Here is a 45,083-nt window from a genome sequence, read left to right as displayed (position 1 = left end):
CCCTTGGAGGCGAAGTAAAGGAGGAGGTGTCGGCCTCTGGCCGACGCCGGGGGACATTCGCCGGAAAGGGTATGGGGGCCCGGCGCTCGATTCACCGGCACCCGCGTTTGATCCAGAACGCGCGCGCACCGTACGACCAAGGTAGGACAGTTCGTCCGCCGCCATCGGACTATGCTCGATCCCATGACTTTGTCTGGGAGGGCTGTCATGCGTTACGAAGATGTCTACCGGCGATCGGTGGAGGAACCCGAAGCGTTCTGGGCCGAGGAAGCGCACCGGATCTATTGGCATGTACCGCCGCAGCAGATCCTCGATTACAGCAACCCGCCGTTCCGACGCTGGTACGTGGGCGGCCAGACCAACCTCTGCTACAACGCCGTGGACCGGCACCTGGCCGAACGCCCCGACCAGCTGGCGCTGGTGGCCATTTCCACCGAAACCAACGTCACCCGCGAGATCACCTATCGCGAGCTGTACCGCGAAGTGAACGCGTTCGCCGCCGTGCTGCAGCGGCTGGACGTGCAGCGTGGCGACCGCGTGGTCATCTACATGCCGAACATGGCCGAAGCAGTGTTCGCCATGCTCGCCTGCGCGCGTATCGGCGCGATCCATTCGGTGGTGTTCGGTGGGTTTGCCGCGCACAACCTGGCGCTGCGCATCGACGATGCCGCGCCCAAGCTGCTGATCGCCGCCGATGCCGGCAAGCGCGGCGGCAAGGTGATTCCGTACAAGGCCATGGTGGATGCCGCCTGCGCCGAGGCGCAGTCGCCGCCGCCGCACGTGCTGATCGTGTCGCGGGGGCTGGACCCGGCAGAACCGAGGGTGGCGGGCCGCGACGTCGACTACGCCACCCTGCGCGACGAAGTCGGCGACCAGGACGTACCGGTGGTGTGGCTGGAATCGAGCGAGCCCAGCTACCTGCTGTATACCTCCGGCACCACCGGCAAGCCCAAGGGCGTCCAGCGCGATGTCGGCGGTTACGCGGTGGCAATGGCGCAGTCGATGGAAACCGTGTTCGACTGCAGGCCGGGCCAGGTGATGTTCTCCACCTCGGACGTGGGCTGGGCCGTGGGCCATTCCTACAACGTGTATGGCCCGCTGATCGGCGGCTGTACCTCGCTGCTGTACGAAGGCCTGCCGACCCACCCGGATCCGGGCATCTGGTGGGCACTGTGCGAACAGTACGGCGTGCGCACGCTGTTCTCCTCACCCACCGCGATCCGCGTGCTGAAGAAGCACGATGCCGACTTCATCCGTCGCCATGACCTCGACGCACTCAAGTACGTGTTCCTTGCCGGCGAACCGCTGGACGAACCCACCGCGCACTGGATCAACGATGCGCTGGGCAAGCCGATCATCGACAACTACTGGCAGACCGAAACCGGCTGGCCGGCGCTGACCCTGCTGCCGGGCGTGGACCTCAAGCCGGTGCGGTTCGGCTCGCCGGGCTTCCCCAACCTCGGTTACCGCATGAAGGTGATCGACGAGAACACCGGCGCAGAAGTGCAGGCCGGGCAGAAGGGCGTGCTGGTGATGGTGCCGCCGCTGCCACCGGGCTGCATGAGCACCGTCTGGAACGACGACGAGCGCTTCATCCAGAGCTATTTCAGCCACTTCAAGGAACTGCTGTACAGCTCGCTGGACTGGGCGATCCGCGACGAGGATGGCTACACCTTCATCCTTGGCCGCACCGACGATGTGATCAACGTGGCCGGCCACCGGCTGGGCACGCGCGAGATCGAGGAATGCATCTCCGGGCACCCGCTGATAGCCGAAGCGGCGGTGATCGGGGTCAAGGACGAACTCAAGGGCCAGGTGCCCCTGGTGTTCGTCACCCTCAAGCAGGCCGTGGAGGGCGACGGCAGCGCGGTGGTGGCCGAGATGATGCAACGGGTCACCCAGAGCCTGGGTGCGGTCGCGCGCCCGGCGCATATCCACCTGGTCAACGCCCTGCCCAAGACCCGCTCGGGCAAGCTCCTGCGCCGTTCACTGCAGGCCCTGGCCGAACACCGTGACCCGGGCGACCTGTCCACCCTGGACGACCCCGGCGCGCTGGATGAGATCCGCCGAGCGCTCGGGCGGTAACGCCCAGCGCGCCGGCTTGCAGCCCGCCGCGGCGTGCTGCGGTGCATTATCCGCCGCGCGGGACCTCGGGTAAGCTGCCGGGGTGTTCGTTGTGGGCCCGATGCGCGACACGCCGGGGATGGCGTGCGCTGCCGGGGCCGGTGTCTGGACGAACGCAAGGGGGCGTACGGGTTCCGGTCATCGCCGGGGCCGTGCGTGCAGGGGGACCAGGTAACAGGGGGAACACATGGCGTACATCCATGCCAAGACGGCCGCTGGCCGTCAGGAAATCGAAGACCGTGCGCGCCGGCTGGTGCCGGGGTTGCGCTCCATTCTGCTGATGGTGGATGGTCAGCGCGATGACAACGAATTGACCGCGATGTTGCCCGGGCTGCGCGCCCCGGACGACGCGCTGGCCCAGCTGGCGGAGATGGGCCTGATCGAGGTGGTGGGCGGCGCGCTGGCGCCGGCCGCGCCACGGGCGCTGACCGCCGGTCGCGAACAGGACCCGGTGCTGTACAGGCAGTTGTACGACTGGATGAGCGAATCGGTCCGCAGGCATCTCGGCCTGAAGGGCTACTTCATGCAGCTCAAGATCGAGCGCTGCACCGATGCGGCCAGCCTGGAAAAGCTGTGGCCGGAAATGGCCGCCGCCGTATCCAAAGCGAAGAGTCCTGCATTGGCCACCCGCTGGCTGGAGGAAACCCGCGCGCTGCTGCACAGCGATACGCAGCCGGCCTGACGGCAGCGCCGCAGCGCGGGTGTGATTGGCGTACATTGGCGTCCTTCCGGGACCCCAGGAGCAGCGCGTGGACGAACAGGACAACGGTACGCCGGGCTGGGACGCGATCAACGCGGCCCTGGCCGCGCTGTATCCGGGGCAGGAGCCACGCCACTACGGCACGGCATTGCCGTATACGCTGGGCGGCCGTGATCCGCTCGATGGCATCAGTGTGTACCGCGCCGACCGACCGCGTCCGCATTGGCACTACGTGACCTACGGCTTTTCCGAGCTGTATGACAAGCAGATCGAGGACATCGACAGCAGCGGCTTCGGGTTCGAGCTGACTTTCCGCCTCGCCGCCGGGATCGGCGAAGAGAATCCGCCGATCTGGCCGATGAACCTGCTGCAGAACCTGGCGCGCTATGTGTTCGGCAGCGGCAATGTGTTCGAGGCCGGGCACCACATGAATGCCAACGGTCCCATCGCATTGGACACCGATACCTGCCTGCGCCACCTGGCGTTCATGCCTGATCCGCAACTGCCGGCGCGGGCCACGCCCAATGGTCACTTGGCGTTCCTGCAGGTGATCGGTCTGAGCGACGATGAGATGGCGGCAATCAAACGCTGGTCGACCGATGGGGTGCTGCAGGCGCTCGAGCCGCGCATGCCGCTGTGGATCACCGACCTGCACCGTGCCAGTCTGCTGGATGATCCGGCGCTGGTGCGGCAGCTGCAGGCGGGCAGCGAACGCGAAGGGTCCAGTACCGCAGTCCTGTTCGTGGAGACCTTGGAGTGGCGCGAAGAAGGCGACCAGATCGTGCTGGTGCTGGGTGCCGGGCAGGTGCCCAATGTGCTTGAACTGCTGCCGCTGCGCCTGCGCCATGGTCACCCGCTGACCATCGTCAGCCGCGAGCGCGAATGGGAGTTCGCGCCCGGTGACCGCGATGTCGTGAGCAAGGTTGGGGAGGGCATGCGCTGCACACTGAGCGCGCAGGGACTGGACACGCTGGAGCAGCGGGTGCGTGCAGAGCGCGGGCGCTACCCGGTACCGGGCACGGCGCTGGTGGTGGACGTGGTGCCGACCGCGCTGCGCGATGCGCAGGACAACGTGGTGCGCGAGATCGGCTGATCGCGCGCACCACAGCCCTCAGTGCAGGCCTTCGGCCTTCAGCGCGGCCTGCACGCCGGTGTCGGCTTCCATCCGGGTCTTGAACGCAGCCAGGTTGTCCAGGCCGGTCAGGTCGACCTTGGCGCCGGCCGCCCAGCGCAGGGTGATGTAGAAGTAGGCGTCGGCGTAGCTGCGGAAGCCGGCCAGCCAGGGCTTGTCGGCCAGCTGGCGGTTGGCGGTCTCGAACAGGCCGCGCAGGCGCTTGCGGGCCGCGTCGCGGATCGCGTCGTACTGGCCGTCATCGGCGATGAACTTGGCCGGTGCGAACAGCGGCGAGAACGCCGGGTGCACGTCCGAGTTGACGAAGGCCAGCCAGCGGTTGGCTTCAGCGCGCTGCTGCGGGCTGCCATCGCCGCCCAGGCCGGCCTGCGGGTAGCTGTCGGCGATGTAGCCCATGATGGCCGCGTTCTGGGTCAGCACGAAGCTGCCGTCGACGAGGGTCGGCACCGAGCCGGCCGGATTGATCGCAAGATAGGCCGGGGCCTTCAGGGTGTCCTTGTCGAGCAGTTCCACCTCGAACGGCTGGCCGGTCCATTGCAGGGCGATGTGGTCGGCGGTGGAGCAGGCACCGGGCTTGCTGTACAGCTTCATGGGGAACTCCGTGGGAATGCAGGAAAGGTAAGCGGCCCACTATTCCAGAGCCGGCCCCGCATCCTCAACGGTATGGCCGTAACAGATCGTTACGACGCGCGTGGCTTGAGTTTCTGCACGCGATAGAACGTGTGGTCGCCGATGGTGGCCACCTGGTAGGCGTTGCGCCAGCTGGGGCTGGCGATGGCCAGCGCGGCGAAGTGGCTGGCGCCGGGCACGATTTCCTTGCGCTCGCCTTCCGGCAGCGCCCAGTTGCGCTCGGCATCGAAGGCCACGGTCATGGCTTCTTCCCAGGCATCGGCGTTGCCCAGCTGGGTGCCCGGCGCCACGATGGTGGGGGCGAACTGTTTGCGCGCGGTGACCACCTTGCACATCGAATCGCCCCACAGGCCGCTGTCCAGGCGGCGCAGCGCCACCTCCGCAACGGCCTGCTGGCCGCGCAGGGTCTGGTCACGGGCTTCGAGGTAGACGGTCGTGCTCAGGCACAACGAATCGGCGGCCGGCTGGGGCAGCAATTGCGACAGCCAGAGAATCCAGGCCAGTTTCATAAATCTCCTTGCTCCGTATGGGCCGCACCTGGCTGTCCGTCCAATCAACGTGATCGGGGGCGCGAGGTACGACTTGGCGTCATGGGGAGGCGGCCATCGGGGCCGCCCGGAAGCGGCACCCGGAAGACGTGGGGGCCGCGCGCTCACTCGAACTGGGTGGTGAGCGGGAAAGTTGGCGCACGATAGGGGGGCATTTCGCAACGCATCCTGAACCGAAAGGCTTGACATTCAGGTTCGGACGGGGGGCGTTTTCGCCCATTCAGGTGACGACCAACGGTCGTCACCTACCGTAGAAGGGCATCGCCCAACCGGTTTCCAATGCGGGCAGGGCACGCAGGGAATGGCGGCGCCATTCCTGACGTCGCTTGTCGACGGCCCGGAGGGGCCCGCCGGTGGCGGGCATATCGTTGGTCGTGCCCTCGGCCAACTCAGAGCGCAGCCGCCAGGCGGCTGCCCTGGTTGATCGCGCGTTTTGCGTCCAGTTCCGCGGCTACATCGGCGCCGCCGATCAGGCGCGCATCCACGCCTGCGCCCAGCAGCGCGGCATGCAGGTCGCGGCGCGGCTCCTGGCCGGCGCAGATCACCACGTGGCTGACCGGTAGCGTCTGTTGCTGGCCATCAATGCGGATGCGCAGACCATCGTCGTCCACCCCCAGGTACTCCACCCCGCCAAGCATCTTTACGCCCTTGGCCTTGAGCGTGGCGCGGTGGATCCAGCCGGTGGTCTTGCCGAGCCGCGCGCCGGGCTTGCCCGGGCTGCGCTGCAGCAGCCACACCCTGCGCGCGGGCGCTTCGGGCTGCGGCCGTGCGAGGGCACCGCGTGCCTCGAAGTGCGGGTCCACGCCCCATTCGGCCATCCAGCGTGCCGGATCCAGCGCAGGCGACGGCCCCTCATGCACCAGGAACTCGCCCACGTCGAAGCCGATGCCACCTGCGCCGATGATCGCCACCTCTGCGCCGACCTTCACCCTGCCCAGCAGGACGTCCAGGTAACTGACCACCTTGGGGTGGTCGGCGCCGGGGAAATCGACCTGGCGCGGGGTGATGCCGGTGGCGACCACCACTGTATCGAAGCCGCCCAGGCTGGCCACGTCGGCCACCGTGTCGAGCTTCACGTGGACCCCGGTTTCCTCCAGCTTGTGGCGGAAGTAGCGAAGCGTCTCATGGAATTCTTCCTTGCCGGGAATCCGCTTGGCCACGTTGAACTGGCCGCCGATCTCGCTTCCTGCGTCGAACAGGGTAACGGCGTGGCCGCGTTCGGCCGCAACCGTGGCACACGCCAGCCCGGCGGGACCAGCGCCGACCACCGCGACCTTCTTCGGAGCGGTGGTGGGGCGGTAGACCAGTTCGGTTTCATGCACCGCGCGCGGGTTTACCAGGCAACTGGCGGTCTTGTTCTCGAACACGTGGTCCAGGCAGGCCTGGTTGCAGGCGATACAGGTGTTGATGGCGTGCGCGCGGCCGGCGCGTGCTTTGTTGGCCCATTCCGGGTCGGCCAGCAGCGGCCGCGCCAGCGACACCATGTCCGCGCCGCCGCCGGCCAGGATGTGTTCGGCCACGTCGGGCATGTTGATGCGGTTGGTGGCGATCACCGGCACGCGCACGTGCGGTTTGAGCTTGGCGGTGACCCCGGCGAAGGCCGCGCGCGGCACCGAGGTAGCGATGGTGGGCACGCGCGCCTCATGCCAGCCGATGCCAGAGTTGATCAGGGTGGCGCCGGCCGCTTCAATCGCCTTGGCCTGCTGCACGATTTCATCCCAGTTGCTGCCGTCCTCGACCAGGTCGACCAGTGACAACCGGTAGATGATGATGAAATCCGGGCCGCACGCTTCGCGGATGCGGCGCACGATCTCCACCGCGAACTGCATGCGCCCGGCGGCGTCGCCGCCCCAGCGATCGCTGCGCAGATTGGTGCGCGGAGCGATGAATTCGTTGATCAGGTAGCCTTCCGAACCCATCACCTCCACCCCGTCGTAGCCCGCTTCGCGGGCCAGCCGCGCGCTGCGCGCGTAATCGGCGATATGTCGTTCCACCCCGCGTGCCGACAGCGCCCGCGGGGTGAACGGGTTGATTGGCGCCTTCTTCTTCGACGGCGCTACTGACAGGGGGTGGTAGGCGTAGCGCCCGGCGTGCAGCAGCTGCAGGCAGATCCTGCCCTCATGCGCATGCACCGCCGCAGTGAGCTGGCGGTGCGGACCCACTTCCCACGGCCAGGACAGCTTGCCGCCGAATGGCTTGAGCCAGCCCACCACGTTGGGCGCATAGCCGCCGGTGACGATCAGCCCGACCCCGCCTGCCGCGCGCTCGGCGAAATAGGCCGCCAGTCGCGGGAAGTCACGGGCGCGGTCCTCCAGTCCGGTATGCATCGACCCCATCAGGATACGGTTGCGCAGGGTGGTGAAGCCCAGATCGAGCGGGGCGAACAGATGGGGGTAGGCAGGGGATTCGGCGGCTGGCGACATGAAGATACGCTTGCGTACGGTAAGCGGTGAAGGTTGCCCCGGATTGCCCCTGCACGCAAGGCCAATGCGGGGGCCTCGCGCTCCGGAGCGCTACGGTGCAGCTGCAGCTGTGGGGCGTTTGACAGCACCAAACAGGGGAAGGGTATAGCCGCACAGGGGGCCGATCAGCAGTGCGAAGGCGAGGGTGCCCAGACCGACGTCGCCGCCCAGATACCAGCCGATCACCAGCACGGTGCCTTCGATCAGGCTGCGCACGATCCAGATCGGCCAACCGGTGCGGGCGTGCAGACCGGTCATCAGGCCATCGCGCGGGCCAGGGCCGAAGCGGGCGCCGATGTACAAGCCGGTGGCGACCGCCACCAGCAGCAGCCCCAACGCGAACATCGGCACCTGCCACAGCAGCCCGTGCACCTCCGGCAGCAGCCACAGACCGAACTGCGCGCTGGGGCCGATCAACAGCACGTTCAGGACGGTGCCAAGTCCAGGCTTCTGACGGATGGGCCACCACAACAGCAGTACCAGCGCGCCGATCACGTTGGTGGCCACGCCGAACGAGAGCGGGGTCTGCAGCGCGATGCCCTGGGACAGCACGTCCCAGGGCGCCACGCCGATCGCGGCGCGGATCATCACTGCCGCCCCCATGCCGTACAGGAACAGGCCGATCAGCAGTTGCAGCAGGCGCAGAGGCAATGAGGTGGGCATGGCGGCGTCATCGGCAGGGCGTTTGACTGTAGGGCGCGCGCTGCCGCGCCGACAGATACAGATGCACTCGAACGCGTGCGTACACCCACGCGCCGGTACTCACTCCCAGCCGGAGAGGACCAGTTTGCCGGTGACACCACCGCCCTCCAGAAGGCGATGTGCTTCACGCAGGTTGGCGGCATTGATGCTGCCCAGCGAGGTATGCGCGGTGCTGCGCAGTTCGCCGGCGTCGACCAGGCTGGCCACCCGGTTGAGGATGCGGTGCTGTTCCACCATGTCGGTGGTCTGGAATCGCGATCGGGCGAACATGAACTCCCAATGGATGCCGATGCATTTGGCCTTGTAGGGATCGCCGATGCGCAGTGGTCCACGCGGTTCCACGACGAGGCCCACATGCCCCTGCGGCGCAAGCAGTTCGCCCAGCACTTCCCAGTAGTGGTCGGTGTCGGCCAGGTTCAGGGCCACGTCCACCTGCGCGATGCCCAGCGCCTGCAGTTGCGCCGGCAGCCACTGGCGGTGATCCACCACATGGTCGGCGCCCATCCGACGACACCATTCCGCCGATGCGTCCCGCGACGCGGTGGCCACCACGGTGAAGCCGGCATGGCGTGCCAATTGAATCGCGATGGAACCCACGCCGCCGGCGCCTCCGATGACCAGCAGGGTCTGGCCAGTGTGGCGTCGATCATCGAAATGCAATGGCATGCGCTCGAACAACAGTTCCCACGCGGTCAACACCGTCAGCGGAAGCGCCGCTGCCTCGGCGAAATCCAGCGTGGTCGGCTTGCGTCCCACAAGGCGCTCATCCACCCATTGCCATTGCGCATTGCTGCCGGGCCGGGTGACATCGCCCGCGTAATACACCTCGTCACCGGGGGAGAACGCGGTGACCTCGGGGCCGACCGCATCGACAATTCCAGCCGCGTCATAGCCGAGGATGCGCGGCGGCGACACTTCACCGGCGCGGGGCGCGCGCTGCTTGGTGTCGACCGGGTTGACCGAAACGGCCTGCACGCGCACCAGGAGGTCGGTTCCCAGCGGCGCGCCGGGTTCAGGAATCTGCAGATCACGCAGCGCATCGGGGTGGTCGATGGGCAGGTAATGCGTGAGGCCTACGGCTTTCATGGCGGCTCCCGTGGAGGTGAACACCTTCATCATACGGACGCTTTTGAACCTGTTCTGCAGCTGAATAAGCAGCATGCGACAAACTGCATCAAATACTGTGGCGGGGCCTTGAAAACTCTGGGAAAGTTCCGAAAACCCTTGTCATTGCTGGGTCTTGCGGAAGTTCACCAACCTGTATAGGGTGCCACCAGCTGGACCCGGTGGAGGTCTGGTGGCCGATTTCACATGTTACGTGACCGTTAACATCGCCTTCACTCCCCTGAGCATAATGTTCGCGGCGGTGGCGTGCTGAATCGGCAGTCTTAAACGACGCAGTAGTGCTGGCCCATGCCTCTACCGGTTTCATACCCCCGAAATAGGAGCTGTATTACATGAACAAGAAGATCCTCACTGCCGCGCTGCTGGGCGGCCTGGCGTTTGCCCAGGCAGCCTCCGCGCAGGATTTTGATGACCGCTGGTACCTGACCGGTTCGGCCGGCTTCAACTTCCAGGATAGCGACCGTCTGACCAACGACGCTCCGTTCGTTACCCTGGGCCTCGGCAAGTTCATCAGCCCCAACTGGTCGCTGGACGGCGAGCTGAACTACCAGAACCCGAACTTCGACGACAACCAGGACCTGAACTGGAGCCAGTACGGCGCCTCGATCGACCTGCGTCGCCACTTCATCTCCGAAGGTCGTGGCTGGAACCCGTACCTGCTGATGGGCCTGGGCTACCAGAAGTCGGAAGAGGAATACAACAACTTCCCGTCGCCCGACAGCCCGGGTGAGCGCAAGGACGGCAACTTCGCCGCCAAGCTCGGCGTCGGCCTGCAGACCACCTTCGAAAAGCGCGTTGCAGTCCGCGCCGAAGTGGCCTACCGCGGTGACTTCGACGACAAGAGCGTTTCCGCTCCGGACGAAAGCTGGTTCGGCGACGTGCTGGCCTCGGTCGGCGTCGTGATCCCGCTGGGCCCGGCTCCGGTGGCTGCTGCTCCGGCTCCGGCTCCGGTTGCGCCGAGCTGCGCAGACCTGGATGACGACGGTGACGGCGTCAACAACTGCGACGACAAGTGCCCGGATTCGCAGCCGGGTCAGACCATCGGTCCGGACGGTTGCCCGGTGCCGGTCTCCATCGACCTGAAGGGCGTGAACTTCGACTTCGACAAGTCGACCCTGCGTCCGGACGCCGTGGCGATCCTGTCCGAAGCCTCGCAGATCCTGAGCCGTTACCCGGATCTGAAGGTTGAGGTTGCTGGTCACACCGACTCGAAGGGCACCGACGAGTACAACCAGAAGCTGTCCGAGCGTCGCGCCACCGCCGTGTACGACTACCTGACCAAGAACGGCGTTGCCGCTTCGCGTCTGGTGGGCCCGATCGGCTACGGTGAGAGCCGTCCGATTGCCCCGAACACCAACCCGGATGGTTCGGACAACCCGGAAGGCCGTGCGAAGAACCGTCGTACCGAGCTGAACGTCCAGAACTGATCCTTCTGGTAATACAGCTTCAGAACAGGGCCCGGCACTGCCGGGCCCTGTTTTTTTTTGCGCCATGCGCGAAATCAGCAATAAATCCAACAGGTTGCCGTATTCATTGAATGTGGGATCTTGAAAGCCGTTGTGGCGCTGTTAAACTCGGCGCGTCGACCTCTTCCCTGGATGCATCCCATGCTGCGTATTGCACTGGCCGCCGCGCTTGGCCTGGCCCTGGTTCCCACCGCCTACGCAGCCGTGGATTGCTCGGCTTCGGCCACCAGCGTCAAGCCGCTGCCGTTGCCGCCCACCGCGATTGCCCCGGTGGCGTCCGAGCTCTACATCCGCAATGTGCAGCTGGGCATGCCCGCGGGTGTGCTGACCTCCAACTTTGACCAGCAGCAGTCGCTGGACCGCGTGCTGCAGCGCCTGCGCATCGACGGCTGCCAGAACATCGCCAAGGCGATGCCGGGTGCGCCGGCGATCAAGCCCAACGATCCGGCTGCCTACAAGCCGCAGACGGAATTCGACAACACGCCGTGGCGCTTTGACATGAGCCAGAACGGCAAGCGCATGACCGCCGACGAGTTCGACGCCTGGATGAAGTCGCGCGGCGTGCGCGTGGTCAAGCCGCGTGCGGCCGCCGCCGCGGCGCCAGCACCTGCGCCCGCCGCCGAGGCACCGGCTGATACCAAGCCGGGCGGCAAGAAGTAAGCAACGCGCGCGGCGCCCGATGCGTAACCGTCGACCTCCAGCCGCGCCAACCGCTCGACCACGCCGCGACCCGCGGCGTGCGTCCGCGTCCGCCACACCTGCGACCCATGCCGGCACCGCGCCGCGCCATGGCCTGGCCCGCGTGCTGTCCAAGGCGGGATTGTGTTCGCGCACCGAAGCGGCGCGCTGGATCGGCGAGGGCCGGGTGACGGTCGATGGGCGCACCATCAACAACCCCGAATTCCCGATCATCGACGGCCGCCACGTGGTGCGGGTCGATGGCCAGCCATTGGATGCACCGCGCCGCCTGCACATCGCGCTCAACAAGCCGCGCGGGCTGGTCACCACCGCGCAGGACGAACAGGGCCGCGACACCGTGTACCGCTGTTTCGATGGGGCGGGACTGCCGTGGCTGGCGCCGGTCGGGCGGCTGGACAAGGCCAGTGAAGGCCTGCTGCTGTTCAGCAACGACCCGCAATGGGCTGCGCGGCTGACCGACCCCAGCACCGGGCCGGACAAGACCTACCACGTCCAGATCGATGCCATTCCCGATGCCGCGCAGCTGGCCGCGCTGTGCACCGGCGTGGACGACGACGGCGAATTCCTGCGCGCCCGCCAGGCACGCCTGCTGCGCAGTGGCGACAAGACCGCCTGGCTGGAAGTGGTGCTGGAAGAAGGCCGCAACCGCCACATCCGCCGGCTGCTGGCGGCCTTCGACATCAACGTACTGCGGCTGGTGCGCGTCGGCATCGGCCGGCTGCCGCTGGGCACGCTGGCCAAAGGCGCCTGGCGCGAACTGGAGCCGCACGAACTGGACCTGCTGACCGCCACGGCCGATGTGGCCGTGGCCGATACCTGAGATTGGGCAAGGGATGGCCTGCGACCGAGATTCCGTCCACTACCGGGAGTAATGCCATGCACGCCCACCCCTTTACCCGTTCCCTGCTGCGCAGCACCTGGCTGCTGGTGCCTGCCGCGCTGCTCAGCGCCTGCGGCGGCCACAAGGAGGTCGCCAAGGCACCGCCGCCGGCGGTGACCGACACGATCGTGGAGATACAGCCCACCGAGCGCGATGGGCGTGGCGCCTACCGCTTCCACATGAGCAACGGTGAAAAGCGCATGAGCGCCGACGAGTTCGATGCGTGGATGAAGGCCAACGGCATCCGGGTGGCCAAGGGCAACCCGAATGCGGCGCCGGTGGCCAAGCCGGTGGTGGTGGCGAGCAAGGAAGACGCCAAGGGCAAGAAGAAAAAGAAATGACGCGCGATGCGCGTCATTCCGGATGTTGCATGGTGCCCGACAGCGGGGCAGCGCCCCGTTCTAGGCTTTGATGACGCCCAGCTCCAGGCCGATCCGGGTGAACGCGTCGATCGCCCGGTCCAGGTGCGCGCGGGTATGCGCGGCGCTGATCTGGGTGCGGATGCGGGCCTGGCCCTTGGGCACCACCGGGAAGAAGAAACCGATCGCATAGATGCCTTCCTCGAGCAGGCGCTCGGCGAACTTCTGCGCCAGTGGCGCGTCGTACAGCATCACCGGGCTGATCGGATGCACACCCGGCTTCACGTCGAAGCCGGCAGCGGTCATCTTCTGGCGGAAGTAGGCGGTGTTGTCGGCCAGGGTGGTGCGCAGGTCATCGGCGGCCGCGAGCATGTCGAACGCCTTGATCCCGGCGGCAACCACGTGCGGCGGCAGCGAATTGGAGAACAGGTACGGGCGCGAACGCTGGCGGAGCAGCTCGATCACTTCGGCGCTGGCGGTGGTGAAGCCGCCCAGGGCGCCGCCCATGGCCTTGCCCAGGGTGCCGGTGATGATGTCGATCTTCTCCAGCACGCCCTTGACCTCGGCCGAGCCGCGGCCGGTGGCGCCCAGGAAGCCGGTGGCATGGCATTCATCGATGTGGACCAGCGCGTTGTACTTCTTCGCCAGCGCGGTGATCTCATCCAACGGGGCGATGAAGCCGTCCATCGAGAACACGCCGTCGGTGGTGATCAGCTTGGTGCGGCAGCCGGCGGCATCGGCTGCCTGCAGCTGGGCTTCCAGGTCGGCCATGTCACAGTTGGCATAGCGGAAGCGCTTGGCCTTGCACAGGCGTACGCCGTCGATGATCGAGGCGTGGTTGAGCGCGTCCGAGATGATGGCGTCGTTCTCCCCCAGCAACGGCTCGAACAGACCGCCGTTGGCGTCGAAGCAGGCCGCGTACAGGATCGTGTCCTGCTTGCCGAAGAAGCTGGCAATCTGCTGCTCAAGCTGCTTGTGCAGGTCCTGGGTGCCGCAGATGAAGCGCACCGAGGCCATGCCGAAGCCGTGGCTGTCCAGCGCGTCCTTGGCCGCCTGGATCAGGTCCGGGTGGTCAGCCAGGCCCAGGTAGTTGTTGGCGCAGAAGTTGAGCACCGTGCGGCCGTCGTCCAGGGTGATCTCGGCAGATTGCGGGCTGGTGATGACGCGCTCGGACTTGAACAGGCCCTGGGCGCGGATCGCTTCCAGTTCCTCGACATAGTGCTGGGTGAGCGGGGCGGTCGGGGCATCGGTCATGGCAGGCGGTCATCGGCACGGGAAAAGCGGGATTTTACAGGGCCGCGCAGGAAACGGTTGCAGATGGGATTGTTGCAACGCAATATCAATCAGGTTAAAAATCCGTAAACACGCGCTGCATCCACCCCACGTCCAGGAGAGACCCCGCATGAACCACGCCACGCGCTGTACCGCCGCCGCTGTGCTCTGCGCCGCCTTGCTTGCCCCGTTTGCCGCCAGCGCCCAGGACGAGGCCGAATCGCCGTTCAGCTGGAACGTGACCGGCGTGTCCGATTACGTGTTCCGCGGTGTCTCCCAGACCGACGAAGATCCGACCGTGCAGGCCGGCTTCACCTACACCTCGCCAGTCGGCCTGTACGCCGGTGTGTGGGGTTCGGGCGTGGACTTCGGGGACGGCGGCCCGGATGCCGAAGTCGATTACTTCATCGGCTACGGCGTGGACGTCACCGACAGCGTCAATTTCGACGTGATGCTCAATCACTACAGCTACCCTGGTTCGAGCGAACTGGCCTACACCGAGCTGATCACCAAGACCAGCTTCGCCGAGCACTACAACGTGACCGTGGCCTACACCAACGATGTCTGGAACACCGACACCGATGGCTGGTACTTCGCCGCCGGCACCGAGTGGGCGCTGCCGAACGAGTTCAACCTGACCGCCAACGTCGGCCGCAGCACCTTCAAGGACAGCGTCGCCCAGGACTACACCGACTGGAACGTCGGTGTGAACCGCACCTGGGGCCTGTTCACCCTGGGCCTGGGCTACTACGGCACCGACGGCAACGGCCGCGACAACTCCGGCAAGCTGGCCGACAACCGCGTGGTGTTCACGGTTGCCGTGGGGCAATAACGCGCGCTGGATCACCAAAGAAAAAGGCACCCGATGGGTGCCTTTTTCGTACCGACCAACGGTCGGTACCTACCGCAATCTGGTAGGTCACGACCGTTGGTCGTGACCTCGCGGCATCAGTTCCAGCTCAATACCACCTTGCCGGCCTTGCCCTGTTCCATCAGGTCGAAGCCCTTCTGGAACTCGTCGATCGGCAGCTGGTGGGTCATCACCTTGCCAAGCGGGAAACCGGACAGCACCAGCTGGGTCATCTTGTACCAGGTCTCGTACATCTTGCGGCCGTAGATGCCCTGCACGGTGAGGCCCTTGAAGATGATCTTGTCCCAGTCGCAGCCGGCGCCGCGGGGCATGATGCCGAGCATGGCGATCTTGCCGCCGTGGTACATGCAGTCGAGCATGTCGTTGAACGCGCGCGGGTTGCCGCTCATTTCCAGGCCCACGTCGAAGCCCTCCATGTGCAGTTCCTTCATCACGTCCTTCAACGAGGTATTGGCCACGTTGACCACACGGGTGGCGCCCATGTCGGCAGCCAGCTTCAGGCGGAAGTCGTTGACGTCGGTCACCACTACGTTGCGCGCGCCGATGTGCTTGCAGATACCAGCAGCGATGATCCCGATCGGGCCCGCTCCGGTGATCAGTACGTCTTCGCCGATCACGTCGAATTCCAGCGCGCAGTGCGCGGCATTGCCGTACGGGTCGAAGAAGGCGGCCAGCTCGGACGGGATCTGGTCGGGGATCGGCCACAGGTTGCTGGCCGGCATCACCATGTATTCGGCGAAGGCGCCGTTGACGTTCACGCCGATGCCCACGGTGTTGGGGCACAGGTGCGGACGGCCGCCCCGGCAGTTGCGGCAGTGGCCGCACACGATGTGGCCTTCGGCCGATACGCGCTGGCCGATGTCGTAGCCGGTCACGCCCGGACCGATGCCGGCGATGCGGCCGACGAACTCATGGCCGATGGTCAGGCCCGGCTTGATCGTGCGCTGGCTCCATTCGTCCCACAGGTAGATGTGCAGGTCGGTGCCGCAGATGGCGGTCTTTTCCAGCTTGATCAGGACCTCGTTCGGGCCCGGCACCGGTACCGGTACTTCTTCGAGCCAGATGCCCTTGGCGGCTTCACGCTTGACCAGGGCCTTCATTGTTTGCTGCGCCATCGGGGTGGAACTCGTCAGGGGGAAAGGCGGAATTATAGGCCCGGCGGGGGGCCGGGCATGTTGCGGTGCGGTCCGTGACTTTCGGCCGGCAGGGCCGGCGGGGGACCCCGCTACAATCGGCGGTTCATTCACCAGGGGCCGCTCATGCGCTCGAACCTGCTTGCTTTCTCCGTCGTCGCCAGCCTTGCGCTGGTCCAGGCCGCCCATGCCGCTGAGGGCATGTGGGTGCCGCAACAGCTGCCGGAGATTGCCGGGCCGCTCAAGCAGGCCGGCCTGAAACTCTCCCCGGAACAGATCTCCGACCTGACTGGCGACCCGATGGGCGCGGTGGTCGCGCTGGGCGGCTGCACCGCCAGCTTCGTCTCCCCGCAGGGCCTGGTGGTGACCAACCACCATTGCGCCTACGGTGCGATCCAGCTTAATTCCACCGCCGAGAAGAACCTGATCAAGGACGGCTTCAACGCGCCGACCCTGAAGGATGAACTGAGCGCCGGCCCGAACGCGCGCGTGTTCGTGCTCGACCGGATCACCGACGTCACCGACCAGGCCAAGGCCGCCATCGCCGCCGCCGGGAAGGACCCGCTGGCCCGCACCCGCGCGCTGGAAGCGTTCGACAAGGCACAGACCGCCGCGTGCGAGGCCGAAGCCGGCTTCCGCTGCCGCCTGTACAGTTTCTCTGGCGGCAACACCTACCGCCTGTTCCGCAACATGGAAATCAGGGACGTGCGCCTGGTCTACGCGCCCCCGGGCAGCGTCGGCAAGTTCGGCGGCGACGTCGACAACTGGATGTGGCCGCGCCACACCGGCGATTTCTCGTTCTACCGCGCCTACGTGGGGAAAGACGGCAAGCCGGCCGCCTTCTCGGCTGACAACGTGCCGTACCAGCCCAGGCACTTCCTGAAGTTCGCCGACCAGCCGCTGGGCGCCGACGACTTCGTGATGGTGGCCGGCTACCCGGGCCGCACCAACCGCTACGCACTGGCCGGTGAGTTCAACGAAACCGCCGACTGGACCTATCCGACCATCGCCCGCCACTACAACGCGGTGCTGGCGCTGATCGACAAGGCTGGCAAGGCCGATGCGGACGTGAAGGTGAAGTACGCCGCCACCGCGGCCAGCATGAACAACGTGGCCAAGAACTACGCCGGTCAGCTGGAGGGCTTCAAGCGCATCGACGCAGCCGGCCAGAAGCAGGCTGAAGAGGCCGCCGTGCTGGCCTGGCTGAAGAAGCAGGGTGCTGCCGGCAAGCCGGCGCTGGCCGCGCACGCGCAGCTGATCAAGCACCTGGATACCAGCAAGTCCACCCGCGAGCGCGACCTGTTCGTGGGCCAGTTCAACAACACCTCCGCCGTGGGTGCCGCGCTGGCCTTGTACCGCCTGTCGATCGAGCGCGCCAAGCCCGATGCCCAGCGCGAAGCGGGCTACCAGGAACGCGACCTGCCGACCATCGAAGGCAGCCTGCGCCAGATGGACCGCCGCTACGTGGCGGGCATGGACCAGCAGCTGCAGCAGTACTGGTTGAACCAGTACGTGGCGCTGCCGGCCGCCCAGCGCAGCAACGAGGTGCTGAACCAGTGGCTGGCCGGCAGTGATTCCGCCGCCGTGGACGGCCTGGTCAAGAAGCTGTCCGGCACCAGACTGGGCAGCCTCGACGAGCGCCTGACCTGGTTCAAAGCCGACCGCGCCGCTTTCGAAGCCAGCACCGACCCGGTCATCCAGTACGCGGTGGCCACCATGCCGGCGCTGCTGAAGCTGGAAGAGCAGAAGAAGACCCGTGAAGGCGAATCGCTGCTGGCGCGCCCGGCCTACCTGCAGGCGCTGGCCGATTACAAGAAGAGCAAGGGTGAGTTCGTCTACCCGGACGCCAACCTGTCGCTTCGCATCACCTTCGGCAACGTGATGGGCTATGCGCCAAAGGACGGCGTGGCCTACACCCCGTTCACCACGCTGGAAGGCATCGTCGCCAAGGAAACCGGCGCCGATCCGTTCGATTCGCCCAAGCCGCTGCTCGATGCGGTCAAGGCCAAGCGCTACGGCGGCCTGGAAGACAAGCGCGTCGGCTCGGTGCCGGTCAACTTCCTGTCCAACCTGGACATCACCGGCGGCAACTCCGGCTCGCCGGTGCTGGACGCGCACGGCAAGCTGGTCGGCCTGGCCTTCGATGGCAACTGGGAATCGGTCAGCTCCAACTGGGTGTTCGACCCGGTGATGACCCGCATGATCGCGGTGGACAGCCGCTACATGCAGTGGATCATGCAGGAGGTGGCGCCCGCGCCGCAGCTGCTGAAGGAACTGAACCTCACTCCGTGAGGCGCGGTTCCTGATTGCCGGCCAACGGCCGGCGCTACTGTCAACGAACCCCGCGGCAACGCCGCGGGTTTTTTTTCGCGCTGGATCAAACGCGGCTGCCGGTGAATCGAGCGCCGGGGCGGCATACCCTTTCCGGCGAATGTCCCCCGGCGTCGGCCGGAGGCCGATGCCGGGGGACATTTGCACAGGGGCCTGCCGGCCGCGGCGGGGCCCCCAACGCCCGCGATGAACCTGATCGAAGACGGAGGAAGAACCGTTTGCTCGGCAAGGTATGATGGCCGCTCCCCCACGATCATTCACATCATGTGAACGATTGCGACTGTTCTCCTCTCCCCCAAGGACCTCTAGTTCGCATGCGCATCCTGCTTGCCCGCCACGGCGAAACCCCCTGGAATGCCGAAGGCCGTTACCAGGGCCAGATCGATATCCCGTTGTCGCCGATCGGCGAAGCCCAGGCCCAGGCCTTGGGTGAACGCCTGAAATCGGTGGACATCACCCGTGCCGTCGCCTCGCCGCTGTCGCGCGCGCAGCGCACCGCGCAGCTGGCCCTCGGTGCCGACCGCGCCGACATGCTGCTGACCGAACCGGAGCTGCAGGAAATCGCCCACGGTGAGTGGGAAGGCCTGCTGGCCAGCGAAATCAACGAAAAAGACCCGTCGCGCCTGCAGGCCTGGCGCGACGAGCCCGATACGGTGCTGATGCCCGGCGGCGAATCGCTGCGGTTGGTGCTGGACCGCAGCTGGCGCGGCCTGGCCCGCGCCGCCGAAGGGCTGGGCGAGCACGACACGCTGCTGGTGGTGGCCCACGACGCAGTCAACCGGGTGATCCTGTGCCGGATCCTGGGTTTACCGCTGTCGCGTCTGTGGACCTTCCGCCAGGCGCCGACCACGCTCAATCTGCTTGAAGGCACGGACCTGGACAGCCTGGAAGTGGTGCGCCTGAACGACTGCGCGCATCACACGCCGTTCTTCGGCGAGGCCAAGCACCGGGCGCTGTGATCCACCCCGGTTTTCCGCTTTCCGTTCCACGACCACCACGATCCATCGCCATGACGACCACCCGCCCGCATACCCTCGCCGATTGGCTCAGCTACATCGAGCAGCAGCACCCGGCCACCATCGACATGGGGTTGGAACGCGTACGTGCGGTGGCCACCGCCATGAGCCTGGGCCAGCCGGCGCCGCGCACCATCGTGGTGGGCGGCACCAACGGCAAGGGCTCCACGGTGGCCTTCATCGAGGCGATCGCGCGGGCGGCCGGCTGGAAGGTCGGGGCCTACACCTCGCCGCACCTGCTGCATTACAACGAGCGTGTGCGCATCGACGGCGAAGACGCCTCCGACGCGGCGCTCATTGCCGCCTTCAACGCCATCGAAGATGCGCGCGGCAGCACCACGCTGACCTACTTCGAGTACGGCACGCTGGCCGCATTGCACCTGTTTGCGCAGGCCGGGCTTGACCTGGCCGTGCTGGAAGTGGGGCTGGGCGGACGCCTGGACGCGGTCAACATCGTCGATGCCGACGTGGCGGTGATCACCACCGTGGACATCGACCATGCCGAATGGCTCGGCGAGGACCGCGAAACGATCGGCGCGGAAAAGGCCGGCATCATCCGTGGCTGGAAGCCGGTGATCCTGGGGGAGACCGATCCTCCATCAAGCGTGCTGGCGCGTGCTTACCTGCTGGGCGCCAATGCGATCCGAGGCGGCAGCGATTTCTTCGCCGACGTCATCGATGCCCAACGCTGGGCGTGGCGTGACGTGGGTTTCCGCATCGAACTGCCGATGCCGGCGTTGCGCGGCCCGATCCAGCTGCGCAATGCCGCGTCGGCCATTGCCGCGCTGCGCGCGCTGGACAAGCCGCTGCCGCGTGCGGCCATCGGCGAGGGCGTGTCCCAGGCCCGCATCCGCGGCCGTCTGCAGGCGTTCGAGCGCGATGGCGTGGAGGTGCTGGTCGATGTCGGCCACAACCCGCAGGCCGCGCGCGAGCTGGCGGCTGCCCTGAAGGCCGCAACGATCACCGGGCGTACCGTGGCCGTGTTCGCCGCATTGCAGGACAAGGATGCCGTTGGTGTGGTCGAGGCACTGGCCGACCGCGTCGATGGCTGGCACCTGGCCGGGCTGGAAGGTGCGCGCGCACAGAGCGCAACGGCATTGCTTGCCCGTCTGGCCGGTACCGCCGCCGCCGATGCGGCCACCCATCAAGATGTGGATACTGCGTTGCAGCAGGCGCTGTCGGCGGCCGGGGCCGGCGACCGCGTGCTGGTCTTTGGTTCCTTCCATACCGCCGCGCAGGCCCTGCTGTGGCTCGAGAACGCCCGCTGAGGCGGGCAGCAGACGACAACGTTCAGCCGTCTTCGACGCCGCACACGCGTGCGCCCGTATAATCGCCGTGGCATTCCGCCGCGCCGCCCTGCCTGCCTTCCGTGGATACTCCTCTGAAACAGCGACTGATTGGTGCCATCGTCCTGGTGGCGTTGGCCGTGATTTTCCTGCCCATGCTGGTGAAGGGGCCTGCCCCTGACAGTGGCGTGGCCAACGTGCCGATCACCGCGCCGGACGCGCCGGCCGATGGTCAGTTCCAGACCCGTGAACTGCCGCTGGTCGCCCCGACCGGTGGTGCCACCGGCCTGCAGAGCGGTGTGTCGACCACCCAGCCGCTGCAGCCCGACGCAGCCGCACCGGCCGAGCCGGCGGCGGCCGCCGATGCTTCGCCGGCCGTGGCCGCGGGCAACTACGCGGTCAGCTTTGGCGCTTACGGCAGCCAGGCCGACGCCAACGCGGTGATCGCGTTCCTGAAGAAGGCCCAGCTGCCGGGCTTCAGCGAACCGGCCACGATCAACGGCCGCCAGGCCTGGCGCGTGCGCGTGGGGCCGTATGCCGATCGCGCGCAGGCCGAAGCGGCGCGCCTGGAAGCGGTCAAGGTACGTAACGACGTCAAGGCCGAAGTAGTGACCCTGGACGCGCGCGCCGACACTGCCGGGGCTGCTGCTCCGGCGCCGACGCCGGCCGCGGCGACGGCACCGGCCGCATCCAGCGCCGCTGCCGCACCGGCAGCCGCCACGGTGAAGACCGAAACGCTGCCGCCGGAACCGGTGGCGGCCAAGCCGGCACCCAAGCCGGAAGCGCCCAAGCCGGAGCCGAAGCCGGCGACGGCCAAGCCCGAACCCGCCACCGCGGCCGCCAAGCCCGTGGCCGTGCCCGCCGCACCGGCGGCCAGCAGCGTCGGCTTCGCCGTGCAGCTGGGCGCGTTCGGCCAGGCGACCGAAGCCAACGCCCTGCGCGACAAAGTGCGCGCGGCCGGCTTCAGCGCGTTCGTGGAGCAGGTACGTACCGACAAGGGCACGCTCAACCGCGTGCGCGTCGGCCCGGTCGCCAACCGTGCCGAGGCGGAGAACCTCAAGGCCCAGGTTGCGTCGAAGGTCGGCGTGGCCGGCATGGTCCGGCCGCACCCCTGATGCGGCCCCCCGCACATGGTTGATTTCGTGCTGCTGGCGGTGATCGGCATCTCGACCCTGCTCGGGGTGATGCGCGGTTTCGTCAGCATCGTCATCAGCACGTTCTCGTGGCTGCTGGGCGGCTGGGCCGCCCTCATGTTCGGGCGCAGCGCCGCGGCCTGGTGGTCGGCGCCGGCCGCGCCCGGCACCGGTCACTATTTCGCGGGCTACCTCACCGTGTTCCTGCTGGTGATGGTCTCGGTCTGGGCCATCGGCCTAGTGATCCGCCAGGCGGTCCGCTCCACCAGCCTGAACGGTGCCGACCGCATGATGGGCGCGGGCCTCGGCCTGGCCCGGGGTGGGCTGATCGCCTGCGCGCTGCTGCTGGTGGGCTCGTACACCCCGCTGACCCGCGAGGCCACCTGGCGCGATTCGCACCTGCGCGCGATGCTCGACCCCGGGGTGGGCTGGATGCAGGCGAAGATGCCGCGCATGCCGGCGCTGCCGCAGATGCCCGGTTTGAAGGACATGCAGGGCCTGCAGGGGATGCCGATGGCCCTGCCGGAGGTGAACATGGCGCAACTGCCCATCGGAGAGTTGGGCAAGCCGGGCGCGACAGGCGATAATGGCGTCCTTGGCCAGCTGCTGGGTGGTCGCGGATGGCCGCGACCGCTGGATGAGACCCCGCAGCAGGCGGTGGACCCCGCCGATGTGTGGGCCAACCAGGCACGGCCAGGCTCCCCCCAGAACATCGACCCGGCGCTCGTGCGCCCGGACGACACCGCTCCGGCACGGAGCGGTTCCCCCGGCCAGGCACGGCCACCTTCACAGTAGATGGGCCCAGCCCAGCGGAGATTCGCACCATGTGTGGCATCGTCGGTATTGTCGGCAACCAGAACGTCGCCGGGCAGTTGTATGACGGCCTGACCGTCCTCCAGCACCGTGGCCAGGACGCGGCAGGCATCGCCACCGCCGATGGCACCCGGCTGCGCGTGCAGAAGGCCAACGGCCTGGTGCGCGATGTGTTCGACGCCAAGACCATGTCCACCCTGGAAGGCCGCGTCGGTATCGCCCATGTGCGCTACCCGACCGCCGGTTCGGAAGGCATGGACGAGGCGCAACCGTTCTACGTCAATTCGCCCTACGGCATCGCGCTGGCCCACAACGGCAACCTGATCAACACCGAGGCGCTGCGCCAGCAGGTGTTCGAACAGGACCGCCGCAACGTCAACACCGATTCGGACAGCGAAGTGCTGTTGAACGTGTTCGCTTTCGAGCTGGACGCGCAGCGCCAGCTGACCCCGGAGGCGGCGATCCGCGCGGTGGCCGGCGTGCACCGCCGCTGCAAGGGCGGTTATGCGGTGATCAGCGTGGTGCTCGGCCTGGGCCTGGTCGCCTTCCGCGACCCGCACGGGATCCGCCCGCTGGTGCTGGGCAAGCGGGCCCATGCCGAAGGTGATGAGTACATCGTGGCCTCGGAATCGTCGGCACTGGACGTGCTGGGCTTCCAGCGCGTGCGCGATGTGCGCCCGGGCGAGGCGCTGGTGATCACCGGGCGTGGCGAGCTGTTCTCGGAAGTGTGCGCCGAGCCGGCCGAGCACAGCCCGTGCATCTTCGAGTACGTGTACTTCGCGCGCCCCGATTCGATGATCGACAACGTGTCGGTGCACAAGGCGCGCATGCGCATGGGCATCAAACTTGGCGAGAAGATCCTGCGCCTGCGCCCGGACCACGACATTGACACCATCATCCCGATCCCGGATACCTCGCGCGATGCGGCGCTGGAGATCTCCAACGTACTCGGGGTGAAGTACCGCGAAGGCTTCATCAAGAACCGCTACATCGGCCGTACGTTCATCATGCCGGGGCAGGGCGAGCGGGTGAAGTCGGTGCGCCGCAAGCTCAACCCGATCCATCTGGAGTTCCGCAACCGGGTGGTATTGCTGGTGGACGACTCGATCGTGCGCGGCACCACCAGCCAGCAGATCGTGCAGATGGCGCGCGACGCCGGTGCGCGCAAGGTGTACCTGGCCAGTGCGGCGCCGCCGGTGCGATATCCCAACATCTACGGCATCGACATGCCGGCGGCCGAAGAGCTGGTGGCGCACAACCGCAGCGTGGAAGAGATCGAGGCGCACCTGGGCTGCGACTGGTTGATCTACCAGGACATCGAGGACATGGAAGCAGCGGTGCGCGAAGGCAACCCGGAGCTGAAGTCGTTTGATTCGTCGTGCTTCAACGGCGTGTACCCGACCGGTATCGAGCCGGGCTATTTCGAACGCATCCAGCAGTTGCGTTCGGACGATGCCAAGCACAAGCGCCGCGCCTGAGGCGTGCCGGTGAGCGCGACGTTGCCGCAGGACGAGGCGGCCGGTGACCTGCTGCGCGCGGCGCAGCAGTGCATGGCCGAGGCGGACCCGCTGCGCAAGGTCGCGCTGACCCAGCACTATGCGGCGCAGTTCCGCGCGGGGAAGTTGAAGGTGCGCGCGGATGCGCCGCCGCCCGAGCCGATCTGCATGCCGGGGCGGCCGCCGCAGCTGCAGCTGGTGCATCCGCGCGAGGTGCCGCGGCGCGGGTTGGGCAATGCGGAGGGGCGCGCGGCGTTCATCCATGCGATCGCGCATATCGAGCTCAATGCCATCGATCTGGCGTGGGATGCGGTGTATCGCTTCCGCGGGCTGCCGGGGTCGTTCCATGCGGACTGGGTGGGGGTGGCCGATGACGAGTCGCGTCACTTCCTGCTGTTGCATGGGCGGTTGCAGGCGCACGGGCACGATTACGGCGATTTCGCCGCGCACAACGGGCTGTGGGAGATGTGCGAGAAGACGGGGCACGATGGCCTTTCGCGAATGGCGCTGGTGCCGCGCGTACTGGAGGCGCGCGGGCTGGACGTGACGCCGGGGATGATCATCAAGCTGCGTTCGGCCAATGATCATGCGACGGCTGATGTACTGGAGATCATCCTGCGCGAGGAAGTGGCGCATGTGGCGGCAGGGACGCGCTGGTACCGCTGGTACTGCGAGCGTGCCGGTGTGGAGCCTCGCGCACGCTTCATCGCGCTGTTGAAGGAATATGCCAACGGGTTCCTGTATGGCCCGTTCAATCTCGAGGCGCGGCTCTTGGCTGGCTTCGAGCAGGACGAGCTGGCGGACCTGATCGAGCAGGCGGGTCGTACGCCTGGGCCTTCTAATTAGGTTGCAGTCGTTGCTGTTGTGCCGGGCGTTGCCCGGCTTCATGCATTTTGGGGAACAGCCGGTGGTTCGTGAACTTCCGGTTTGGCGGGTCGGTGCGGGTTTGCGGGGGACGCCGTAAACCCATCCATGGGGGCTTGGTCGCGGCATCCATGCCGCTCACACCCCCGCAAACCCGCACCGACCCACCTTCGACGGTGTACCGGTGGCCCGGGGAACGGCGGGTTGCGGAATTCTGCTAAACGTTCCGCAACACCACCCGCTTCCCGTCTTCCGTCGGCCGGTTGATGTAAAACAATCCGGGCCCCGGCCGGTATGGCAATTCGCGGGTTGCATCATCTGCCGCATACAACAACGCGGTATCGCCCAGCGCATCGAAATTCCAATGCGCTGATTGCATCAGGTAGCGCTGCCGCAACAGCAGTTCCTGCGCTGCATCCAGCGCTTGGCCCGCCACCAGCCTCGCGGCGATGGGCTTCAACTCGTCCGGCAACGCCATCGCCGGATCCGCATCCGGCGTGCGTGCCCACATCACGCCGGCCGCTGCCGCGCGCTGGTGGATCAGCCGCAGTGCGACGAGCTGGTAGCGCCAGTCGATCTCGCGCTTGAGCACCACTGCGGCGTGCGCGAACAGCACCCACTGCGGCAGCACGCTGTCGCTGCCGGCCACGCGCAGCTGCTGCCAGCGATGCCAGACGTCGACCCAGACGTTGTCTTCGCCAAGGCCCAGTGCGGCCTGCCATCGCCGGCAGGCGTCCTGCGCGCGCGCGTAGACCTGGGTGCTGCGCAGCAGGGCCAGCGGTGGGGTGATGGTGTCGGGCACGTCGTGGGTACGGATGCGCTGGCCTTGTGGGCGGGTCAGCAACTTGGGTCCTTCGATGCGCTGGTCGTAGCCGCCGCCGATGTTGGCGTGTACGCCGGGCAGCGTGATTTCCTCATGTCCGGGCGCGACGGAGGTCAGTGCGAAGTAGTGGCGGTGCTCGTCGCGCGCGGTGACCTGGACCACCTTGTCGGCGCAGCCGGCGGGCAGGGTGACGTCGGGCAGTTCGTCGCGCTGGCGCGCATCGATCGCGACCACGGTGTCGAACAGGCCGACGAAGCGCACGGGGCGGATGGTGGGGCCGGTGGGCAGGGTCCAGCCGGTGCGGCGCAGCTGTTCCTGCAGCCAGAGGCGGCCGTCGGCGGCGTTGAGCCGGTTGATCGCGTCGCGCGCGGAGGCGGCGCCGCGCGAGAAGCCGAAGAGGTCCAGTCGGACGTGGGTCAGTGTGTGGGGCGGGAGGGTGCGGGCCAGGGCGCGCAGGGCCTCGGGCAGGTACACGTCGAGGGCGCGATGGACTTTGGCTTTTACGCCGCTGGGGCCGATGCCGAATGCCAGCCCCATCAGGTCGTCGTCCTTGCCGGTACGGGTGCCGGCGCCTTCGATGTAGATCGCCAGGGACAGGGGGCCCGGCAGGGTGGGCGCGGTCCGCCGGTGGTCGGGGTAGAGCGCGTGCAGCCGCGCGATGTTGGTCAGCCCGTTGCTGAAACTGCTGGTCAGGCGGCTCTGGTACGGCGAGGCGTCATCGGCCAGGACGGCGGGGGCGGGTGGCCGCGGTGCGGGGGTGGTGCTGCCGGGGGGGCGCGAGGCGTGCAGGAGGTTGTCGGCGTTGTTGCGGGTGCCGTCGAAAAACAGGCCGATCTGCAGCGTGACCGGCACGGTGGTGGTCGGAGCGGGCTGCCCAGCCATGGCCTCGGTTCCCCTGTCGATGCGCGTTTAAGGTAGCGCGAAAACGACACTGGCGCGACGTAACTGAACCGCTGTGGCCGCCGGTCACAGTTCGGAAATCTCATTGGTGCGCTCTATTGAATTCACGCGATCGATTGGCGCCAGATGGTGTGGCCTGCCGACAGGGGCGGTGGCGCGAACACGTTCACTTCCGAAGTTCACTCAACGAGAGAGGCGACATGATGTCCAGTTCGATGAGAAAGACCGCAGGTGCGATCACGTTGTTCCTGGCGGCCGTGGGTACCGCGGCGGCGGCTCCCCTGTTCCAGCCGGTGACGGTGTTGAGCCGGGCGGGTGCGGCCAGCCAACCGGCCGCGCAGGCCGTGCTTGCGGCGCCCTCCAGCGCTGCGGTGCAGGAGGTCCGCGTTGAGGCAGGCGCGGTGGTCGCGGCGCAGCGGCAGCTGGAGTTCGAGCTGCTCGGCACGCCCGTGCAGGCAGTGCAGCAGCGGGTGGAAAACCTGCCCGATGGGGGCAGCATCTGGTACGGCAGCCTGCAGAACGCGGGGTCGAAACTGACCCGGCAGGCCGGTACGCAGGACCCGGGCAACTCGGTGATCCTGGTGCGCAACGGCGACACGGTCACCGGTTCAATCCGCAAGGACGGCACGCTGTACCGGCTGCGTCCGCTCAGTGATGGCCGCCATGTGCTGGTGCAGGTGGACGAATCGCGCATGCCGGCCGAACACCCGGCCGACTACAACACGCTGCCGAAGATCGAAATGCCGGCCAGCGATCGCGCCGGCATTGCGGCGGCCTCGTCGGGCACGCCCGCTACCATCCGCGTGCTGGTGGTCGCTACCAATGCAGCGGTCAGCGCTTATGGCGGCAACATGCAGTCGCTGGTACAGCTGGCGGTGGCCGAATCCAACCAGGGCTACACCAACAGCAACGTGGGCATCACGATGCAGCTGGCCGGGTACCAGGCCGTGGCGTATACCGAGTCGGGCAACTTCAGTACCGACCTGGCGCGCTTCCGCTCGACCAATGATGGGTACATGGATGCCATCCACACCACCCGCAACAGCACGGCGGCGGACGTGGCGGTGCTGATCATCAACAACAGCAGCTACTGCGGGTTGGCCTCGGGTATCGGCTCCACCGCGTCCAGCGCGTTCGCAGCGGTGTACTGGGACTGCGCCACCGGCTACTACTCGTTCGCGCATGAAATCGGCCACCTGCAGAGCGCGCGGCACGACATCGCCACCGACTCCAGCACCTCGCCCTATGCGTATGGTCACGGGTACCGTTACCAGCCGGCCACCGGTTCGCGCTGGCGCACCATCATGGCCTACGACTGCACCTCCGGCTGCCCGCGCCTGAACTTCTGGTCCAATCCCAACATCAGCTACAACGGGATTCCGATGGGCATCGCCTCCAGTGCGGACAACCAGCGCGTGCTGGTCAACACCAAGGCGGCGGTGGCTGCGTTCCGCTGATGGTTTCCGGAGCACACGACCAACGGTCGTGTGCTACCGGGTAGGTATCGACCGTTGGTCGATACGCTCCTATGTCAATGAATCCAGCGTCCACCCCTGCGGGGTGACGCGCAGTACCGAACCCTGCTCGTACCAGTCGCCCAGCACGATGCGCGTGCATGCGCGGCCGCCCGCCTGCAGGCTGTGGATCGCCGGGCGGTGGGTATGCCCATGGATCAGGGTGTCCACGCCATGGCGCACGAAGGTGGCGGTCACTTCGTCGGGTGCGACGTCGGTGACGGTCTCGAAGGTGGCGCGGTCGCCCTGTTTCATTTCCGACTGGCGCGCCTGGCTGGCGTCGCGCGCCTTCTGTGCGAAGGCGATACGGGCAGCCAGCGGCTGGGCGAGGAACTGGGCCTGGAACACCGGGTCGCGGGTCTGCGCACGGAACTGCTGGTAGGCCACGTCATCGGTGCACAACAGGTCGCCGTGCTGCAGCAGCACCGGGGTGCCGTACAGGTCGATCACGCTCGGGTCGGGCAGGATGCGGAAGCCGGCGCGACGGGCGTAATCGTCGCCCACCAGGAAATCGCGGTTGCCGCGGATGAAGTAGACAGGCACCCCGGCGGCAGTGACCGCCTTGAGCGCATCGGCCACTGCGTCGGCGGCGGGGGAGGGGGTGTCATCGCCGATCCAGGCTTCGAACAGGTCGCCCAGGATATACAGGGCATCGGCCTGCATTGCCTCGCGGCGGAGGAAGTCCAGGAACAGATCGGTGATGGCTGGACGGCTCGGGTCCAGGTGCAGATCGGAGATGAACAGCGTAGTCATGCCGCCATTGTATTAGGTTGTCCCGTCACACCGGCAACGGCAACCACTGCAGGCTCGCCCCGGCCAACGCGGTGGCAATCGCCGTCGCCGCCAGCACGTCGCTGGGGTAATGCAGCCCCAGCACCACCCGCGACACACCGACTGCCGCAGTGAACGGCACCAGCACCGGTGCCAGCCACGGGTAGTAGGCCAGTGCGACGATGGTGAACGACACCGCATGCAGGGTGTGCCCGGAAGGGAAGCTGAATTCATCCAGTGGCGCCACCCAGGCACGTATGCGCAGATCGGCCGCGTAGGGGCGTGGGCGCCGGGTCCAGCGTTTCAGGGCCTTGTACAACAGCAGCGCCATCAGCCCGGTAGCGGCCATGTGCAGGGACGCGCGCAGGCCATCGAAGCCGTCCAGCAGCACCAGCGCCCCCATCAGCGCATACCAGAACACCCCGTCGCCGAGCCGGCTGACCACCGAGAAGGCGCGACGCACGCCGCGGTGCCGGCAGCAGTGATTGGCGCGCCGGCACCAGCGCGCTTCGCGCCCGCGCAGGCCATCAAGCGGCGTGGTCCGCATGCGCCCTCCGGGCACTGGCCAGTTCAGCAAGCAGGGCATCGAATTCGGCGACGACCTGCTGCGGGTGCAGTCGCGTCATCGCCTTGGCGGCGTTGTCGCCCAACCGTCTGCGCTCGGCATCGTCACCCGCCAGGTGCACGGCCGCGGCAACGAAGGCGCTGTCATCGTCCACCGCAACCCCGTTGTCATCAGTGCGCAGGTGTTCGCGCGCCGCGCCGTAATTGAATGCCACCGTGGCCACGCCACTGGCCATCGCTTCCAGCGTGACATTGCCGAAGGTCTCGCTGCGGCTGGGAAACAGGAACAGGTCGCCGCTGGCGAAGTGGCGGGCCAGCGCGTCGCCGCGCTGCACGCCACAGAAGATGAAGTCCGGGTTTTCATGGGCCAGTTTCTCGCGGGCCGGGCCATCGCCCACCCATACAAAACGAGCCTTGGGCCGCACCTGCTGCAGCCGGCGGAACGCCTTCACCGCCAGTGCCAGGTTCTTTTCCGCAGCGATGCGCCCCACGTAGATGGCCGCGAAGCCGCTGCCGTCGATGCCCCATTCCTCGCGCAGTGCCGGATCGCGCCGGGTTGGTTCAAACTGGCTGCTGTCCACTGCGCGGGACAGCAGGCGCACCCGGTCGAAGCCCTGGTCGCCAAGGAACTGCTGCAGCTCCAAGGTGGGCACCAGGGTGGCATCGGCCTGGTTGTGGAAGCGCCGCATCCACCGCAGGGCGGCGGCCTGCAGCCAGGCCACGCCGTAGTCGGGCAGGTATTCGTCGAAGCGGGTGTGGAAGCCGGTGGCCACCGGAATGCCCAGGCGCCGCGCGGTGCGCAGTGCCGACCAGCCCAACGGACCTTCGGTGGCGATGTAGATGGCGTCCGGGCGCTGCTGCTGCCACTGCCGCGCCAGCCGCTTGGGCGCCGGCAGGCCGAAGCGCAGGCCGGGATAGCGGGGCAGCCCGGCGCCCTGCACCAGCAGCGCACCACCGGCATCGGTGTCGTCGGCCTGGCGCGGGCGGACCAGGTCCACCTCATGCCCGGCCGCGCGCAGTCCCTGTTCCAGCCCCTGCACGGTCAGGGCGACGCCATTGACTTCGGGGGGATACGTTTCAGTGACGATGGCATAGCGCATGGCGGGCCTCCGGTTTGCACGCATGCTCCGGGCTGGCGATGTAGCCGACATGACGGGGGCATGACCGGCGCATGACGCGGTGCCGGGCAAAAAAAACCACGGCCCCGAAGGGCCGTGGTCATGGTGGATCAACCGCGTGTGGCGATCAGAAACGCTGCTGGTACTTCATGTAGATGAAGCGGCCGATGTCATAACCGCCGTAGTACGAGAAGGCCGAGTTCGGCTTGCTGTACATGATCGGGCCCAGCTTGTCGAAGACATTGTTCGCGCCGACCGAGACCGTGGCATCCCACGGCAGGCTGTAGCGCACCTGCACGTCGTGGAAGGTGACCGAACCGCGTTCGTTGTAGTTGCGCGAACCCTTGTACCAGGGAGCGTACTGGTTCGGATCCGAGCACTCTTCCGGGTACAGCGCGATGTTGGCGCACTGTTCCTTCACCCCGGAATAGTAGCGGGCGGTCCAGCTCATGCCGAACTTTTCCAGGTCCCAGCCCAGCACCAGGTTGGAGCGGACGCGGAAGCCGCTACCGATGCCGTTGGTGGTGGTCGGCACGACGCTGGCGTCGTTGGTCGAACGGTAGATGTTGCTGGACACGTAGGTGGTGGCCGAATTCAGCGAGAACTTGCCGAAGTCGGTATCCAGCCGGTAGTTCAGGTCCAGGTCGTAGCCTTCGGTTTCCAGGAAACCGGCGTTGCGGTTGCCGAACTTCAGGTTGGTCACGATGCCGGTGACCGGATCACGTTCGAAGCGCGAGCAGCGCGCGTCGATGCCCTGCTCGTAGCAGTCGATCAGGATCTGGGTCGGGGTGTCTGCAATGATGGTGTTGTCGATGCGGATCTTCCACCAGTCCAGCGAGGCATTGAAGTTCTGGATGAAGCCGGGGCTCCAGACCAGGCCCAGTGTCTTGCTCTTGGAGGTTTCCGGGGTCAGCGTCGGGTTGGAGCCGGAGGTGAACGGCACCGGGGTGGCATCGGTGGCCACGGTCACCGGCGTGCCGCCCTGGCGCAGCTGGCGGAACGTCGCGGCGTTGGCGATGTCACGCGAGCAGCGCGCGCGCACTTCGGCACTGGTGCGCGAGGAGCCGAACACGGTGTCGCACGGATCGCTGAACTGCGCGAAGGTTTCCGAACCGCCACCGAACAGGTCGTTGATGGTCGGCGAACGGAAGCCTTCAGCCCAGGTACCGCGCACCATCAGCGAGTCGATCGGCTTCCACTTGAAGCCGAACTTGCTGTTGAGCGTGTTGCCGAAGGTGTCGTAGTCCGAGAAGCGGGTGGCCCCGTTGAAGGTCAGTTCCTTTGCACCGGGCAGGTCGGCCAGTACCGGGATGTTGAGCTCCAGGTAGGCTTCGTTGACGGTGTAATCGCCACCGGTCGGGCCGGCCGCCAGGTTGGTGGTGGCTCCGGTCTGGGCCAGCGCATCGGGGGTGTACTTGCCTTCTTCCTTGCGGCTTTCAACGCCGAAGGCGAAGCCCAGGTCGCCGGCCGGCAGGGTGAAGATGGAACCGGCGATGTTGGCGAAGAAGTTCTTCGACGTGGTGCGGCCCTTGGTGGTTTCTTCCGGGAACAGCCAGGCCTGCAGATCTTCATTGCCGTACAGGCCGTTCGGCGCGGTCACGCCGTAGGCGACCAGCGGGTTCCACGGCTTGCATACGTCGAACGAGATCGGGGCGGCGGCGGTTCCGCACTGCACCTGGCCCGATGCGTTGAGGAACGAAGGACCCACGCCGCCGGCGACACGCGCCTTGTGCAGGTTGCCGGTGGCCACCGATTCCAGCTCATTACGGTTGTACTGGTAGCCCGCTTCCCAGTCGAAGTAGCGCTCGCCAATGTCGAACGAACCGTCAAACGAAGCCACCGCACGGTAGGTCTTCAGGTTGCTGGTGGTCACCCGCGGCACTTCCCAGGTACGACGGTTCCAGGCGACGGCGGTCGGCGTGGCATAGCCGTGCTGGCTGCCGAACGGGTTGAAATAGCTGTTGACCGACATCGACCCGACGCCGGCAGTGCTGGACTGCAGGGGGTAGCCGGCGATCTGGCGGGTCGATTCGCGCTCGTTGTAGCCCAGCTCGGTGCGGAAGTTGATGCTGTCGGTGATCGCGAAACGACCATCGAAGTACACCGAATCGCGCTTGAGCGGATACATCACGTGCATCTGGTCGTTGGCGTTGCTCACATCACCGGTGAACGGGGTGGTGTCGGTGCGGTGGTAGTTGCCCGGCAGCGTCGGATCCGAACCGCGGTTGAGCGAGTAGCCGCAGCCGGCGGTGGCCGTGCAACCCGGGCCGCGCAGGCCGGTGATCTGGCCGTACTGGCTGATGGTGGTCCAGTTGCTGGAATCCAGCGGGTGGCGGTCGGTCATGCCGTACTGGCTGAAGCCGCGGTCGCGCGCCCACACGCCCTTTTCTTCGGCGTGTTCGGCCGACAGGGTCAGCGAGATGCGGTCGTTGCTCCAGCCGGCCACTACGTCGAAGCGATCGCGGGCGCCGTCGCCTTCGCTGTACTGGCCGTGGTAGACGTTGGCGGTAACGCCGGTGACGTTGCCGCGGGTGATGATGTTGACTACGCCCGCCATGGCGTCGGAACCGTAGATCGCCGACGCGCCATCCTTCAGCACTTCGATGCGCTCGACGGCCGAGACGGGCAGGGTGGACACGTCCTGGTAGCCGGAGGTGCTGATGCCCAGGCGCTTGCCGTTGACCAGCACCAGCGTGCGCTGGGTGCCCAGGTTGCGCATGTCGATGTAGGTGCCGCCGGCGTTTTCACCGGCGGTCAGCGCGTTGGCGCGGCTGATCGTCGGGCTGCCCATGGCGGTCACGTTCTGCAGGATGTCGGCGACCGAGCTGAACCCTTGGCGCTCGATGTCGGTGCGGCTGATGGCGAACACCGGCTGTGCGGTCTCCACGTCCACCGTACGGATGCGCGAACCGGTGATCTCGATGCGATCCAGGTTGGTGGGGTTCGGCGCGTCCTGTGCCATGGCCGGGGCGGCCGCCAGGCCAGCGGTACCGGCGACCAGGGCATAGCGGATCGCCTGCCCGAGTACGTTGATGCGTGAAGTCATTTGGCTCTCTCTCTGGTTCAGAACTGAATCAAAAGAGGTCGGCGGGGTCCCAAGTGCCCCGCGTCCCTCGAAAACCCCACCCAAATGGGCGGGTGATTCGATCTTAGTCCCAGTCGTTAAGCCTGTGTAAAGAGTTTTGGCAAAAAAAATTCATCCTCTCGTAACAAAGGAGACAAATATCCCTATGAATCAAGGAATTGTGAATTTTTGCTGAACTGGTCCCATGTATCCTGATATGTCGCAATGTATCAGGATGGTGCGACGCAGCACGTGGATCTGCGCACACCATCACGGATGGCGCGCAGTGTGTTTCGCGGCAAAGAGGCGGGTGCTGCGGACGCGGCTCAGGCCACGAACGGGCGGAACTGGACGCCGAGCCCGGCCATGCCGTCGGTTTCGCCGATCAGGTCGGCGCGCAGCAGCGGGCGGGCGTCGATGTAGGCTTGCGGCAGGATCAGCGACATCCGGCTGTCGTCGGCGCTGAGCTCCAGCGCCGGCACGGGGGTGTCTTCATGGGCACGGTTGAGCAGCACCGCCAGCCGGAGCAGGGCGGTCATGCGCCGGGCCGGCAACAGCAGGCGTTCGGGCAGGGCATCGAACGCGGATTTGGAGACATTGCGGCGGTGGCTGCGCACCAGCGCGGCCAACAGCTGCTGTTCCTGGCGCGAGAAGCCGGCGATGTCCGAGTTCTCCAGCACGTAGCTGCCATGCACGTGGTAGCCGCTGTGGGCGATCATCAGGCCCAGCTCATGCAGGCGCGCTGCCCAGCCGAGCATGCGTGCGTCGTCCGGGTCCAGTTTCCAGCTGCCTTCGACCTGGGCGAACAGGTCCAGCGCGGTGCGCTGCACGCGCTCGGCCTGGACGGTATCGATGCCGTAACGCAGGGTCAGCGCATCCACGGATTCGTCGCGCAGGTCGTTCTCGCTGGCGCGGCCGAGGATGTCGTACAGGATGCCTTCGCGCATCGCCGCCTTGCTGACCAGCAGCTTCTGCAGGCCCAGCGCCTGGAACGCTGCTTCCAGCACCAGGATGCCACCGGCGATGATCGGGCGGCGGTCCGGCGACAGCCCCGGCAGGTTGATGTCTTCGATCCGCTTGGCCTTGAGCAGTTCATCGCGCAGCTGCGGCAGCGCTTCGGCGGTGATCGCGCCCTTGCTCAGCTTCATGGTGGCGCAGATTTCGCTGATCGCCTTGTGGGTGCCCGACGAGCCCAGCGCTTCGTGCCAGCCCAGCGAGCGGTACTTGGTGGCGAACTGCTGGAACTCGGCGCCGATCTCGGTCAGTGCATCCTTCCAGCGCCGCTTGCTCAGCTTGCCGCCCGGGAAGAAGCGCCGGGTGCTGGCGATGCAGCCGGCCTGCAGGCTTTCGCGCTCCAGGGTCTGCATGCCCTGGCCGATGATGAATTCGGTGGAGCCGCCGCCGATGTCGATCACCAGCCGGCGCTGGTCCGGCTTGGGCGGCTGCGCATGGGCCACGCCCAGGTAGATCAGGCGGGCCTCTTCGCGCCCGCTGACCACTTCGATGGCATGCCCCAGCGCGGTTTCGGCCGGCATCAGGAACGCCTGCGGCGAGCGCAGCTGGCGCACGGTGTTGGTGGCCAACGCGCGCACGCGCACCGAAGGAATGCCACGGATGCGCTGGCCGAACCGGGCCAGGCATTCCAGCGCGCGCTGGCGCGCGTCCGCCGAGAGGCCGCCCTTGCCATCCAGGCCATCGGCCATGCGCACTGTCTCGCGCAACCGGTCGACCACGCGCAGCTGCCCGAGCGTGTAGCGCGCGATGACCATGTGGAAACTGTTCGAACCGAGGTCGACGGCGGCGAGCAGGTCGCCATCCTGCAGGGCGGGCGGAGTCGTTGAGGTATGCGGCATGGGCGAATGGTAGCCGAAGCAGGGCCGCGCACGTCACCGCGCGACCTTCACATGATGCGACCGGTGCAGGGCGGTAGGTGCCCACCGTTGTTGGGCACGCAAGGAATCTACCGATGGCGTTGATGCAGCGCCCTACAGGCCCTGCATCAACGCCATCTGCGCCGAGTGCGGGGCCTGGTCGGGGCCGGGGCTGCATTTGCGGTACTCACCGTCGGCGTGCAGTTCCCAGGCGTTGAGGTTGTCGTCCAGGTAGTTCTGCAGCACGTCGCGGTAGACCTTGCGGGCCAGCTCCGGGTCCAGGATCGGGAAGCAGGTCTCCACCCGGCGCAGCAGGTTGCGCTCCAGCCAGTCGGCGCTGGCGCAGTACAGCTCGGACGCGCCGTCGTTGCCGAACCAGTAGACGCGGCTGTGTTCCAGGAAGCGGCCGACGATCGAGCGCACCCGGATGTTGTCCGAGATCCCCGGCACTCCCGGGCGCAACGTGCACGCCCCGCGCACGATCAGGTCGATCTGTACGCCGGCCTGCGACGCGGCATACAGCGCGCGCACCACCTGTGGTTCGTTGAGGGCGTTCATCTTGGCGATGATCCGCCCCGGGCGGCCATCGCGGGCCAGGTGCATCTCGCGTTCGATACGCTGCAGCAGCCCGTCGTGCAGGGTGAACGGCGACTGCAGCAGGCGCTTCAGGCGCGTGCGCGGGGCCAGCCCGGACAGCTGCTGGAACAGCAGGTGCACGTCGTTGCCGATGTCGGCATCGGCGGTGATCAGGCTCAGGTCGGTGTACGCCCGCGCGGTGCCGCTGTGGTAGTTGCCGGTGCCCAGGTGCACGTAACGGCGCAGCTTGCGGCCCTCGCGGCGCACGATCAGCAGCATCTTGGCGTGGGTCTTGTAGCCCACCACGCCGTACACCACCTGCACCCCCGCTTCCTGCAGGCGGTCGGCCAGGCCCAGGTTGGCTTCCTCATCGAAGCGTGCACGCAGCTCGACCACCACGGTGACGTCCTTGCCGTTGCGCGCGGCCTGGATCAGCGCATCGACGATCAGCGAATCCTTGCCGGTGCGGTACAGGGTCTGCTTGATCGCCAGCACGTTCGGGTCCACCGCGGCCTGCTTGATCAGGTCCAGCACGGCGGTGAAGGCGTCGAAGGGGTGGTGCAGCAGCACGTCCTTGCGTGCCACCACTTCGAAGATGCCGTCGCTGTCACGCAGCGTGCGCGGGCTCATCGGCGGGTATTTCAGTTCCGGCCGGGCCAACAGGTCGTACAGCTGGATGACGCGGTTGAGGTTGACCGGGCCGTCGATGCGGTACACCGCGTTCTCGGTCAGGCCGAAGTTCTGCAGCAGGGTCCGCACGATGTCGCGCGGGCAGTCCTGGGCGATCTCCAGCCGCACCGCCGGCCGGTAGCCGCGGTCGACCAGCTCGTCGCGCAGCGCCAGCGCCAGGTTCTCCACTTCTTCCTCGTCCACCACCAGCTCGGAATTGCGGGTCACCCGGAACTGGTAGGCGCCTTGGACTTCCATGCCCGGGAACAGTTCACCGACGAACGTGGAAAGCACCGAGGACAGGAACACGAACGTCTGCGCCCCGCCCAGGGTCTGCGGCAGCTGGATGATGCGCGGCAGCGAACGCGGCGCGCGCACGATGGCCAGGTGGCCGGCGCGGCCGAACGCGTCGGTGCCCTTGAGCACCACCACGATGTTCAGCGATTTGTTGAGGATCTTCGGGAACGGGTGCGACGGATCCAGGCCCAGCGGCGACAGCACCGGCATGATCTCGTTGCGGAAGTAGGCACGCAGCCAGCGTTTCTGGCGGTGGTTCCAGGAGTGCCGGCCCAGCACGTCGATGCCGGCCTCGTGCAACGCCGGGCGCAGCGTCTCGTTCCAGCAGCGGTACTGCTGGTCCACCAGCTCCGCGGCGCGGTCGTGGATGGCATTGAGGATCGTCTGCGGCGTCATGCCGTCCGGCGCCGGCGGCAGGCCGAATTCCTGCGCGTGGCGGACCGCGGCGGCGCGGATCTCGAAGAACTCGTCCAGGTTGGTGCAGGAGATGCACATGAAGCGCAGCCGCTCCAGCACCGGCACCTGCGGGTCCATCGCCTGGGCCAGCACGCGGAAGTTGAAATCCAGCTGCGACAGCTCGCGGTTGATGTACAGGGCCGGGTCGCGCAGTGGATCGGTGTCCGCCGGCACGGCGATGGGAACGAGGGTACTCATGCGGAGGAGTCTTCTGCAGAGGAAAGGGTGGCGACATCGGTGCGCTCGCGCACGTGGTCGGCATCGAAGTGGCACGAGAACACGCTGCCCCTGCCGACCTCGCTCTGGATCTCCAGGCGCGCGTGATGCAGGCCCAGGATGTGCTTGACGATCGACAGGCCCAGCCCAGTGCCGCCGCTTTCGCGCGAACGGCTGCTGGAAACGCGGTAGAAGCGTTCGGTCAGGCGTGGCAGGTGGGTGGCGGGAATACCATAACCGGTATCGCGTACCGCCAGCACCACGCCCTGTCCTTCGCGGGCCAGCTCCACCTCGACCCGGCCGCCGGCCGGGGTATAGCGCACCGCGTTGGTGACCAGGTTGGAGAAGGCGCTGTGCAGTTCCTTGTTGGAGCCCTGCAGGTCCACCCCGGCACTGTCGATCACGCTGATCTGGTGGCGGCCCTGGCTGTGCGCCTCGGCTTCCCGACGCAGCGTGGCCAGCATCGGCGCCATCGCCACGGCTTCTTCTTCGGTGTGTTCCTGCGATTCCAGCCGCGACAGGGTCAGCAGGTCTTCGACCAGCTGGGCCATGCGCTGGGACTGCTTGCGCATTTCTTCCAGCATCGGCCCGGTGCCGGGGAAATCCTCCGGTTCCATCATGTCCAGGTAACCGTGCACCACGGTCAGTGGCGTGCGCAGCTCATGCGAGACATTGGCCACGAAATCGCGGCGCACCTGTTCCAGCCGCAGCAGCTTGCTGACATCGCGCGCGATCAGCAGCCAGTAGTCGGGCGAATAAGGGATCAGGCGCAGGTTGAGGCGGATCGCGGGGTCGACCGGCGAAGCCACGTCCAGGATCGGTTCGGCGTTGCGGCCGCCGGCCAGCCAGTGGGCCAGCGGCATCGGCTGCAGGCGCGCGACCAGCGCTTCGCCCAGATCGCCGGGGTGGTGCAGGCCGAGCAGCGTGGTCGCCGATTCGTTGAACCATTGCACGCGCTGGCTGTTGCGGTCCACCACCACCACGGCATCGGGCAACGCGGCCGCCGCCGCGCGGTAACTGCGCAGCATGTCCAGCAGGCGCCGCTTGCGCGTGCGCATCTCCAGCTGGTTGCGGTACAGCAGCCGGTCCAGCTCGTTCCAGACCCCGTTGCCGCCGCTCATGTCCCAGCGCTGGCGCGCGGTGAGCCGGCGCAGCACCCTGCGCAGCCGCCAGTAGTGCCAGGCCAGCGCGCCGATGGAGGCCAGGGCGATGCACATCCACATATGCCCGGTGGCGAGGCCCACCAGGCCGGCTGCAAGCAGCAGCACAGCAAGGGTGGCAAGGGTTTTCAACCAGGCAGAGCGGATGTGGCGCGGCATTGCGGTCCCAGGAAAAATCAGGTCGAGGTGGAGAACCGGTAGCCGGCACCGCGCACGGTCTGCACCATGTTTTCAGCGCCGAACGGCTCCAGCGTCTTGCGCAGGCGGCGGATGTGCACGTCGATGGTGCGCTCCTCCACGTATACGCTGCCGCCCCATACATGGTCCAGCAACTGGGCGCGGGTGTACACGCGTTCGGGGTGGGTCATGAAGAAGTGCAGCAAGCGGTATTCGGTGGGGCCGATCGGCACCGGCTGGTCGCCGGCGAAAACCCGATGCGCGGCGCCGTCGATGCGGATCGTGCCCACTGCCACGCTGCCGTCCTCGTCGTCGTCGCGCGCACGCCGCATCACCGCACGGATGCGGGCCAGCAGCTCGCGGGCCGAGAACGGCTTGACCACATAGTCATCCACCCCGGCTTCAAGCCCGCCGACGCGGTCGTTTTCTTCGCCGCGCGCGGTCAGCATGATGATCGGGACCTCGCGGGTGAGGGCCTCTTTGCGCCAGCGCCGGGCCAGATCCAGCCCGCTGGTGCCCGGCAGCATCCAATCCAGCAGGATCAGGTCCGGCACGCGGTCGGCAATCGCCGTCTGCGCTTCGCGGGCGTCACCGGCGTGGATCGGGTCGTAATCGCCCTTGCGCAGGGCAAAGGCGACCATTTCGCGGATCGCGGGTTCGTCATCGACGATCAGGATGCGTTTCTGCACGTGCCCACCGTATTGCTCATCAGATCGGGATTGAGCCCAGTAGACTACGGTTTCATGACATGTTTGTGACGGCCAGGAGGGCATTGCCATCCTACGGTCATCCGGTCGCAGTTCAGCGCCGTTCCAGCTCCGGATCGTTGATGCCCTGCCGGCGCATCTCCAGCACGGTAGGGGTGATGCTCTCGATCCGCGCATCCACCCGGGCCCGGCCCACGTAATCCAGCGCAGGTTGCTTCTTGAGCGCCTGCAGCTGGATCAGCGCCTGCTCCGGCCGACCGTTCAGGAAAGCAGCCTCTGCGTAGGCCTCGCTGGCGCGCAGGGTGTCGCCGGCCAGCTCGCTGGCCCGCGCATAGCGCTGCTGGAACACTGGATCATTGCCACTTTGCGACAGCAGCGGCCGCAACATGGCCTGCGCGCGCTGGCCCGCCTCGCGCCCGCCCTGTTCATTCAGGATCTCGGCGTAGGTCAGCGCCACCGGCCGGCTGCCAGGATGCTGGCGGAGCAGGGCGTCGAAGCGGGCATTGGCCTGCGCCGGTTGGCCCGAGCGCGACTCGGACTCGGCCAGCGCCAGCGCCACCCACAGGTTGTCCGGGTGGTCTTTGAGCAGTTCGGTGAGGTCGCGTCGGGCCTCGGCTGCGCTGCTGTTACGCAGGCGGGCCAGGGCCAGGCCATACCGCTGGGCGTCGTTGAGGCCGTTTTTCTGCGCGCGCTGCAGGTTCTGGTATTCGGTGGCCAGCTCGCCCGGGGTATCGGCGCTGAGCACGCGCAGGCGTTCGCGCGCCCACTCGAACTGGCCGGTGCCGCCCCGGCTGAGCGAATTCACCGAAATCTGCATCGACGCCGGCAACAGCGGGTTGTTGCGGCGGACCAACGGGTCGGACTGGGCCGGGTCGGCCGGGTCCACCCGTTCCTGGCGGACCCCGCCGGGTACCTCGGTGGTGAGCAGCACCGTGTCCTTTTTCATCTGCTCGGCGCGCGCCTTGGCTTCGCTGATGCGGGTGGTGTTGACCGGGTGGGTCTGCAGGAAATCCGGTACCGAGTAGCCGCCGGCATTGCCGCGCATGGAGGCGGACATGCGTTCGAAGAAGCCGGCCATCGCATCCACGTCGTAGCCACTGCGGGCCAGGGTGCGGATGCCCAGGCGGTCGGCCTCCGACTCGTTGCTGCGGGTGTAGTTGATCTGGCGCTGCTGCATCAGTCCCATGCCGGAGGTGATCGCGGCCATCGTCGCGTCGCCGGAGGAGTTGCCGCCGGCCTGCTGCGCGGCCACCACCGCCGCCAGCATGCCCAGCAGGATCGGGATCTGGTCGCGCTGGGCCCGTTCCACCCCGCGCAGCACATGCTGCTGGGTGACGTGGGCGATTTCGTGGGACAGCACCGCCGCCACCTCGTCTTCGCGCTCGGCGGTCAGTACCAGCCCGGCGTTGACCCCCACATAGCCGCCCAGGGTGGCAAAAGCGTTGATCTGCCGGTCCCGGAGCATGAAGAACGTATAGGACTGGCGCGGCTGGGCGCTGTTGGAACCCAGCCGCGCGCCCATGGTCTGCAGCCAGTCGTCCACCAGCGGGTCATCCAGCAGGAAGCCGTAGTTGCGCAGCTCGCGCAGCATCATGCCGCCGTACTCGGCCTGGCGGGCCGGGGTCAGCAGTTCGCCTGCCGATGAACCGATGTCCGGCAGCTTGCTGTCCTGGGCCGACGCCAAGGGCGCTGCCAGGACCAGGGTCAACGCAGCAGAGAGCAGCAAAGGTCGCAAACAGGTACTCCTTGGGCTGCGGGTGATCCGCAGTGTTGCGGTGATGACATGGAAAATCCAGCGCAGGGCTACCATATACAGACACTCGATCCGCTGTGGAGTTTCCCGTGAGCCAAGATGTTGCCTCCAACCCGGGCGGGAAGCCGCCCATCACCATCTATTCGACCGCCGTGTGTCCGTACTGCGTGGCCGCCAAGAACTTCCTGAAGAGCAAGGGCGAGACCTGGACCGAAGTCCGCATCGACCTGGACCCGGAAGAGCGCCAGGCGATGATGGCCAAGACCAAGCGCACCAGCGTGCCGCAGATCTTCGTCGGCGACGTCCATGTGGGTGGGTACGACGACATGATCGCCCTGCATCGGGAAGGAAAGCTTGAGCCGCTGCTGAACGGGGAAGGCGCATGAGCGCTGCGGACGACGGCAGCAAGGACCGGATCGCCGAATTCACCGAGTTCCGCCAGCGCATGAACCAGCGCATCCTGGGCGAACCCAACCAGGTGGTGCGGCGCTTCTTCGCGCTCGACACCCAGACCTACCAGGCCGGCGCGCTGGACGTGAAGACCAAGGAGCTGCTGGGCCTGGTCGCCTCGATGGTGCTGCGCTGCGACGACTGCATCAGCTACCACGTGGCCCAGTGCAAGGAGGCCGGGGTGACCCGCGAGGAGTTCTTCGAGACCTTCTCGGTCGGCCTGGTGGTGGGCGGCTCCATCGTCATCCCGCACCTGCGCCGTGCGGTGGATTTCCTGGACCAGCTGGAAGGCGGCGCCGCCGCCCCGGCCGTTCACGAGCATTAAGGAGGGAGGCCGCCCGACCAACGGTCGGGCGCTACCGGGCCATTGGACCAATGGCTGATTTGGGGTCCCCCCGCCCGGTAAGGCATAATTGCGGGTGAAACTTCCCTTGCGCCGGTGCTTTCCGCACCTGCTTGACGGCGCTCCCCCTCGGTTCGGAAACAGATCAAATGACGCAGAAAATCACGGTCATCCGCGGTGACGGCATCGGCCCGGAGATCATGGACGCTACCCTGTTCGTGCTCGGCAAGCTGGACACCGGTTTTGAATACGAAGATGCCGACGCTGGCCTGGTCGCACTGGAGAAGCACGGCGACCTGATGCCGGCTTCCACCCTGGAGTCGATCGCACGCAACAGGATCGCCCTGAAGAGCCCGCTGACCACGCCCGTCGGTGGTGGCTTCACCTCGATCAATGTCAGCCTGCGTCGTCACTTCGACCTGTACGCCAACGTGCGTCCGGCGGTGTCGTTCCCGAACACCAAGTCGCGTTTTGGCGACGGCGTCGACCTGATCACCGTGCGCGAGAACACCGAAGGCGCCTACCTGGCTGAAGGGCAGGAAGTGTCGGCCGACGGCGAAACCGCGTTCTCCGGTACCCGCATCACCCGCAAGGGCTCCGAGCGCATCGTGCGCTACGCCTTCGAGCTGGCCCGCAGCACCGGCCGCAAGAAGGTCACCGCGGTGCACAAGGCCAACATCATCAAGTCGACCTCGGGCCTGTTCCTGGCCGTGGCGCGCGAAGTGGCCGCCAAGTACCCGGACATCGAGTTCCAGGAAATGATCGTCGACAACTGCTGCATGCAGCTGGTGATGCGTCCGGAACAGTTCGACGTCATCGTCACCACCAACCTGTTCGGCGACATCATCTCCGACCTGTGCGCCGGCCTCGTCGGCGGCCTGGGCCTGGCCCCGGGTGCCAACATCGGTGAGAACGCGGCGATCTTCGAAGCCGTGCACGGCACCGCGCCGGACATCGCCGGCCAGGGCAAGGCCAATCCGTGCGCGCTGCTGCTGGCGGCTGCGCAGATGCTGGACCACGTCGGCCAGACCGAGAACGCCGAGCGCCTGCGCAAGGCCATCGTGGCCACGCTGGAAGCCAAGGACTCGCTGACCGGCGACCTCGGCGGCACCGGCACCACCATGGGCTTCGCCCAGGCCATCGCCAGCCGCCTGTAACGGCCCCGCGAACGGCCCCGCGAACCGGCAATGAAAAAGGGCACCCATGGGGTGCCCTTTTTTGTACCGCAACGTTGAATCAACGTTGCTGCAATTTCGACAGCAGCCGCAGGAACTCCACGTACAGCCACACCAGGGTGACCATCAGGCCGAACGCGCCGTACCACTCCATGTACTTCGGTGCGCGCGCGGCGGCGCCGTTCTCGATGAAGTCGAAGTCCAGCACCAGGTTCAGCGCGGCCACCACCACCACGAACAGGCTGAAGGCGATGCCCAGCCAGCTGGCTTCATGGATCACCGGCACGTTGATGTTGAAGAAGCTCAGCACGAACGAAGCCAGGTACAGCAGCGCGATGCCGCCGGTGGCCGCGACCACGCCCAGCTTGAAGTTCTCGGTGACCTTGATCAGGCCGCTGCGGTAGGCCGCCAGCAGGGCGAACAGGGTGCCGAAGGTGAGCAGCACCGCCTGGAACACGATGCCCGGGAAGCGGGCCTCGAACACCGCCGAGATCGCCCCCAGGAAGAATCCCTCCACCAGCGCGTACATCGGCGCGGTGACCGGCGACCATTCCTTCTTGAACACCGTCACCAGGGCCAGGACCAGCCCGCCGATGGCGCCGCCGATGGCGTAGATCATCGCGCCGGGTGCGATCTGCCCGTCGGCGCCGACGGCCTGGCTCCAGGCGAAAGCAGCGGTGAGTACGGTCAGCAACAGCAGGACGCCGGTCTTGTTGACCGTGCCATTGATGGTCATCACCTGGTCGGGTGAGGTCACCACCGAACCGCTGGCCAGGTCGAGGAACGTCGACTCTGAAAGTGCAGGGTTGCCGCTGCGCATTGCCAATCTCCTTGAAGGGTAGGGGTAGGGCCATCCGGCCGCTGAAGAAAGCATAGCGCCCGATCACGAATGTGAAAAACCTTGTGAAAAGCGTTGACAGATGCCTCGCCGATTCCCACAATAGCCGACTCTTTCGGGGGGAACCTCGAGGGATCACACCACCGGGGTATAGCGCAGTCTGGTAGCGCGCCTGCTTTGGGAGCAGGATGTCGGGGGTTCGAATCCCTCTACCCCGACCACATCCCGCTGCTCAAAACGGGATGGGAATGCGACAATCCGGTCCGGGCGCCCGTAGCTCAACTGGATAGAGCACCGGCCTTCTAAGCCGGCGGTTACAGGTTCGATTCCTGTCGGGCGCACCATAGGTGCAAGCGCAGGGTGTGGTACAGGTTTCAAACGAATAAACAGGTTTCAGTGGTGGCTGTAGCTCAGTTGGTTAGAGTACCGGATTGTGATTCCGGTGGTCGGGGGTTCGAATCCCCTCAGCCACCCCACTGATTTGAAGGACCCGTTTCACCGGAAGTGAACCGGGGTTGCAAAAAAAGGCGCAAACGCTACACTATGTGCCTGGATTTTCAGGGCTGTTAGCTCAGTTGGTAGAGCAGTTGACTCTTAAT

At 66.7% G+C, this 45,083-nt stretch carries 37 protein-coding genes and 3 tRNA genes; 22 read left to right on the top strand and 18 right to left on the bottom strand.

What is annotated here, in order from left to right; translation table 11 throughout:
* Positions 1-207 precede the first annotated feature (207 nt).
* The 3 genes from prpE (at position 208) to ACTJI4_RS13155 (ending at position 3,917) form a co-directional block, all read left to right on the top strand.
* Positions 208-2,085, top strand: a complete 1,878-nt coding sequence (prpE, locus tag ACTJI4_RS13165; protein ID WP_440869567.1) for a propionate--CoA ligase — start codon at positions 208-210, stop codon at positions 2,083-2,085.
* A gap of 226 nt (positions 2,086-2,311) precedes the next feature.
* Positions 2,312-2,806 (top strand): hypothetical protein, encoded by a 495-nt coding sequence (locus ACTJI4_RS13160; protein WP_392914878.1) that lies wholly within the window; start codon positions 2,312-2,314, stop codon positions 2,804-2,806.
* Between the two features lie 67 nt (positions 2,807-2,873).
* Positions 2,874-3,917: a suppressor of fused domain protein gene (locus ACTJI4_RS13155; protein ID WP_440869566.1), complete on the top strand. Its 1,044-nt coding sequence runs from the start codon at positions 2,874-2,876 to the stop codon at positions 3,915-3,917.
* A gap of 18 nt (positions 3,918-3,935) precedes the next feature.
* On the opposite strand, the gene ACTJI4_RS13150 is transcribed toward ACTJI4_RS13155, so the two are convergent.
* From ACTJI4_RS13150 to ACTJI4_RS13130, 5 genes are all read right to left on the bottom strand, one after another.
* On the bottom strand, positions 3,936-4,547 hold the full coding sequence (locus tag ACTJI4_RS13150; RefSeq protein WP_392914883.1) for a glutathione S-transferase N-terminal domain-containing protein: 612 nt from the start codon (positions 4,545-4,547) through the stop codon (positions 3,936-3,938).
* An 89-nt stretch (positions 4,548-4,636) separates the two neighbouring features.
* A complete protein-coding gene (locus tag ACTJI4_RS13145; RefSeq protein ID WP_392914885.1) occupies positions 4,637-5,095 on the bottom strand; it encodes a cell wall hydrolase in 459 nt (152 codons plus the stop codon).
* A gap of 428 nt (positions 5,096-5,523) precedes the next feature.
* Complete coding sequence (locus ACTJI4_RS13140) at positions 5,524-7,557, bottom strand: oxidoreductase (protein ID WP_440869565.1); 2,034 nt, start codon at positions 7,555-7,557, stop codon at positions 5,524-5,526.
* Between the two features lie 90 nt (positions 7,558-7,647).
* Positions 7,648-8,259, bottom strand: coding sequence for a membrane protein YczE (gene yczE, locus ACTJI4_RS13135; protein WP_392914890.1), 612 nt, complete (start codon positions 8,257-8,259; stop codon positions 7,648-7,650).
* A gap of 99 nt (positions 8,260-8,358) precedes the next feature.
* Complete coding sequence (locus ACTJI4_RS13130; RefSeq protein ID WP_392914893.1) at positions 8,359-9,384, bottom strand: zinc-binding alcohol dehydrogenase family protein; 1,026 nt, start codon at positions 9,382-9,384, stop codon at positions 8,359-8,361.
* Between the two features lie 371 nt (positions 9,385-9,755).
* Between ACTJI4_RS13130 and ACTJI4_RS13125 the strand changes: the two genes are divergently transcribed.
* The 4 genes from ACTJI4_RS13125 (at position 9,756) to ACTJI4_RS13110 (ending at position 12,809) form a co-directional block, all read left to right on the top strand.
* Positions 9,756-10,850: an OmpA family protein gene (locus ACTJI4_RS13125; RefSeq protein ID WP_440869564.1), complete on the top strand. Its 1,095-nt coding sequence runs from the start codon at positions 9,756-9,758 to the stop codon at positions 10,848-10,850.
* Positions 10,851-11,030: 180 nt separating this feature from the next.
* On the top strand, positions 11,031-11,549 hold the full coding sequence (locus ACTJI4_RS13120) for a hypothetical protein (protein WP_392914899.1): 519 nt from the start codon (positions 11,031-11,033) through the stop codon (positions 11,547-11,549).
* Positions 11,550-11,568: 19 nt separating this feature from the next.
* Positions 11,569-12,408 (top strand): pseudouridine synthase, encoded by an 840-nt coding sequence (locus tag ACTJI4_RS13115; protein ID WP_440869563.1) that lies wholly within the window; start codon positions 11,569-11,571, stop codon positions 12,406-12,408.
* A gap of 56 nt (positions 12,409-12,464) precedes the next feature.
* Complete coding sequence (locus ACTJI4_RS13110; RefSeq protein ID WP_440869562.1) at positions 12,465-12,809, top strand: hypothetical protein; 345 nt, start codon at positions 12,465-12,467, stop codon at positions 12,807-12,809.
* Between the two features lie 60 nt (positions 12,810-12,869).
* Here the strand turns inward: ACTJI4_RS13110 and kbl are convergent, their stop codons facing one another.
* Entirely contained in the window at positions 12,870-14,081 is a 1,212-nt protein-coding gene (gene kbl, locus ACTJI4_RS13105; protein ID WP_440869561.1) for a glycine C-acetyltransferase, read from the bottom strand.
* Between the two features lie 148 nt (positions 14,082-14,229).
* On the opposite strand from kbl, the gene ACTJI4_RS13100 reads away from it, so the two are divergent.
* Positions 14,230-14,931: a TorF family putative porin gene (locus ACTJI4_RS13100; protein ID WP_282247309.1), complete on the top strand. Its 702-nt coding sequence runs from the start codon at positions 14,230-14,232 to the stop codon at positions 14,929-14,931.
* A 116-nt stretch (positions 14,932-15,047) separates the two neighbouring features.
* On the opposite strand, the gene tdh is transcribed toward ACTJI4_RS13100, so the two are convergent.
* Positions 15,048-16,070 (bottom strand): L-threonine 3-dehydrogenase, encoded by a 1,023-nt coding sequence (gene tdh / locus ACTJI4_RS13095; RefSeq protein ID WP_392917504.1) that lies wholly within the window; start codon positions 16,068-16,070, stop codon positions 15,048-15,050.
* Between the two features lie 159 nt (positions 16,071-16,229).
* Here tdh and ACTJI4_RS13090 point away from each other — a divergent pair, with 159 nt between their 5' ends.
* From ACTJI4_RS13090 to ACTJI4_RS13060, 7 genes are all read left to right on the top strand, one after another.
* On the top strand, positions 16,230-18,395 hold the full coding sequence (locus tag ACTJI4_RS13090) for a S46 family peptidase (protein ID WP_440869560.1): 2,166 nt from the start codon (positions 16,230-16,232) through the stop codon (positions 18,393-18,395).
* A gap of 353 nt (positions 18,396-18,748) precedes the next feature.
* Positions 18,749-19,393 carry a histidine phosphatase family protein gene (locus tag ACTJI4_RS13085; protein WP_392914915.1) on the top strand — a complete coding sequence of 215 codons (645 nt, stop codon included), beginning with the start codon at positions 18,749-18,751 and terminating at the stop codon, positions 19,391-19,393.
* A gap of 50 nt (positions 19,394-19,443) precedes the next feature.
* Entirely contained in the window at positions 19,444-20,718 is a 1,275-nt protein-coding gene (gene folC / locus ACTJI4_RS13080) for a bifunctional tetrahydrofolate synthase/dihydrofolate synthase (RefSeq protein WP_392914918.1), read from the top strand.
* A gap of 101 nt (positions 20,719-20,819) precedes the next feature.
* Entirely contained in the window at positions 20,820-21,851 is a 1,032-nt protein-coding gene (locus ACTJI4_RS13075) for an SPOR domain-containing protein (protein ID WP_440869559.1), read from the top strand.
* A gap of 15 nt (positions 21,852-21,866) precedes the next feature.
* A complete protein-coding gene (locus ACTJI4_RS13070) occupies positions 21,867-22,664 on the top strand; it encodes a CvpA family protein (RefSeq protein WP_392914924.1) in 798 nt (265 codons plus the stop codon).
* A 29-nt stretch (positions 22,665-22,693) separates the two neighbouring features.
* Positions 22,694-24,160, top strand: a complete 1,467-nt coding sequence (purF, locus tag ACTJI4_RS13065; protein WP_440869558.1) for an amidophosphoribosyltransferase — start codon at positions 22,694-22,696, stop codon at positions 24,158-24,160.
* A 72-nt stretch (positions 24,161-24,232) separates the two neighbouring features.
* Complete coding sequence (locus tag ACTJI4_RS13060) at positions 24,233-25,024, top strand: ferritin-like domain-containing protein (RefSeq protein ID WP_440869577.1); 792 nt, start codon at positions 24,233-24,235, stop codon at positions 25,022-25,024.
* A gap of 235 nt (positions 25,025-25,259) precedes the next feature.
* Here ACTJI4_RS13060 and ACTJI4_RS13055 read toward each other — a convergent pair whose 3' ends face one another.
* Positions 25,260-26,747 (bottom strand): DUF2235 domain-containing protein, encoded by a 1,488-nt coding sequence (locus ACTJI4_RS13055; RefSeq protein WP_392914929.1) that lies wholly within the window; start codon positions 26,745-26,747, stop codon positions 25,260-25,262.
* 218 nt (positions 26,748-26,965) lie between these two features.
* On the opposite strand from ACTJI4_RS13055, the gene ACTJI4_RS13050 reads away from it, so the two are divergent.
* Entirely contained in the window at positions 26,966-28,222 is a 1,257-nt protein-coding gene (locus ACTJI4_RS13050; protein WP_440869557.1) for a zinc-dependent metalloprotease, read from the top strand.
* A 69-nt stretch (positions 28,223-28,291) separates the two neighbouring features.
* Here ACTJI4_RS13050 and lpxH read toward each other — a convergent pair whose 3' ends face one another.
* The 9 genes from lpxH to ACTJI4_RS13005 form a co-directional block, all read right to left on the bottom strand.
* The gene (gene lpxH, locus ACTJI4_RS13045) at positions 28,292-29,032 is read right to left on the bottom strand and encodes a UDP-2,3-diacylglucosamine diphosphatase (protein WP_440869556.1); all 741 of its coding nucleotides are present in this window, start codon (positions 29,030-29,032) and stop codon (positions 28,292-28,294) included.
* 25 nt (positions 29,033-29,057) lie between these two features.
* Complete coding sequence (locus ACTJI4_RS13040; RefSeq protein WP_392914938.1) at positions 29,058-29,597, bottom strand: phosphatase PAP2 family protein; 540 nt, start codon at positions 29,595-29,597, stop codon at positions 29,058-29,060.
* Complete coding sequence (locus ACTJI4_RS13035; protein WP_440869555.1) at positions 29,578-30,714, bottom strand: glycosyltransferase family 4 protein; 1,137 nt, start codon at positions 30,712-30,714, stop codon at positions 29,578-29,580. Before ACTJI4_RS13035 ends, ACTJI4_RS13040 begins: the two co-directional genes overlap by 20 nt.
* Positions 30,715-30,859: 145 nt before the next feature.
* Positions 30,860-33,778, bottom strand: coding sequence for a TonB-dependent receptor domain-containing protein (locus ACTJI4_RS13030; protein ID WP_392914943.1), 2,919 nt, complete (start codon positions 33,776-33,778; stop codon positions 30,860-30,862).
* A gap of 344 nt (positions 33,779-34,122) precedes the next feature.
* Entirely contained in the window at positions 34,123-35,649 is a 1,527-nt protein-coding gene (gene ppx / locus ACTJI4_RS13025) for an exopolyphosphatase (protein WP_392914946.1), read from the bottom strand.
* 132 nt (positions 35,650-35,781) lie between these two features.
* Positions 35,782-37,863: a polyphosphate kinase 1 gene (ppk1, locus tag ACTJI4_RS13020; RefSeq protein WP_440869554.1), complete on the bottom strand. Its 2,082-nt coding sequence runs from the start codon at positions 37,861-37,863 to the stop codon at positions 35,782-35,784.
* Positions 37,860-39,200, bottom strand: a complete 1,341-nt coding sequence (gene phoR, locus ACTJI4_RS13015; protein ID WP_392914951.1) for a phosphate regulon sensor histidine kinase PhoR — start codon at positions 39,198-39,200, stop codon at positions 37,860-37,862. The genes ppk1 and phoR overlap by 4 nt, the downstream gene beginning before the upstream one ends.
* A 17-nt stretch (positions 39,201-39,217) precedes the next feature.
* Positions 39,218-39,907, bottom strand: coding sequence for a phosphate regulon transcriptional regulator PhoB (phoB, locus tag ACTJI4_RS13010; protein WP_019185815.1), 690 nt, complete (start codon positions 39,905-39,907; stop codon positions 39,218-39,220).
* Between the two features lie 112 nt (positions 39,908-40,019).
* Positions 40,020-41,660 (bottom strand): M48 family metalloprotease, encoded by a 1,641-nt coding sequence (locus tag ACTJI4_RS13005; protein ID WP_392914955.1) that lies wholly within the window; start codon positions 41,658-41,660, stop codon positions 40,020-40,022.
* Positions 41,661-41,767: 107 nt separating this feature from the next.
* On the opposite strand from ACTJI4_RS13005, the gene grxC reads away from it, so the two are divergent.
* The 3 genes from grxC (at position 41,768) to ACTJI4_RS12990 (ending at position 43,628) form a co-directional block, all read left to right on the top strand.
* The gene (grxC, locus tag ACTJI4_RS13000; protein WP_392914958.1) at positions 41,768-42,064 is read left to right on the top strand and encodes a glutaredoxin 3; all 297 of its coding nucleotides are present in this window, start codon (positions 41,768-41,770) and stop codon (positions 42,062-42,064) included.
* Entirely contained in the window at positions 42,061-42,453 is a 393-nt protein-coding gene (locus ACTJI4_RS12995; protein WP_392914960.1) for a carboxymuconolactone decarboxylase family protein, read from the top strand. Before grxC ends, ACTJI4_RS12995 begins: the two co-directional genes overlap by 4 nt.
* 167 nt (positions 42,454-42,620) lie before the next feature.
* Entirely contained in the window at positions 42,621-43,628 is a 1,008-nt protein-coding gene (locus ACTJI4_RS12990; RefSeq protein WP_440869553.1) for an isocitrate dehydrogenase, read from the top strand.
* Between the two features lie 79 nt (positions 43,629-43,707).
* Here ACTJI4_RS12990 and ACTJI4_RS12985 read toward each other — a convergent pair whose 3' ends face one another.
* Positions 43,708-44,466, bottom strand: a complete 759-nt coding sequence (locus ACTJI4_RS12985; protein ID WP_392914964.1) for a Bax inhibitor-1/YccA family protein — start codon at positions 44,464-44,466, stop codon at positions 43,708-43,710.
* A 162-nt stretch (positions 44,467-44,628) separates the two neighbouring features.
* On the opposite strand from ACTJI4_RS12985, the gene ACTJI4_RS12980 reads away from it, so the two are divergent.
* The 3 genes from ACTJI4_RS12980 (at position 44,629) to ACTJI4_RS12970 (ending at position 44,960) form a co-directional block, all read left to right on the top strand.
* Positions 44,629-44,705, top strand: a tRNA-Pro gene (locus tag ACTJI4_RS12980).
* A 46-nt stretch (positions 44,706-44,751) separates the two neighbouring features.
* Positions 44,752-44,828 (top strand) — tRNA-Arg (locus ACTJI4_RS12975).
* A 55-nt stretch (positions 44,829-44,883) separates the two neighbouring features.
* Positions 44,884-44,960 (top strand) — tRNA-His (locus ACTJI4_RS12970).
* The last annotated feature ends 123 nt before the right edge of the window (positions 44,961-45,083 follow it).

It is taken from the genome of Stenotrophomonas sp. 22385, from assembly GCF_052045085.1.
Taxonomy (GTDB): Bacteria; Pseudomonadota; Gammaproteobacteria; order Xanthomonadales; family Xanthomonadaceae; genus Stenotrophomonas.
The sequence above is the reverse complement of the archived record's forward strand: the minus strand, read 5'-3'. Positions and strand labels throughout refer to the sequence as shown.

Coding starts and splice junctions, on each gene's coding strand:
- purF (WP_440869558.1), top strand. CDS start 22,694: ATGTGTGGCATCGTCGGTATTGTCGGCAACCAGAACGTCGCCGGGCAG.
- ACTJI4_RS13085 (WP_392914915.1), top strand. CDS start 18,749: ATGCGCATCCTGCTTGCCCGCCACGGCGAAACCCCCTGGAATGCCGAA.
- ACTJI4_RS13040 (WP_392914938.1), bottom strand. CDS start 29,597: ATGCGGACCACGCCGCTTGATGGCCTGCGCGGGCGCGAAGCGCGCTGG.
- folC (WP_392914918.1), top strand. CDS start 19,444: ATGACGACCACCCGCCCGCATACCCTCGCCGATTGGCTCAGCTACATC.
- ACTJI4_RS12990 (WP_440869553.1), top strand. CDS start 42,621: ATGACGCAGAAAATCACGGTCATCCGCGGTGACGGCATCGGCCCGGAG.
- ACTJI4_RS13160 (WP_392914878.1), top strand. CDS start 2,312: ATGGCGTACATCCATGCCAAGACGGCCGCTGGCCGTCAGGAAATCGAA.
- ACTJI4_RS13120 (WP_392914899.1), top strand. CDS start 11,031: ATGCTGCGTATTGCACTGGCCGCCGCGCTTGGCCTGGCCCTGGTTCCC.
- ACTJI4_RS13035 (WP_440869555.1), bottom strand. CDS start 30,714: ATGCGCTATGCCATCGTCACTGAAACGTATCCCCCCGAAGTCAATGGC.
- ACTJI4_RS13030 (WP_392914943.1), bottom strand. CDS start 33,778: ATGACTTCACGCATCAACGTACTCGGGCAGGCGATCCGCTATGCCCTG.
- ACTJI4_RS13130 (WP_392914893.1), bottom strand. CDS start 9,384: ATGAAAGCCGTAGGCCTCACGCATTACCTGCCCATCGACCACCCCGAT.
- ACTJI4_RS13115 (WP_440869563.1), top strand. CDS start 11,569: ATGCGTAACCGTCGACCTCCAGCCGCGCCAACCGCTCGACCACGCCGC.
- ppk1 (WP_440869554.1), bottom strand. CDS start 37,863: ATGAGTACCCTCGTTCCCATCGCCGTGCCGGCGGACACCGATCCACTG.
- prpE (WP_440869567.1), top strand. CDS start 208: ATGCGTTACGAAGATGTCTACCGGCGATCGGTGGAGGAACCCGAAGCG.
- ACTJI4_RS12985 (WP_392914964.1), bottom strand. CDS start 44,466: ATGCGCAGCGGCAACCCTGCACTTTCAGAGTCGACGTTCCTCGACCTG.
- ACTJI4_RS13050 (WP_440869557.1), top strand. CDS start 26,966: ATGATGTCCAGTTCGATGAGAAAGACCGCAGGTGCGATCACGTTGTTC.
- yczE (WP_392914890.1), bottom strand. CDS start 8,259: ATGCCCACCTCATTGCCTCTGCGCCTGCTGCAACTGCTGATCGGCCTG.
- ACTJI4_RS13070 (WP_392914924.1), top strand. CDS start 21,867: ATGGTTGATTTCGTGCTGCTGGCGGTGATCGGCATCTCGACCCTGCTC.
- ACTJI4_RS13060 (WP_440869577.1), top strand. CDS start 24,233: ATGGCCGAGGCGGACCCGCTGCGCAAGGTCGCGCTGACCCAGCACTAT.
- ACTJI4_RS13090 (WP_440869560.1), top strand. CDS start 16,230: ATGCGCTCGAACCTGCTTGCTTTCTCCGTCGTCGCCAGCCTTGCGCTG.
- ACTJI4_RS13125 (WP_440869564.1), top strand. CDS start 9,756: ATGAACAAGAAGATCCTCACTGCCGCGCTGCTGGGCGGCCTGGCGTTT.
- ACTJI4_RS13145 (WP_392914885.1), bottom strand. CDS start 5,095: ATGAAACTGGCCTGGATTCTCTGGCTGTCGCAATTGCTGCCCCAGCCG.
- ACTJI4_RS13140 (WP_440869565.1), bottom strand. CDS start 7,557: ATGTCGCCAGCCGCCGAATCCCCTGCCTACCCCCATCTGTTCGCCCCG.
- tdh (WP_392917504.1), bottom strand. CDS start 16,070: ATGAAGGCCCTGGTCAAGCGTGAAGCCGCCAAGGGCATCTGGCTCGAA.
- kbl (WP_440869561.1), bottom strand. CDS start 14,081: ATGACCGATGCCCCGACCGCCCCGCTCACCCAGCACTATGTCGAGGAA.
- ppx (WP_392914946.1), bottom strand. CDS start 35,649: ATGCCGCATACCTCAACGACTCCGCCCGCCCTGCAGGATGGCGACCTG.
- ACTJI4_RS13055 (WP_392914929.1), bottom strand. CDS start 26,747: ATGGCTGGGCAGCCCGCTCCGACCACCACCGTGCCGGTCACGCTGCAG.
- ACTJI4_RS13110 (WP_440869562.1), top strand. CDS start 12,465: ATGCACGCCCACCCCTTTACCCGTTCCCTGCTGCGCAGCACCTGGCTG.
- ACTJI4_RS13100 (WP_282247309.1), top strand. CDS start 14,230: ATGAACCACGCCACGCGCTGTACCGCCGCCGCTGTGCTCTGCGCCGCC.
- phoR (WP_392914951.1), bottom strand. CDS start 39,200: ATGCCGCGCCACATCCGCTCTGCCTGGTTGAAAACCCTTGCCACCCTT.
- ACTJI4_RS13150 (WP_392914883.1), bottom strand. CDS start 4,547: ATGAAGCTGTACAGCAAGCCCGGTGCCTGCTCCACCGCCGACCACATC.
- lpxH (WP_440869556.1), bottom strand. CDS start 29,032: ATGACTACGCTGTTCATCTCCGATCTGCACCTGGACCCGAGCCGTCCA.
- ACTJI4_RS12995 (WP_392914960.1), top strand. CDS start 42,061: ATGAGCGCTGCGGACGACGGCAGCAAGGACCGGATCGCCGAATTCACC.